At 58.4% G+C, this 55,258-nt stretch carries 63 protein-coding genes and 1 riboswitch (1 of these 64 running past the window's edge); of the genes, 44 read left to right on the top strand and 19 right to left on the bottom strand.

The window, feature by feature from the left end; translation table 11 throughout:
* Positions 1-54: 54 nt before the first annotated feature.
* The 6 genes from AC2FI7_RS06250 to AC2FI7_RS06225 all read right to left on the bottom strand — a co-directional run bounded on the left by AC2FI7_RS06250 (position 55) and on the right by AC2FI7_RS06225 (position 3,721).
* Positions 55-615 (bottom strand): F0F1 ATP synthase subunit B, encoded by a 561-nt coding sequence (locus AC2FI7_RS06250; protein ID WP_170475783.1) that lies wholly within the window; start codon positions 613-615, stop codon positions 55-57.
* Positions 616-620: 5 nt separating this feature from the next.
* Positions 621-1,172, bottom strand: coding sequence for a F0F1 ATP synthase subunit B' (locus AC2FI7_RS06245; protein WP_010437627.1), 552 nt, complete (start codon positions 1,170-1,172; stop codon positions 621-623).
* 86 nt (positions 1,173-1,258) lie between these two features.
* A complete protein-coding gene (locus tag AC2FI7_RS06240; protein WP_005981269.1) occupies positions 1,259-1,483 on the bottom strand; it encodes a F0F1 ATP synthase subunit C in 225 nt (74 codons plus the stop codon).
* Positions 1,484-1,531: 48 nt separating this feature from the next.
* A complete protein-coding gene (locus AC2FI7_RS06235) occupies positions 1,532-2,290 on the bottom strand; it encodes a F0F1 ATP synthase subunit A (protein WP_010437618.1) in 759 nt (252 codons plus the stop codon).
* A 2-nt stretch (positions 2,291-2,292) separates the two neighbouring features.
* Complete coding sequence (locus AC2FI7_RS06230) at positions 2,293-2,625, bottom strand: AtpZ/AtpI family protein (RefSeq protein ID WP_010437616.1); 333 nt, start codon at positions 2,623-2,625, stop codon at positions 2,293-2,295.
* A 184-nt stretch (positions 2,626-2,809) separates the two neighbouring features.
* Entirely contained in the window at positions 2,810-3,721 is a 912-nt protein-coding gene (locus AC2FI7_RS06225; protein ID WP_029621605.1) for a DMT family transporter, read from the bottom strand.
* Between the two features lie 81 nt (positions 3,722-3,802).
* Here AC2FI7_RS06225 and AC2FI7_RS06220 point away from each other — a divergent pair, with 81 nt between their 5' ends.
* On the top strand, positions 3,803-4,135 hold the full coding sequence (locus AC2FI7_RS06220) for an ArsR/SmtB family transcription factor (RefSeq protein ID WP_010437612.1): 333 nt from the start codon (positions 3,803-3,805) through the stop codon (positions 4,133-4,135).
* A gap of 3 nt (positions 4,136-4,138) precedes the next feature.
* On the opposite strand, the gene AC2FI7_RS06215 is transcribed toward AC2FI7_RS06220, so the two are convergent.
* The 4 genes from AC2FI7_RS06215 to AC2FI7_RS06200 all read right to left on the bottom strand — a co-directional run bounded on the left by AC2FI7_RS06215 (position 4,139) and on the right by AC2FI7_RS06200 (position 6,771).
* A complete protein-coding gene (locus AC2FI7_RS06215; protein WP_029621604.1) occupies positions 4,139-4,552 on the bottom strand; it encodes a universal stress protein in 414 nt (137 codons plus the stop codon).
* A gap of 84 nt (positions 4,553-4,636) precedes the next feature.
* The gene (locus AC2FI7_RS06210) at positions 4,637-4,915 is read right to left on the bottom strand and encodes a hypothetical protein (protein WP_010437608.1); all 279 of its coding nucleotides are present in this window, start codon (positions 4,913-4,915) and stop codon (positions 4,637-4,639) included.
* A gap of 69 nt (positions 4,916-4,984) precedes the next feature.
* Entirely contained in the window at positions 4,985-5,896 is a 912-nt protein-coding gene (locus AC2FI7_RS06205; protein WP_010437606.1) for a DMT family transporter, read from the bottom strand.
* On the bottom strand, positions 5,893-6,771 hold the full coding sequence (locus tag AC2FI7_RS06200) for a LysR family transcriptional regulator (RefSeq protein WP_480875362.1): 879 nt from the start codon (positions 6,769-6,771) through the stop codon (positions 5,893-5,895). Before AC2FI7_RS06200 ends, AC2FI7_RS06205 begins: the two co-directional genes overlap by 4 nt.
* A 119-nt stretch (positions 6,772-6,890) precedes the next feature.
* Here AC2FI7_RS06200 and AC2FI7_RS06195 point away from each other — a divergent pair, with 119 nt between their 5' ends.
* A complete protein-coding gene (locus tag AC2FI7_RS06195) occupies positions 6,891-7,472 on the top strand; it encodes an FMN-dependent NADH-azoreductase (RefSeq protein ID WP_010437604.1) in 582 nt (193 codons plus the stop codon).
* 64 nt (positions 7,473-7,536) lie between these two features.
* Positions 7,537-8,277, top strand: a complete 741-nt coding sequence (locus tag AC2FI7_RS06190; protein ID WP_010437602.1) for an aspartate/glutamate racemase family protein — start codon at positions 7,537-7,539, stop codon at positions 8,275-8,277.
* On the opposite strand, the gene AC2FI7_RS06185 is transcribed toward AC2FI7_RS06190, so the two are convergent.
* Complete coding sequence (locus AC2FI7_RS06185) at positions 8,278-8,808, bottom strand: prolyl-tRNA synthetase associated domain-containing protein (protein WP_010437600.1); 531 nt, start codon at positions 8,806-8,808, stop codon at positions 8,278-8,280.
* 89 nt (positions 8,809-8,897) lie between these two features.
* Here AC2FI7_RS06185 and AC2FI7_RS06180 point away from each other — a divergent pair, with 89 nt between their 5' ends.
* From AC2FI7_RS06180 to trmD, 12 genes are all read left to right on the top strand, one after another.
* Positions 8,898-9,416: a hypothetical protein gene (locus AC2FI7_RS06180; protein ID WP_010437597.1), complete on the top strand. Its 519-nt coding sequence runs from the start codon at positions 8,898-8,900 to the stop codon at positions 9,414-9,416.
* A 160-nt stretch (positions 9,417-9,576) separates the two neighbouring features.
* Positions 9,577-11,085: a signal recognition particle protein gene (gene ffh, locus AC2FI7_RS06175; protein ID WP_496816040.1), complete on the top strand. Its 1,509-nt coding sequence runs from the start codon at positions 9,577-9,579 to the stop codon at positions 11,083-11,085.
* Between the two features lie 41 nt (positions 11,086-11,126).
* A complete protein-coding gene (locus AC2FI7_RS06170) occupies positions 11,127-11,639 on the top strand; it encodes a GNAT family N-acetyltransferase (RefSeq protein WP_496816038.1) in 513 nt (170 codons plus the stop codon).
* Positions 11,636-12,187 carry a GNAT family N-acetyltransferase gene (locus AC2FI7_RS06165; RefSeq protein ID WP_496816036.1) on the top strand — a complete coding sequence of 184 codons (552 nt, stop codon included), beginning with the start codon at positions 11,636-11,638 and terminating at the stop codon, positions 12,185-12,187. Before AC2FI7_RS06170 ends, AC2FI7_RS06165 begins: the two co-directional genes overlap by 4 nt.
* Positions 12,184-12,723 (top strand): GNAT family N-acetyltransferase, encoded by a 540-nt coding sequence (locus tag AC2FI7_RS06160; protein ID WP_496816034.1) that lies wholly within the window; start codon positions 12,184-12,186, stop codon positions 12,721-12,723. Before AC2FI7_RS06165 ends, AC2FI7_RS06160 begins: the two co-directional genes overlap by 4 nt.
* Positions 12,720-13,016: a chorismate mutase gene (locus AC2FI7_RS06155; RefSeq protein WP_170392662.1), complete on the top strand. Its 297-nt coding sequence runs from the start codon at positions 12,720-12,722 to the stop codon at positions 13,014-13,016. The genes AC2FI7_RS06160 and AC2FI7_RS06155 overlap by 4 nt, the downstream gene beginning before the upstream one ends.
* Positions 13,017-13,058: 42 nt before the next feature.
* A complete protein-coding gene (rpsP, locus tag AC2FI7_RS06150; RefSeq protein WP_010437590.1) occupies positions 13,059-13,448 on the top strand; it encodes a 30S ribosomal protein S16 in 390 nt (129 codons plus the stop codon).
* Between the two features lie 12 nt (positions 13,449-13,460).
* Positions 13,461-14,096 (top strand): 5,6-dimethylbenzimidazole synthase, encoded by a 636-nt coding sequence (bluB, locus tag AC2FI7_RS06145; protein ID WP_496816031.1) that lies wholly within the window; start codon positions 13,461-13,463, stop codon positions 14,094-14,096.
* A gap of 2 nt (positions 14,097-14,098) precedes the next feature.
* A complete protein-coding gene (locus tag AC2FI7_RS06140) occupies positions 14,099-14,245 on the top strand; it encodes a hypothetical protein (RefSeq protein ID WP_010437588.1) in 147 nt (48 codons plus the stop codon).
* Positions 14,238-14,741 (top strand): ribosome maturation factor RimM, encoded by a 504-nt coding sequence (gene rimM, locus AC2FI7_RS06135; RefSeq protein WP_010437587.1) that lies wholly within the window; start codon positions 14,238-14,240, stop codon positions 14,739-14,741. Before AC2FI7_RS06140 ends, rimM begins: the two co-directional genes overlap by 8 nt.
* Positions 14,741-15,556: a hypothetical protein gene (locus AC2FI7_RS06130; RefSeq protein ID WP_010437585.1), complete on the top strand. Its 816-nt coding sequence runs from the start codon at positions 14,741-14,743 to the stop codon at positions 15,554-15,556. The genes rimM and AC2FI7_RS06130 overlap by 1 nt, the downstream gene beginning before the upstream one ends.
* Positions 15,553-16,356, top strand: a complete 804-nt coding sequence (gene trmD / locus AC2FI7_RS06125) for a tRNA (guanosine(37)-N1)-methyltransferase TrmD (RefSeq protein WP_496816027.1) — start codon at positions 15,553-15,555, stop codon at positions 16,354-16,356. The genes AC2FI7_RS06130 and trmD overlap by 4 nt, the downstream gene beginning before the upstream one ends.
* Positions 16,357-16,358: 2 nt before the next feature.
* Here trmD and AC2FI7_RS06120 read toward each other — a convergent pair whose 3' ends face one another.
* A complete protein-coding gene (locus AC2FI7_RS06120) occupies positions 16,359-17,159 on the bottom strand; it encodes a glycoside hydrolase family 25 protein (RefSeq protein ID WP_010437581.1) in 801 nt (266 codons plus the stop codon).
* 45 nt (positions 17,160-17,204) lie between these two features.
* Between AC2FI7_RS06120 and AC2FI7_RS06115 the strand changes: the two genes are divergently transcribed.
* The 3 genes from AC2FI7_RS06115 (at position 17,205) to rpmE (ending at position 18,157) form a co-directional block, all read left to right on the top strand.
* On the top strand, positions 17,205-17,378 hold the full coding sequence (locus tag AC2FI7_RS06115; RefSeq protein ID WP_010437579.1) for a hypothetical protein: 174 nt from the start codon (positions 17,205-17,207) through the stop codon (positions 17,376-17,378).
* A gap of 162 nt (positions 17,379-17,540) precedes the next feature.
* Positions 17,541-17,924, top strand: a complete 384-nt coding sequence (gene rplS, locus AC2FI7_RS06110; RefSeq protein WP_010437578.1) for a 50S ribosomal protein L19 — start codon at positions 17,541-17,543, stop codon at positions 17,922-17,924.
* Between the two features lie 11 nt (positions 17,925-17,935).
* A complete protein-coding gene (gene rpmE, locus AC2FI7_RS06105) occupies positions 17,936-18,157 on the top strand; it encodes a 50S ribosomal protein L31 (protein WP_010437577.1) in 222 nt (73 codons plus the stop codon).
* A gap of 47 nt (positions 18,158-18,204) precedes the next feature.
* On the opposite strand, the gene AC2FI7_RS06100 is transcribed toward rpmE, so the two are convergent.
* From AC2FI7_RS06100 to AC2FI7_RS06090, 3 genes are all read right to left on the bottom strand, one after another.
* The gene (locus AC2FI7_RS06100; protein WP_037320585.1) at positions 18,205-20,112 is read right to left on the bottom strand and encodes a cellulase family glycosylhydrolase; all 1,908 of its coding nucleotides are present in this window, start codon (positions 20,110-20,112) and stop codon (positions 18,205-18,207) included.
* A gap of 275 nt (positions 20,113-20,387) precedes the next feature.
* A complete protein-coding gene (locus AC2FI7_RS06095; protein WP_010437575.1) occupies positions 20,388-21,974 on the bottom strand; it encodes an MFS transporter in 1,587 nt (528 codons plus the stop codon).
* A 129-nt stretch (positions 21,975-22,103) separates the two neighbouring features.
* The gene (locus AC2FI7_RS06090) at positions 22,104-22,991 is read right to left on the bottom strand and encodes an AEC family transporter (RefSeq protein ID WP_010437572.1); all 888 of its coding nucleotides are present in this window, start codon (positions 22,989-22,991) and stop codon (positions 22,104-22,106) included.
* Between the two features lie 217 nt (positions 22,992-23,208).
* Between AC2FI7_RS06090 and AC2FI7_RS06085 the strand changes: the two genes are divergently transcribed.
* Complete coding sequence (locus AC2FI7_RS06085; protein WP_010437571.1) at positions 23,209-24,018, top strand: division plane positioning ATPase MipZ; 810 nt, start codon at positions 23,209-23,211, stop codon at positions 24,016-24,018.
* Here the strand turns inward: AC2FI7_RS06085 and AC2FI7_RS06080 are convergent.
* From AC2FI7_RS06080 to AC2FI7_RS06070, 3 genes are all read right to left on the bottom strand, one after another.
* Positions 24,015-24,800, bottom strand: a complete 786-nt coding sequence (locus AC2FI7_RS06080) for a DNA/RNA non-specific endonuclease (RefSeq protein WP_480614538.1) — start codon at positions 24,798-24,800, stop codon at positions 24,015-24,017. The genes AC2FI7_RS06085 and AC2FI7_RS06080 overlap by 4 nt on opposite strands.
* 122 nt (positions 24,801-24,922) lie before the next feature.
* Entirely contained in the window at positions 24,923-26,158 is a 1,236-nt protein-coding gene (locus AC2FI7_RS06075; RefSeq protein ID WP_010437566.1) for an adenylate/guanylate cyclase domain-containing protein, read from the bottom strand.
* Between the two features lie 62 nt (positions 26,159-26,220).
* Positions 26,221-26,673: a MarR family winged helix-turn-helix transcriptional regulator gene (locus tag AC2FI7_RS06070; RefSeq protein WP_010437564.1), complete on the bottom strand. Its 453-nt coding sequence runs from the start codon at positions 26,671-26,673 to the stop codon at positions 26,221-26,223.
* A 58-nt stretch (positions 26,674-26,731) separates the two neighbouring features.
* Between AC2FI7_RS06070 and hmgA the strand changes: the two genes are divergently transcribed.
* The 9 genes from hmgA to AC2FI7_RS06025 all read left to right on the top strand — a co-directional run bounded on the left by hmgA (position 26,732) and on the right by AC2FI7_RS06025 (position 34,286).
* Positions 26,732-28,087 (top strand): homogentisate 1,2-dioxygenase, encoded by a 1,356-nt coding sequence (gene hmgA, locus AC2FI7_RS06065; RefSeq protein WP_010437563.1) that lies wholly within the window; start codon positions 26,732-26,734, stop codon positions 28,085-28,087.
* 66 nt (positions 28,088-28,153) lie between these two features.
* Positions 28,154-29,410 (top strand): fumarylacetoacetase, encoded by a 1,257-nt coding sequence (gene fahA / locus AC2FI7_RS06060; RefSeq protein WP_010437562.1) that lies wholly within the window; start codon positions 28,154-28,156, stop codon positions 29,408-29,410.
* A 3-nt stretch (positions 29,411-29,413) separates the two neighbouring features.
* Entirely contained in the window at positions 29,414-29,770 is a 357-nt protein-coding gene (locus tag AC2FI7_RS06055; protein WP_010437561.1) for a VOC family protein, read from the top strand.
* A gap of 3 nt (positions 29,771-29,773) precedes the next feature.
* Positions 29,774-30,724, top strand: coding sequence for an MBL fold metallo-hydrolase (locus tag AC2FI7_RS06050; RefSeq protein WP_010437560.1), 951 nt, complete (start codon positions 29,774-29,776; stop codon positions 30,722-30,724).
* A 134-nt stretch (positions 30,725-30,858) separates the two neighbouring features.
* Positions 30,859-32,469: an FAD-dependent oxidoreductase gene (locus AC2FI7_RS06045; RefSeq protein ID WP_170542951.1), complete on the top strand. Its 1,611-nt coding sequence runs from the start codon at positions 30,859-30,861 to the stop codon at positions 32,467-32,469.
* A 5-nt stretch (positions 32,470-32,474) separates the two neighbouring features.
* On the top strand, positions 32,475-32,672 hold the full coding sequence (locus AC2FI7_RS06040) for a DUF2783 domain-containing protein (RefSeq protein ID WP_010437558.1): 198 nt from the start codon (positions 32,475-32,477) through the stop codon (positions 32,670-32,672).
* Positions 32,673-32,677: 5 nt separating this feature from the next.
* Positions 32,678-33,220: a VOC family protein gene (locus AC2FI7_RS06035; RefSeq protein WP_010437557.1), complete on the top strand. Its 543-nt coding sequence runs from the start codon at positions 32,678-32,680 to the stop codon at positions 33,218-33,220.
* A 7-nt stretch (positions 33,221-33,227) separates the two neighbouring features.
* Positions 33,228-33,866, top strand: coding sequence for a maleylacetoacetate isomerase (gene maiA / locus AC2FI7_RS06030; RefSeq protein ID WP_010437555.1), 639 nt, complete (start codon positions 33,228-33,230; stop codon positions 33,864-33,866).
* An 87-nt stretch (positions 33,867-33,953) separates the two neighbouring features.
* Positions 33,954-34,286 (top strand): DOPA 4,5-dioxygenase family protein, encoded by a 333-nt coding sequence (locus AC2FI7_RS06025; protein WP_010437553.1) that lies wholly within the window; start codon positions 33,954-33,956, stop codon positions 34,284-34,286.
* On the opposite strand, the gene AC2FI7_RS06020 is transcribed toward AC2FI7_RS06025, so the two are convergent.
* Positions 34,283-35,911 (bottom strand): acyl-CoA synthetase, encoded by a 1,629-nt coding sequence (locus AC2FI7_RS06020; protein WP_010437551.1) that lies wholly within the window; start codon positions 35,909-35,911, stop codon positions 34,283-34,285. The genes AC2FI7_RS06025 and AC2FI7_RS06020 overlap by 4 nt on opposite strands.
* Before the next feature lie 221 nt (positions 35,912-36,132).
* Between AC2FI7_RS06020 and AC2FI7_RS06015 the strand changes: the two genes are divergently transcribed.
* The 16 genes from AC2FI7_RS06015 to cobT form a co-directional block, all read left to right on the top strand.
* Positions 36,133-37,524, top strand: coding sequence for an aminotransferase family protein (locus AC2FI7_RS06015; protein WP_010437550.1), 1,392 nt, complete (start codon positions 36,133-36,135; stop codon positions 37,522-37,524).
* A gap of 294 nt (positions 37,525-37,818) precedes the next feature.
* A riboswitch (TPP riboswitch) is annotated at positions 37,819-37,939 on the top strand.
* A gap of 101 nt (positions 37,940-38,040) precedes the next feature.
* Positions 38,041-39,840 (top strand): phosphomethylpyrimidine synthase ThiC, encoded by a 1,800-nt coding sequence (gene thiC / locus AC2FI7_RS06010; protein WP_496816023.1) that lies wholly within the window; start codon positions 38,041-38,043, stop codon positions 39,838-39,840.
* Positions 39,837-40,805: an FAD-dependent oxidoreductase gene (locus tag AC2FI7_RS06005; protein ID WP_010437547.1), complete on the top strand. Its 969-nt coding sequence runs from the start codon at positions 39,837-39,839 to the stop codon at positions 40,803-40,805. Before thiC ends, AC2FI7_RS06005 begins: the two co-directional genes overlap by 4 nt.
* Positions 40,774-40,971: a sulfur carrier protein ThiS gene (gene thiS / locus AC2FI7_RS06000; RefSeq protein ID WP_319546417.1), complete on the top strand. Its 198-nt coding sequence runs from the start codon at positions 40,774-40,776 to the stop codon at positions 40,969-40,971. Before AC2FI7_RS06005 ends, thiS begins: the two co-directional genes overlap by 32 nt.
* 1 nt (position 40,972) lies before the next feature.
* Positions 40,973-41,740: a thiazole synthase gene (locus AC2FI7_RS05995; protein WP_319546416.1), complete on the top strand. Its 768-nt coding sequence runs from the start codon at positions 40,973-40,975 to the stop codon at positions 41,738-41,740.
* Complete coding sequence (locus tag AC2FI7_RS05990) at positions 41,740-42,333, top strand: thiamine phosphate synthase (RefSeq protein ID WP_010437544.1); 594 nt, start codon at positions 41,740-41,742, stop codon at positions 42,331-42,333. The genes AC2FI7_RS05995 and AC2FI7_RS05990 overlap by 1 nt, the downstream gene beginning before the upstream one ends.
* Entirely contained in the window at positions 42,330-43,295 is a 966-nt protein-coding gene (locus AC2FI7_RS05985; protein ID WP_029621601.1) for a HesA/MoeB/ThiF family protein, read from the top strand. Before AC2FI7_RS05990 ends, AC2FI7_RS05985 begins: the two co-directional genes overlap by 4 nt.
* The gene (gene thiD, locus AC2FI7_RS05980; protein WP_010437541.1) at positions 43,292-44,023 is read left to right on the top strand and encodes a bifunctional hydroxymethylpyrimidine kinase/phosphomethylpyrimidine kinase; all 732 of its coding nucleotides are present in this window, start codon (positions 43,292-43,294) and stop codon (positions 44,021-44,023) included. Before AC2FI7_RS05985 ends, thiD begins: the two co-directional genes overlap by 4 nt.
* 229 nt (positions 44,024-44,252) lie before the next feature.
* Positions 44,253-45,068, top strand: a complete 816-nt coding sequence (locus tag AC2FI7_RS05975) for an ABC transporter substrate-binding protein (protein ID WP_480717317.1) — start codon at positions 44,253-44,255, stop codon at positions 45,066-45,068.
* Position 45,069: 1 nt separating this feature from the next.
* Complete coding sequence (locus AC2FI7_RS05970; RefSeq protein WP_010437538.1) at positions 45,070-45,903, top strand: amino acid ABC transporter permease; 834 nt, start codon at positions 45,070-45,072, stop codon at positions 45,901-45,903.
* Positions 45,903-46,634 (top strand): amino acid ABC transporter ATP-binding protein, encoded by a 732-nt coding sequence (locus AC2FI7_RS05965; RefSeq protein ID WP_010437537.1) that lies wholly within the window; start codon positions 45,903-45,905, stop codon positions 46,632-46,634. Before AC2FI7_RS05970 ends, AC2FI7_RS05965 begins: the two co-directional genes overlap by 1 nt.
* A 101-nt stretch (positions 46,635-46,735) precedes the next feature.
* Positions 46,736-48,211 carry a Y-family DNA polymerase gene (locus AC2FI7_RS05960; RefSeq protein ID WP_010437536.1) on the top strand — a complete coding sequence of 492 codons (1,476 nt, stop codon included), beginning with the start codon at positions 46,736-46,738 and terminating at the stop codon, positions 48,209-48,211.
* Complete coding sequence (locus tag AC2FI7_RS05955) at positions 48,208-51,555, top strand: error-prone DNA polymerase (RefSeq protein WP_010437535.1); 3,348 nt, start codon at positions 48,208-48,210, stop codon at positions 51,553-51,555. The genes AC2FI7_RS05960 and AC2FI7_RS05955 overlap by 4 nt, the downstream gene beginning before the upstream one ends.
* Positions 51,556-51,700: 145 nt before the next feature.
* On the top strand, positions 51,701-52,687 hold the full coding sequence (gene cobS, locus AC2FI7_RS05950; protein WP_010437533.1) for a cobaltochelatase subunit CobS: 987 nt from the start codon (positions 51,701-51,703) through the stop codon (positions 52,685-52,687).
* 13 nt (positions 52,688-52,700) lie between these two features.
* Positions 52,701-53,402 carry an aspartate/glutamate racemase family protein gene (locus AC2FI7_RS05945; RefSeq protein WP_010437531.1) on the top strand — a complete coding sequence of 234 codons (702 nt, stop codon included), beginning with the start codon at positions 52,701-52,703 and terminating at the stop codon, positions 53,400-53,402.
* Positions 53,399-55,258 carry the 5' portion of a cobaltochelatase subunit CobT gene (gene cobT, locus AC2FI7_RS05940; protein WP_496816021.1) on the top strand. It continues 18 nt past the right edge of the window, so only the first 1,860 of its 1,878 coding nucleotides appear in the window; it begins with the start codon at positions 53,399-53,401; its stop codon lies off the right edge, out of view. Before AC2FI7_RS05945 ends, cobT begins: the two co-directional genes overlap by 4 nt.

Here is a 55,258-nt window from a genome sequence, read left to right as displayed (position 1 = left end):
AAAACCCGAGCGCTACGCGGCCCTCGGGTTTTTCAATTCATATGATCCGGGCGATCAGTGGAGCTTTTCACCGACATCCGCGATGGATGCGTCGATCAGCTTGTTCGCCTGCGTGGCGGTCATTTGCTTGGCTAGAACGGCTTTCGCTGCGGAAACCGCAACGGTGACGGCCTGATCGCGAACTTCCTTGACTGCTGAGGCCTCAGCCGATGCGATCTGATCCTGTGCAGCCGCTAGACGGCGTGCAATGGATTTCTCCAAATCGACCTTGGCTTGCTCAGCGGCCAATGCCGCGTCCTGCTTCGCCGCTTCGACGATGGCGTCGGCCTGTGTCTGCACCTCGCGTTGCTTGCGCTCATACGAGGCTAGCAGGCTACGCGCTTCTTCATGCAGGGCACGTGCTTCGTCCAGTTCGGACTGGATGCCTTCGGCACGTTTGTCCAATGCACCACCGATCATGCCGGGGACCTTGAAGTAGAACAGGACCGCGATGAAAACGATGAAGCCCAGCAGGACCACAAAGTCGGTGTTACCAAGCGAAAAGAACGGTCCGCTTGCGGCCAGCGCGGGGCTGGCGGCACCGACGGTCAGGATAAGGGCAAGAGTGTTCCGCATGTCACTTATCCTTTCGTCTGTGCGTCTACTGCACCGTTGATGGCTTTGGCATCCGCCTCGCCGCCCAGTGCGGTGACCAGTTCAGCCGCTGTATCCTTGGCAACCACTTGAATGCTTTCCAGCGCACCGGCACGGATTTCGGCAATCGCCTTTTCCGATTCAGCCGCCTTTGCAGCGATTTCCGCGTCTGCCTTGGCAATCGCATCATCCAGACCAGACTGGATTTCCGCGCGCGCTTCCGCTGCGATACGCTGTGCCTCAGAACGGGCATCGGCCAGCGCCTTGTTATAGGCCTCTTCGGCCTCGACCGCCTTGGCCTTCAGATCTTCGGCCGCAGCCAGGTCATTTGTAATGGTCCCCTGACGTTCCGCCAGGATTGCCGCGATGCGCGGCAGCGCCACGCGGGACAGGACCAGAAAGATGACGACCAGCGTAATGACCAGCCAGAAAATCTGGTTGGGGAACCAATCGAAGCAGAGCTGCGGCATCCCGATGGCAGAGCCATAGGAGTCGACGCACGAGCCGGCTACTTCTTCAGCAATAGGTTCTGTCGCCATGATATCCTCCGTCGGAACGTAGTCTTTACAACAGATGGGCCGCTATGGCTTGGGCCCATCTGCGCGTAAGGATCAGGTTCCGCAGATTATACGGCGAACATCAGCAGCAGCGAGACCAGGAATGCGAAGATCCCCAGGGCTTCTGCGAACGCGATACCGATGAACAGGGTTGCGGTCTGCGATGCAGCCGCCGAAGGGTTGCGCAGGGCGCCGGCCAGGAAGTTGCCTGCAACGTTGCCCACCCCGATTGCGGCTGCGCCGGAACCGATTGCTGCCAGGCCTGCGCCGATGTGTGCGAGATCGCCTTCCATGATGTGTCTCCTTACGAATTGGAAGTTTCGATGTTGGGTGTTCGGACCTTAGTGCGACGGATGCAGTGCATCTTTCAGATAAACACAGGTCAGAATGGTGAATACGTAGGCCTGAATGAAGGCCACCAGGACCTCAAGACCATACATTGCGGTGATCGCCAGCACCGACACGGGCGAGATCACGGCAATCGCAGCGAAGCCCGCGAAAACCTTGATAACCGCGTGGCCAGCCATGACGTTACCAGCAAGACGAATAGAGTGGCTGACAGGGCGTACAAAGTACGAAATCAGCTCGATGATCGCCAGGATCGGGCGCAGCGCCAAAGGCGCGCTGGAGACCCAGAACAGACCCAGGAAGCCTGCACCGTTCTTGACGAAACCCAGAATGGTCACGGTCAGGAACACGGCCAAAGCCAGCGGGATGGTGACTGCAAAATGCGATGTGGTGGTGAACGAGGTCGGGATCAGGCCCAAGAAGTTCGCGGTTACGATGAACATGAACAAGGTCATGACATAGGGGAAGAACTTGACGCCTTCCTTGCCGCAAATGTCTTCAAGCATCTTGTAGATGAAGCCATAGGCCAGTTCTGCAATCGACTGCATGCGGCTTGGGACGATCGCGCGCTTGGACGTTGGCAGAACCAACAGAGCCACCACGGCCAATACGGCAAAGAACAGCCACAGAGTCACATTGGTGACCGTGAACATGCCAACCGCACCGTCGCCGAACAACGGCTTGACGATGAACTGGTCCATCGGGTGGAATACCAGGCTGCTGCCTTCTGCTGCGGTGGTCTCGGTCGCCACGTTCAGTCCCTCTCGTCCTTCTCGGCCGCATTTGCAGCCGTTTGTTTCTCTTGAACCTCTTTCGCGCTGCGGAGCATAACCTTCACGCCCGCGACAAGGCCCAGCAATGTAAATAGCACCAGAAAGATCGGGATCGTCCCGAGCAGGCTATCCAGCCCGTATCCGATGCCAAATCCGATCCCCAGACCGGATACCATTTCGATGACCATCCTCCAGGCAAGCTCACCCCCGGACACGTCAGCATCTGCGCGAGGCCTAGGCGCTTTGGCCTTTTTTGCCGCGTCGATCTTGGCCTCCAGCTGCGCCATACGCTGCTTTTGGTCATCATCGGTCACGGGCGTTTCCCTCGCACAGTCTTGGGTAGGGTGCTAAGGGTCTGAGGGCGCAGAGTCAACGCTGTTAACCGCCCGCCCAGAACATCGGTAACCAATTGATTTATATAATATTAATCTAACTTCACCCAAATCATCCCATTCGTTAGAATAGGCCAAACGGGCGAATTGGGCGAATTCTGCATATTCAACCTTTCGGTTGATCTTTTCCAACTGCATCCCGCTGCCTGCGCCTGACGATCCGCCCGTCGATAAGCAAAAGCCCGACAAGAATTGCCCCCATGCCCAACAGGTGCTCGGGCCGAAGCGTCTCATTCAGCACCCATGTTCCCAGCACCAGCGCAGAGACCGGAGCGATCAGGGTGACCGTCGATATATTCGTTGGTCCCACTTTGGGAAGAAGCCAGTAGAATGCGATAAAGGCTGCGGAGGTTAGTACAAAGCCGATCATGGCCAGCGAAGCCCAGGTTTCGATCCGGGTGATATGGGGCACGCCTTCGCGCCACAAGGCTAGCGGAGCTATTGCCAGTGTCGCGCCCGTCAGGGCCAGCGCGACCAGAACAACCGGCGGCATTTCCCGGAAGGCGCGCGCGATGTTGACCGAAAAGGCATAGCAGACAGGGGCGCACAAGGTGAGAAGAATTGCCCAGAACTCGGATTTTGCGCCTGAGTTTAGCACCGGCAACGACAATACTACGATACCCGCAAAACCACAGACCACGCCCAGGGATTTCAATAGCGTCGCCCGCTCTCCTCTGGGCCAGAAATGTGATACAACAACCGCAAAGGCGGGCGTCGTGGCATTCACGATCCCTGCGACGCCAGCACCTATATGCTGCTGACCCAAGGCATAAAAGGCAAACGGAGCAGCATAGCTGAGCACGCCAAATCCCAGCAACCCGGCTGCGCGACCGAAGGTCAGATTGACTTGCAAACGGGCGCCCAACACATAGACCCAGCACCCCAACGCACCAAAACCCACACGCCCCATCGATACCGACAGTGGCCCAAGCTCGCGCAGCAGAATGGCATTGAACATGAATGACATGCCCCAGCCGATGCCAAGTATGCAAATCACCAACCAGTATTTCAGTGCCATACCCAAACCTTTTTTGTTTGCTGGCACCTTGTCGTTGCAGCGAAAATTGTCAAACCGGTTCTTGCGCTTTAGGAATGAGCCATGTCCAATGACCTCGACACTGTTTTTGCGGCCCTCGGCGACCCCACCCGCCGCACCATCCTTGCGATGTTGCTGGAGGACGATATGGCCGTGACCGACGTGGCTGAGCCGTTCGACATGTCATTGGCTGCGATCTCGAAACACTTGGTGATCCTGACCAAGGCCGGGCTGATTTCTCAGGAAAAACGAGGGCGGGTTAAGTGGTGCAAGCTAGAGCCTGACGCCCTGCGTGCGGCGTCGGTCTGGATGCAGGGTTTCGGACAGTTCGAACCGGTCAATCTGGATGCGTTCGAGCGGTTCCTCGAGGTCGAACTGCCCTCGGACGAGGCCTGAGTTTCAACGCACCACAAAAACTGACATGCTGGCGTGTTTGGCCAGATAACCGGCATGACTGGAAAAGATATAGTCTGTGATCCTTGGGGCGTGAGTCCCGACCACAATCAGATCAGCACCAATATCTTCTGCCGCGCGGGTCAGATCGCCATCGACTTCGGCAGCGACATCGACCGAGTGTATGTTGCGTGTGGCAACCGGAGCGCCGCTTTGTTCTGCAATCTCGCCAGCGCAGTCCTTCAGCTTTTGCTCAATTGCGTCTTTCGACAGATTAACATCCCCGAGCTGGGTGCCCGTGACACTTACGACGGTCACTTTGGCACCTTGCCAATTGGCCAATTGTGCAGCAACTTCAGTCGCCTTCTTGACCTCGGGTGGCAGGTGCAGGTCGACTGGGACCATAATATGTTTGAACATTGCATTTTCCTCCTCGCAAAAAAGCATAGAGAAATTCGCATATAACCACTTTGACCTACCTCAAAGGCGCTGGGAGCTGTTAGCCTAACCTTCTCGGCTGTATTCGACCCCGGTCACGACGCCGGTCGCATCGGCCCGGCAAAGCCATGGCGCCTCTGCCCCTGCCACGAAAACACTGGTGACCGAGCCAGTCGGTCCGGATTGCGTCGAGATTGCTTTGACACCACTTGGCCCGGTCCCGGTTTCAGCACCTACCAGAGCCTCGCAGCTTGCCTGCAGGTCAGCCTGCGCGGCGTCGTTCACTCCTCCGGTTGCACAAGCGGACAAGGCAAACAGCACAGGAACAAGGAGGGTTGATTTCATAGCGAAACTCCGCACTCAAATAGCTCTTAGTACCGGCCAACTTGCCAGACCCGATTCAGAAGGCAAGATTCAATCCAGTGTCAGAACAGGTTTGGAAGAAGTGTCTTCTCCTTTCAGCAGCATCAGCAACGCAATGGCTGTCAAAGCCGCCCCAACCAATACCAAGGCCGTTGGTGCAGGACGCCCGAGCCCGATCTCCCACAAGATGACCCAGCTGGGAATCAGATACGTATAAGCCATGACCTTGGCTGCAGGCAGACACAGCGCCGCAAACTGAACAAGTACAAAGCTGGCCGCCGTCGCGAATAGCGAAATGTAGAGCAGCGTTACCCAGACAATCCTGGGTAGGTTCGCCCAATCGGTCGCGCGGATATCGGACCAGCCCCACAGCGTCAGGATAAGGCACCCGGCCACCAGTGTTCCGAAGGTAAACACTACCGCAGGCTCTCCCCGGTTCAGGCGACGCACCATCGGGGTATAGACGGCGTGGGCAGCGCATCCCCAGAAATAGATGATCTCTCCGCCTCCGATTTCGAAGGTTTGAAAGGCCTGCCAATCAGCCCGGAAGATTACCCAAAGCGCGCCGACCGCGCCAACGGTCAGGGCCAGCGCCATGCGCGCGGTAGTGATCTGACGCAGCAGCACCCAGCCAGCCAGAGCCGAAATGACCGGCGTCAAGGTAAATACCGCAGCCGCACTGACGGGTGGCGCGGTTTTGAGGCCGTAGAACATCAAGACGAAATACGACCCAAACAACCCGCCCAGTACCAGATAGCGCCAGGGCGCTTGGGCAGCGCTGCGCGATATGCCTGTTGTGGCAAGGGCGGCGATGCCGATCACCACTGCCGCAATGGCAAAGCGCGCTGCAGTGATCGCCGACGGTGCGATCTCGTTTGCCACCATTGAGCCAAGCGAGAAGCTGCCCGCCACTAAGGCCGAGAATGTCAGCATGGCCAGATGGCCGTGTGCTTGTGGTGTCACGGCAGCCAGCCTTTGGATTGATCTTTCAGGAATGACAGAAACGCCTGCACCTTGGTCGTCCGGTGCAGATCCACATGGGTCACCAGCCACAGCTTGCCGGACCACTCGGGTAGAGGCTCCATAACCTCAACCAGATCGGGATCGCGCGCGGCCTCCCAACGGGCCATAAAGCCGATGCCAGCCCCGGCCAGAACCGCCTCGCGCATGCAGAAATTGTTGGTGCAGCGGAAGGTGATTGCCGGTTCCGGTGCATTGGCACGCAGCCAGCGGGAAAACGGCGCGCGGCTGTTTTCGTCATCATTGCCGACGAAGTGGTGATTGGCGAAATCCTCGACGCTCGAAGGTTTACCGTGGCGTGCGATATAGCCTTTGCTCGCGAACAGCCCGACTTCTTGCGCAATGAAAGGCTGCACCACATTGTCCGGCTGATCCGGCGCGGCCCCTGCGCGAATAGCCACATGCGCTTCGCCATATTCCAGTCGAAACAGGCGGTCGCCGGTCAGATAGCGCACAATCAGACCCGGATGGGTTTGCTGAAATTCGCTCAAGGTCGGCACGATCAAAGGCGCAAGCGAGGCCAGCGAGGTCACCACCAGTTCGCCCGAGACATCATCTCCGCGCCCCTTCATGCGGCCAACCAACTGGTTGAACTGATCTTCGGTCGCCTGCGCTACACGCAACAGATCCTTACCTGCTTCGGTCGGGGTATAGCCGCGCGCATGACGCTGAAACAATTTGACGCCCAGCCGTGCCTCGATCGCGTCGATATGGCGGATCACGGTGGCGTGGTGTACGCCCAATACATCCGCCGCGCCGCTGACCGTTCCCATGCGCGCCACCTGATAGGCGGTTCTTACTTCATCCCAATTGTCCATTGCATCTGTTCCACTGTGCAAATTCTAACAATGCTTGTTGATATATCCGAGTTTTGTTCACATTCGCAACAGCCATATTGGGGCGGCAAAAGCTAATTCCACAGTTTAGGACCTCCGAAATGACCCAAACCATCCTGCACATCGACGCCTCAGCCCGCCGCACCGGTTCAGCCACCCGCGATCTGTCCGAACGCGTGGTTCGCCACCTGAACGCCGGGCGTATTATCCGCCGCGATCTCGCCTCTCCCCTGCCCCTTATCACCGAAGACTGGATCGCTGCCAATTTCACCCCCGCCGATCAGCGCGACGTTGTCCAGCAGGACGTTCTGTCCTTGTCGGACGAGCTGGTGTCGGAACTGCAAAAGGCGGATACCATCGTCATCGGCCTGCCGATCTACAACTTCTCGGTCCCGGCAGCCTTCAAAGCCTGGATTGATCTGGTCGCCCGCGCGGGTCTGACATTCGCCTATTCCGAGGAAGGTCCGAAAGGCCTGCTGGATGGCAAACGCGCCATCCTCGCCGTAGCCTCGGGTGGTACCGCTGTCGGGTCCGAGATTGACTTTGCCACCACCTATGCGCGCCATGTTCTGGGCTTCATCGGCATCCATGATGTGGAGGTCATCGCCGCTGATCGCATGGCACTGGACCCCGAAACAACCCTGTCCAATGCGCAGAAAGCTGTCACTGAACTGGCGGCCTGATTGACCTGACCCCCTTGAACCGTCCAGTCTGCGCCAAGGCAAATCGGCAGACTGGGCGTTTCACATGAAGAAGATTGGAATATTGGGCGGTGTTGGCTGGGCCTCAACTGTCGACTACTACCGGGCGATCGCTGAAGGCGCGGGTCGGTATTTTGCTGAACGCGGCCACGGATCGCCGCTGCCCATCCCACCCATGACCATCGAATCCGTCACCCAAGCCAAAACCCGCGCCTTGCGCGGCGTGGCCGGTGACGAAGACAGCTGGGCCGCTTTCGACGCAGTGTTCCGCGAAGCGCTGCTGACTTTGGAACACGCAGGCTGCGATTTCGGCATCATCGCCTCCAATACGCCACACGCGCGGCTTCACGCGATCCGCGAAGGCGTCTCCATGCCTATTCTCAGCATTTTTGACGCAACCGCCGACGCGACCACCTCGACCGGCGCCACCAATGCTTTGGTCCTTGGAACCGCAGTCACCATGCAGGCCACAAACTATGCCGACCGGTTGGCCGCCGAGGGTATCACGGCAAACACACGCCTGCCCGAGCCCGAGATCGCCGAGATGCAGGCGATGATCGACAGTGATTTCTACGGCGGCGCATCCGACACCGCACATGCGCGCCTGCTGGCCTTCTGCAACAAACACGCCGCACCCGGAACGGCGATCTTGCTGGCCTGTACCGAGTTGCCCCTGGCCTTCCCCGATCATCTGGACGATCCGGTGTTCGAGGCGGATGGTCACCTGTTCATCAACCCCTCTGCCGCCCATGTCGCTGCCGCATTGAACGAAGCGCTTGAAGGGTGATCACGGCAGCCAGGTCACCTCGCACCCGATCTTATCAAAGAACGCCATCAGGTCTTCACGCACCAAAACAACGGTTCGGTCGTTGACCAAAGGGTGCATGTTGATGACATCGGCCTGTTGTGCGGCTTCGTCCATGAAGAATTTAACGTTGTTCTCAACCCCGTTTATCATCGCCAGCGGGCTGACCGCGCCGGGGCGAATGCCCAGATTCTGAAACAACCGATCCGCCGAGCCGAAGGACAGGTTACCAATCCCCAACTCCGCGCCCAGCGCCTTAAGGTCGATCTCGCGGCTTTGTTCCAGCGTCACCAGATAGTTCCGCTTTTTCTTGTCGCGCAGATACAGGTTCTTAAGCCGCAGCGTGTTTTCGCCCGGCACCATGAACTGGCCTTCGACCCCTTTGGCATCTTCAACAGTGCGCAGCGGGATATGAGTGTGCAACCGATAGGACAGCCCCCATTCATCCAGCTGCGCCAAAAGCGCATCCGAGCTGAGCGGTAATGTATCCTGAAATGCGGATGATGCGTCCATGGAAACCTCCTCGTATGACGCGCTCATCGCTCAACCGACAGGTAAATTCAAGCCACGACAGGCACGGTATTCGGTGCTAGCGTGCCGCCATGAAAGTCACTCGCAACACTCCGAACCAGTTGATCCTGTCCAATACCCCATGGTTCATCGGCATCACGCTGGTTCTCTTCATTCTGGCCTTTGTCGGCGCGGGCGTCTTCATGGCCAGTGAAGGCGGCGAGGGTATCTTCTTCGGCATTTTCTTCGCACTATTCGGTGGAGGCATGGGCTTTGGTGCATTTTGCGCCTTTGTCCGGCGCGTGCAGGTCATTCTGGACCGCGATAAGAACAGCATCACTATTCGCAGGCAGTCGGTCTTTGGGTACGAACAAGTGGAACACGTTCTTTCAAACCTTTCGCACGCGGAAACCGAAAGCACGACCTCACGTAGCGACAATGGCACATCGACCCTTTATCGCCCTGTCCTGATACTGGATGAAGGCATGAGCGCCGGACGCCATCCCATTGTTGAGGCCTATTCCAGCGGGCGCGGTGCGCATCGGTTGGTGGATGCGGTCAATGACTGGCTTCCGGCACACAAGGTTGACTCTGCCAGCCAATCGGCCTAAATCGCCGCCAACATCCGGAAGCGTTTGATCTTCCGGTCCCTTGAGTCGTTCAGGGATCGCCCCCCACCAGCGAGTTTCGCCCGTGGGGGCGTTTGTGCATTTAACCGACGCGTCCTATCTAGGGCACGCCACCAGATAACCGGCTAAGGAGGCCGAAGGCATGTTTGAAAATCTATCCGAACGCCTCTCTGGCGTCTTTGACCGGCTGACAAAACAAGGCGCTCTGTCCGAAGAAGACGTCAAAACCGCCCTGCGCGAAGTCCGCGTTGCCCTGCTTGAGGCTGACGTTTCGCTGCCGGTGGCCCGCGAATTTGTCAAGAAGGTACAGGAGCAAGCGACCGGTCAGGCAGTCACCAAGTCGATCACCCCCGGCCAGCAGGTCGTCAAGATCGTGCACGACGCTCTGGTCGACACTCTGCGTGGCGAAGAAGACCCCGGCGCGCTGAAGATCGACAACCCGCCTGCCCCGATACTGATGGTCGGCCTGCAGGGTTCGGGTAAGACGACCACGACCGGCAAGCTCGCCAAGCGCCTGAAAGAGAAAGAAGGCAAGAAGGTCCTGATGGCCTCGCTCGATGTCTATCGCCCGGCGGCGATGGACCAGCTGGCAGTGCTTGGGGCGCAGGTTGGTGTAGACACGCTGCCGATTGTGCCGGGCCAATCGCCGGTTGATATCGCCAAACGTGCCAAGCAGCAGGCGACGCTGGGTGGCTATGACGTCTACATGCTCGACACCGCGGGCCGTTTGCATATCGACGAAGTCCTGATGGACGAGGTCGAGCAGGTTCGCAACGCGGTCGACCCGCGCGAGACCCTGCTGGTGGTTGACGGTCTGACCGGTCAGGTCGCCGTTGAGGTAGCCGAGGAGTTCGACGCCAAGGTCGGCATCTCAGGCGTGGTCTTGACCCGGATGGACGGCGACGGGCGCGGCGGTGCGGCGCTGTCTATGCGCGCGGTCACCGGCAAGCCGATCCGTTTTGTCGGTCTGGGCGAGAAGATGGACGCGCTCGAAACCTTCGAGCCGGACCGGATCGCCGGTCGTATTCTGGGCATGGGCGACATCGTTGCTCTGGTCGAAAAAGCCCAGGAAACGATGGAGATGGAACAGACCGAGCGCATGATGAAGCGCATGGTCAAAGGTCAGTTCAATATGAACGACCTGAAAATGCAGCTGGAGCAGATGATCCAGATGGGCGGCATGCAGGGCATGATGGGCATGATGCCGGGCATGAACAAGATGGCCAAGCAGATGGATCAGGCCGGTCTGGACGACAAGATCCTACGTCAGCAGATCGCACTGATCCAGTCGATGACCAAACGCGAGCGCGCCAACCCTCAACTGCTGCAGGCCAGCCGCAAGAAACGGATCGCTGCGGGTTCGGGGATGGAGGTCAGCGACCTCAACAAGCTGCTCAAGATGCACCGGCAGATGTCGGACATGATGAAGAAAATGGGTAAGATGGGCAAAGGCAAGATGCTGAAACAGGCCATGAAAGGCATGTTCGGCAAAGGTGGCCCCTCGCCCGAGGAAATGGCTGCAGGTATGGACCCCAAGGCGCTGGAACAGGCCGCCAAAGCAATGGGCGGCAAAATGCCCGGCGGTCTGCCCGGACTGGGTGGCGGTATGGGTCTGCCCCCGGGGCTAAGTGGTTTTGGTAAGAAAAAGTGACGTCAGCACGCTGCACCCAGCCCCCGTCCGGAAAGGCGGCGATGGCAGCAGCGCAGTATCGCGCAGCCCTGCCGGTCATTCAGACCCGGCGGCTGGTTCTGCGCGCGCCTACTCTGGACGACCTGCCGGTATGGACGTCGATCTGCAAGGACAGCTTTGGCGATACCGAACAGGACGCCTGGACTGAGTTTTCCTACTACACATCGGGCTGGCTTTTGCATGGGCATGGCCTGTTCACGGCCTCGCTAAAGGACGACGATCAGGTCATTGGCTTCGTCATTCTGGGCCTCGAATGGGACGACCACGAGCCCGAGCTTGGCTATATGTTCGGAAGCAAGTTCCGCATGCAAGGTTACGCGACTGAAGCGTGCAGCGCTGTTCGCGATTTTGGCTTCGATCTGCTGGGGACCGGCCGGTTCGTAAGCTATGTTTCGCAGTCCAACACACGTTCGAACGCATTGGCGCAGCGTCTGGGTGCGACTCGCGACACTGTTGCCGAAAGAGCAATTGGTCCAACACAGCATGTCTGGCGGTACGGTGAGGTGCAGGCATGAAGTTCGCTCTGCCGATCCCGACGCTCGAAACCGAGCGCCTGATCATGCGCGCACCGTCCGAGGCTGACCTGGACGCGGATACGGCGTTCTTTGCCACCGACGCCGCGCGGTTCGTCGGCGGACCTTTGCGCCGGGATGAAGTGTGGCGGGTGTTCGCCTCGCTTTTGGGCCATTGGGCCGTGCGCGGCTATGGCTATTGGAGCGTCGATGAGAAAGACACCGGCGCCTATGTTGGACGGATCGGCTTGTGGTTCCCCGAAGGCTGGCCCGAGCCCGAGGTCGGCTGGACCCTGATGAACCATGCCACCGGCAAAGGATATGCGACCGAGGCCGCTTTGACTGCCCGATCCTATGCCTATGATGTTCTGGGGTGGGCGACCTCGATCTCTCTGATCGATCTGGACAATTCCGCCAGCAAGGCCGTGGCCAAGCGGATGGGTGCTCAGTTCGAATATCATTATGAGCACCCTAAATATGGTACTTCGGAAATCTGGCGGCACCCTTCGCCAGGTGATCTGGTGAATGGCGGCGTGGAGGCATACGCATGACCACATTTACCATCCCCACCGTCGCGACCGAACGACTGATCCTGCGCGCGCCGCACCTGGACGATCTGCCCGCGATGACCGAATTCTTCGCGACCGAGCGCAGTCATATGGTTGGTGGTCCCAAGGACGCGCTGGAAAGCTGGAGCTCTCTGTCGAACCGGTTGGGTCATTGGGCGCTGCGTGGTTATGGCCTATGGCATCTGACCGAAAAGGCCAGCCGCGCATTTGTCGGCTGGGCCGGCATGATCTACGTCCCCGGCTGGGCTGAACCCGAGCTGGGCTGGACGCTGATGGCAGAGGCAGAAGGCAAAGGTCTGGGCTTTGAGGCCGCAGCAGCTGCACGCGACTATGCCGCCCGGTATCAGGGCCTGAACGGCGTGATTTCCTACATCGCCCATGCCAATGACCGCTCACGCGCTTTGGCCGAACGCCTCGGCGCAACGCTGGAGATTGAAAGAGCCGAGCTACTGGGCAAGCACGCTCAGATCTGGCGCCATCCGCAGATTGATTTGACCACCGAGAGGACCGGCCAATGAACAACCCCGTGACACAGGCTGCTGCACTGTTGAAAGACCATCGCGAAAGCATCGACCGGCTGGATGCGATCCTTGTCTATACGCTTGGTGAGCGGTTCAAGCACACGCAGGCTGTGGGCAAGCTCAAGGCCGCACACGACCTTCCCCCGTCCGATCCTTCGCGCGAGGCTGCGCAGATCGCACGGTTAGAAGACCTGGCGAAAGAGGCCGATCTGGACCCCGATTTTGCCAAGGCTTTCCTGAATTTCATCATTCAGGAAGTCATCCGACACCACAAGAAACATCAGAACTAACCGGCACCTACGCCGGATACGCCATTCAAAGGAGATACCACCATGGCAATGAAAATTCGTCTCGCCCGCGGCGGCTCGAAAAAACGTCCCTTCTATCGCATTGTTGCGGCTGACAGCCGTATGCCGCGCGATGGCCGTTTCATCGAAAAACTGGGCACCTATAACCCGCTGCTGCCGAAAGACAGCGAAGAGCGCGTGAAAATGAACATGGAGCGCATCCAGTACTGGCTGGATCAGGGCGCACAGCCCACCGACCGGATCGCACGCATGCTGGAAGCTGCTGGCGCACGCGACAAGGCCGAGCGCAACAACCCCAACAAGGGTACTCCGGGCAAGAAAGCTCAGGAACGCGCAGAAGAAAAAGCGGCCAAAGCTGCTGAGGCGGCTGAAGCTGCTGCTGCACCGGCTGAAGAAGCTGCGGCAGAAGAATAAGCAGGCGGGCGCGTGCGGGATCAGGCTTTTACCGACGATTTTCGCACGCAGTTCGATCTGTTGATGCGGCTCCGGCGCGATGTGCGCCGGTTCCGCACTGACGCGATTGACGAGGCAGTGCTTGCGCGCTGCCTCGACGCGTTTCGACTGGCCCCTTCGGTGGGGCTGAGCGAACCCTGGCGCGTGATCCGCGTCGAAACTCAGGCGGCGCGTGACGCGGCGCTGAAGAATTTCCAAACCGCAAACGAACAGGCGCTGGCCGGGTATTCCGGCGAAAAGGCGCTGCTTTATAGCCAGTTGAAACTGTCCGGGATGAGAGAAGCCCCGGTGCAGCTGGCCGTGTTTTGCGACGATGCCACCGACAAAGGCCAAGGTCTGGGCGCGGGCACTATGCCCGAGATGCGGCGCTATTCTGTGGTCTCAGCCGTCACCCTGTTCTGGCTTGCCTTGCGGGCAGAGGGGTTGGGGCTGGGTTGGGTGTCAATTCTCGATCCCGACCAGATGGCGCGCGATCTGGATGTGTCTGAGGACTGGCGGTTGATCGGTTATTTTTGTGTAGGCCTGCCCGAAAGTTTTTCGGATACGCCTGAATTGGAGCAGGTCGGCTGGGAAGACCGCAATGACACTTTGCCCATCGGGGTACGCTAGACATGTTCGGATTGTTACGGCTTCCCATCCTGCTGGCGATCGCCTTTATTGTGGGCGTATTCTTCGAACGCTCGAACCAGCGCGAGGCGTGCGAGGTGATCGGGCAATGGCGGGACGGGCTATGTGTGACGGATGGTCAAAATGAGTGATCTGATCTGCGTGGGCAGCATTGCGGGCTCGTACGGTGTGCGCGGCGAGGTGCGGCTGAAAAGCTTCTGCGCCGTCCCCGAAGATATCGAGGGCTATTCGCCGCTGACCGACGAGACCGGCAAAGACCGCTATCCCGTGGTCCTGACCCGCGCGATCAAGAACGGTTTTGCCGCCCGGTTGGGTGGGGTTGAGACCAAGGAAGAAGCGGATGCGCTGAATGGCCTGCGCCTTTATGCGCGGCGCGATCAATTGCCCTCGCTACCGGATGATGAGTTTTACCACACCGATCTGATCGGGCTTGAGGTTTATGATACCGGCGGCACCCTGCTGGGCCGGGTGAAATCGGTTCAAAATCACGGCGCGGCGGATCTGTTGGAACTACACGGGCCGGGCTTAAAGGCCACCGTGCTGCTGCCGTTTACACTCGAATCCGTTCCGACCGTTGATCTCGACAAGGGCCGCATCATCGCCGATCCGCCTGAGGGCCTGCTGTAATGCGCCGCGTGTTGCTGCATCTGGGTCTGCACAAGACCGGGACAACGGCGGCACAGTCCTTTCTGTTCGAAAACCGGTCACTGATCTGGCCGCACCATGCGTTGGTCCTGCCCTATCGGACCCGCAAAACCGGCCTGTCCGAAGCAGCCACACGCTATTCCGTCTACGGCACCCCCGGCGCGATGAGCGATTTCAAGGATCAGATGCGGCACTTCCTGAATTCACTGGAATTCGGCCAGAAGCGCGGACTGGTTCTGAGCGAAGAGAATTTCTCTGGCCTGCGCCCCAGCCGCAATGTCGCGGTGGGATATGAAGCCGCGCCCGAGCTTGCCTCTTGTCTGGTTGGCCTGATCCGGGATCGGTTTGCGGGGGAAGAGGTGCATATCAACCTCTACTACTCGCTGCGACAACGCGGCAGTTGGCTACGCAGCCTGTGGGCGCATGATCTGCAACGCTCGCGCCTGATTCAGGATTTTGAAACCTTCCGCGCGCGGCTTGTACCCGTGCCCTCACCCCAGATCGCGGCAGAGGCGGTGCGGGATCGCCTGCCCTCGGTATCCGTCCGAACCGAATGGCTGGAAGACCTGCAGGGCCTGCGCTATGGACCCGGAAATACATTTGCCGAATTCCTTGACCTGCCCCCGGACAAGGCTGGCGAACTGGTTGGCCCGACGCGTTCGAACCCACGTCTACCTGAAGATATCTTGCAGCAAATGTTGGAGATAAACAGATCCGATCTGGACGACGCTGCGTTGATCGAACAAAAGGCTGCTCTGGTTCAACGCGTCCAAAATGACCTGATCGGCTCAAAATGACAGAGAAACCCGGAAAGTCCCATGGCCGTAAAGCCATCCGCCCGACGCTGAAGCCGCGCGAGTTGATGACGCCGACGCCCGATCTGCATGGGGTGTGGAAGGCCAAGATCATCACCCTTTTCCCTTCGGCCTTTCCCGGAGTGCTGGGCGAAAGCCTGACCGGCAAGGCTCTGCAGGAAGGGCTGTGGCAATTGGAAACCGTCGATCTGCGCCAGTTCGGGGTTGGCAAGCATCGCAATGTGGATGACACCCCTGCAGGTGGCGGTGCGGGCATGGTCCTGCGTGCCGATGTGCTGGGCGAGGCCATCGAGCACACGATGGCGGGCATCCGGGGCAACTGGCCACTGATCTACCTAAGCCCACGCGGGCGACGGATGGACCAGCAGATGATGCAGAGTCTGGCGCGCTGCGATGGCATGACCTTGCTTTGTGGTCGGTTCGAGGGCGTCGATGAGCGGGTGCTTGAGCATTACGGCGTGCAAGAAGTTTCCTTGGGCGATTTCGTCATGACCGGAGGTGAGATCGCGGCGCAAGCCCTGATCGACGCTACGGTGAGGCTGATCCCTGGCGTTTTGGGTAATCAGGCTTCGGCTAAGGAGGAAAGCTTCTCCTCCGGCCTGCTGGAGCATCCGCAATACACCCGCCCCGCAGACTGGAAAGGCCGTCCGATCCCGGACATTCTGATGTCGGGCCACCACGGTCGCATCGCGGACTGGCGTCATGAGATGTCGGAAGAGATCACCCGCGAACGACGGCCCGATCTTTGGGACGCATATCAGAAATCCAAGGACAACGACTAAGGCTAGCGGGTCGCTTTCCAGAGCGCCCAAGTCTCAGGCGTACCATTAAAGGTGTTGATGTCGACCTTGCCCTGAACCCCCGGCACCAGTCCTGTGCCGGTATATTGCCAGAAACGCCAGATCGCGCTTGGATAAACATTGCGAGGATGTCCGGCGACCGAACGCAGCCAGAACTCGGTCTTGGGCAGCCGGCCAATGTCGGTGTCGCGGTAAAAGTCGACCGTTGTATAGACAATCGGGCGGCGCCCATAATGGCGTTCCAGAATATCCAGGAATTTTTTTGCCTCGGCCCGGACGGTTCGCCCATCTGGGCGCAGGGTGCAGGTTTTGGAATGCGGCGTCCATTCCATGTCCAGCACATGCGGCAGATCGGCCCCTTTGGGCACGTTCTGGATGAACCAACGGGCCTGCTCATGAGCCGGGCGGCAGAAATAGTAATAGTGGTAAGCGCCCCAGGGCACCCCGGCACCCTGCGCACCGCGCCGGTGTTCGTCAAACATCGGGTCGGTGAAATCTCCGCCCTCGGTGGCTTTGATGAATGCGAAACTGACACCGGATTTCTGGGCGGTACGCCAGTCAATCGGTCCCTGCCAGCGCGATACATCAAGCCCGTGCACCGGGTAATGGCCGGGATGGCGGCCCTCCCATTCATGCGGGTCGGCGTCACCAAACGCGGGATAGATGATCGAAGGCGGGGTCGTGTCCGCAAAGGCCTGTGGTTCAACCGCCTGAGGCTGGGGGCCGCGGCGGCCACATGAGACGAGTGCAAGCGCTATGACGGCCAGCAGGAGTGCTTTGCGCATCTTTTGGTCCTGTATCAAATTTCTGCTCTGATAATTGAACCCAGAATGCCTGATCTGGCCGCCAAGGCAACGATGTATTTGACCGATGGCGAAAACACACCGGCGTCCGCAGCGAATCGTGTCAGTTTAGGCTTGATCCCTGCACACAAAGCCCTTAAAGCAGCGCAATCCGGTGCCGCGTTACGCGACTCCGGTGTTTTGGTTTGCATCCTGACGTGACGCCCGGCTTTCTTCGGCCCCGGCGCGACAGGGCGGACCGGACCAAAAGGAACATTCGATCTGACCTCTGGCGGGCTGTACGCAGGACCCGGTGAAGACCAAGAGCTCTCAGCCCGTGCCCAAACTTCGTGGACCAACCACGAGCAGATAGGAGTAACTGCGATGGACCTAATCGCACAGCTTGAGGCGGAACAGATTGCCGCCCTGGGGAAAGACATCCCCGATTTCAAAGCCGGTGACACCATCCGTGTCGGCTTTAAAGTGACCGAAGGGTCACGTACCCGTGTGCAGAACTACGAAGGCGTCTGCATCGCACGTAAAGGTGGCAACGGCATCGCCGGTTCGTTCACCGTTCGCAAAATCTCGTTTGGCGAAGGTGTGGAACGTGTGTTCCCGCTGCATTCGACCAACATCGACAGCATCACCGTTGTCCGCCGTGGCCGCGTCCGTCGCGCCAAACTGTACTACCTGCGCTCGCGCCGTGGTAAATCCGCGCGTATCGCAGAGGTCACCAACTACAAGCCCAAGGCTGGCGCCGAAGCGTAAGGAGCGGAAAGATGAAAAAAGACATCCATCCCGATTATCACGTCATCGACGTCAAAATGACCGATGGCACCGTGGTTCAGATGAAATCCACCTGGGGTGCCGAAGGCGACCAGCTGGCCTTGGAAATCGACCCCTCCGTGCACCCGGCATGGACTGGTGGCTCGTCGCGCCTGTTGGACGCTGGCGGCCGCGTGTCGAAGTTCAAGAAGAAATACGAAGGTCTGGGCTTCTAATCCCAAACCGCTCGAATTCAAAAGACCGTCCCTTGGGGCGGTCTTTTTTATTGCAACAGATCAAGATAAAGCCAGCGCGCACCATTAAGCTCTGTCAGGTCAACTATGTGCCTGCCATTTTCATATTGATGCGCCTTTGGAGGAAGAGCCCGACCCGGATCAACGGACCTCAGTTTGAGGTCAGCGGAGGCGGTAATCTGCAAAATGCCCGTAACCGGTTCGACCCGGAAGGCAGCTGATTGAGGTTCGACAGGAACACTTCGCCCTGAAATCGAGATCAAAATCTGACGCGATTGTGCAATGTCATTGCCATCCAGACTTTGAACTGCCACCGCCGCCATGGGTGTCGTGATGTCGAATACAACATTTCTGGTCGTAATTACCTCGTCATGGAAAAGGCCTGCCACAATCTGACTCTTTACCGTGTCCACCGTGAACCGGGCATTGCCAAAGTCGCGCTGAAACTCGCCCGTATCTGCGGCAACAACGGTGGCATCCTCTGCCAGATATGATCTGTCGAGATCAAGCGGGCCGTATTCGTCGCGGTTCAATTTGGTCGCCGCGAGCCACGGCAATGCACGAGTCTCGGGCATACATGTTACCAACCTGCTTTGTTCAAACACTGTCCGTATGGCAACTGATGTTTCCGGAGACACAGGACGGCCAAAGAACGTGTCCTCATCCAAGCAAATCGCGTACGTATTCTCGGCTTGCTTGACATGGCCTTCCCGGAACAGAAGGGCTGCGGCGGGCATCATCCATATCATCCCGGGATCTTCGGCCATACTCCAATTGTTTGGCGACGTTGATCGGTTCAGAGATTGCTGTGAGTAGCCATAGATCATCATGGCATCCCAGCCTTGATGCGCTGCGCTCGTCGCAACACGGAGCGGCGTGATGAACCTATCTTCTGCGGGAAACTCCCCAATGTTCCACTCTGAAACGCTAAGCGGCATACCTTCGACCTGCGCGATCGCGATCCATTCCAAAAAACCACTCTGTTGGCGCGGGTCAAAACCGATTTCACCAACTGCTCCATAACTATGCGCGTCGATTATGGACCCAACGGTCAGCGATGGCAGACCCGCGATTGTCATCCCGCCCCAAAGGCTCGTTGTCGAGATCAGACCTTCAAATCCGGTGTCGCGAACAACGGGGATCAGTTGTTCGTTGAAACGGCGTTCAAGATCGTTCAGAAAAATCTTCGAGTCGCCGTGCTCCCATGTCCGCCAGGTTTCATCGGGATCAAGCCCGTTGCCGCGCGCAAATTCATCTGCCATAGCCATGAATAGTTCACTATGCATAGGTACATTCTTATTCGGGAGGAGAGCATTGCCGAAGTGATGCGTAAGGTCGTTTTCGTTCGTCAACATCACGGCGACAACTGCCGGGTCCTCGGCATACGTAAGACCCGTCAAAGAATTTTCGTGGCGCAAATAGGCGTTCTGGAATTCGATCATTCGCGCCTCAATACTGGGCGAGATGTAGTTAAAGCCTCTGACATCGGCAATATCGTCATCCCCAGCAATCTCATCGAACCCGGAAATTCCGTCCTGCTGCGTAAACCTTCGACCTACATGGAGATCAAGCCATACGTAAATTCCTTGCCGCTTGAGCGCTGCAATCCAAGCGTCAAGCTTTTGCATCGACGCTGGGTCGAGGTTAAGCGTATCAGAGGGATCTGACCCGAAGACGTTAGGACCCACCCAATGAGAATCGTGGTGGTGAATTCTGACAAGGTTAATCCCCAACCGCGCCATCCTTTGGGCATGCAGTTCGACTGAATTCAGGTTGGTATGAAATAACGCATATGCCTGTAGATTAACGCCCCAAAAACGGACTGGCGTCCCATCCTCAAACACCAATGCACCGTCTTGCGCTAGAATTTTTCCGTGAAACCCGGCAGGTTTATGATTGAGCCAACTCAGATCAGGTGTCGGTGCATAGGACAGCACCCTATCTATTGGCCATTTGCCCGAAGCCGAGGAATCTTGTGCCAAAGTGCATACGGGCAAGGTACACAGTGATAAGAGGACATACAGAAACCGTTTCGTGATACCAAATAGACTCATTAACTTTTCCAATACCAGTACATCCACATCATAACCTCAGTTCCGGTAGCCGCTATTCACAAAAGTTGTGCTTCCGGACGTACCAGTTGTGTTTTCGCGATGCTCAACTCAGAGCATGAAGTAAGCCCCAAACCCAGAATCGCACTTGAAACCGTGCGCTATCGGGTCAGGTTTACCGCGCTATGCACAGGCGGAACGGGCCCTCTGAGCAGCAACAATGCCAGCAGCATCCCAACCAGTGCGACACCGGCAGCGATCAGCATCACACTGTCAAAAGCATCATCCTGAAGATCACGCAGAGCACGTGCCAGTGTTGCGCCAGTATCCGGATCAAGCCCAGCGATAAGCTGCTGTACCTGACTGGCTGTACCATGGGTCAACGCATGAGCCAGATCGGCCCGTTGCTCTGATCCAGCGGGTAATGCGGCGATCACTTCGGACAGACCCCGACGGGTGGTGATCGCCTCGGCCAGCCCACCGACCACGGCACCAAGGGTCGCACCAAAATAGAGGAACGCGTTCACCACACCCGAGCCCTGCCCCATGTGCTCTTCTGGCAACAAGCGCAACCCGAGACGAGGCAGCAATGAAAACCCGATGCCAAGCCCGGTGCCGATGATCAGCAGCTTCCACCAGATCCCGCCCATGCCGGTCGTGTTCGTCGTCGTGGTCAACAGCAGAAAACCACAGGCCATGAAACCCATGCCAAGTATCACGGGCCATTGGAAGCTATAGGGTGCCAGAAAGCGCGGCGCGATCACGGACACAACGAACATGCTGAGGCTCAACGGCAGGATCGCCACACCTGCGCCGACGGCCGATAAGCCAAATGCATCAGGCGACTGCACAAACACGTTGAAATAGACAAAGAAGCTAAACAGCGCGAAGCCGGTGATGAACATCCCCGCCGCTGCCATGAAATAGCGGGGATGACGGAAATAACGTAGCTCGATCAGAGGGTCTGCGCTTCGGCGCGAGGTGATAATCAACGCAATCACCGCAATCGCTGAAACGCAGAGCGGGATAAGTGTCGAACTGGAGGTCCAGCCCTGGCTTTCGCCATTGCTAAGAGCGAAGGACAGCGGACCGAGCAGAAGGACCAAAGCAACGGCACCAGCCATATCAAACTTCGCACCAGCAAGGCGCGTGTCAGGTACATAATGTTCCTTGCTCACCCGTAACCCGACCAGAAATGCAACCAGCAGCAGCGCGAGATCGGTGGCAAACACGCCCCGCCAACTGAGGTAATGCGCGAACGCGCCGCCCAAGATCGGACCCACACCGATCGCCAACCCAACGATCGCACCCCAGGCGCCGGTTACGCTGGCCCGCTGATCTTCTGGCGTCGCCGCCGTCAACAATGACAGAGAGGTGCCAAACAACGCCGCAGCTCCTGCGCCCTGAGCCCCTCGGCCTATCAACAACATGGCAGCATCCTGCGAAAGCAGCACCAGGGCAGAGCCAAGGGCAAACACAATCATCCCGGCAAAGAATACGCCGACCTTGCCGGTAATATCACCCAGCCGGCTAACGATGGTAACAAGTGTGGCGCTCACCACCGTATAGATTGCCATCACCCATTGCAGGCTGGATGGTGACAGATCAAATTCGGTTTTCAGGTTGGGCAGGATCGTCGCAACGGCGGTCGAATTGAACCCAACTACCATCATGCACAGCGCCGTCATTATGAGAACCAGACGCCCCCCACCCGAGCCTGAATTGTCATCAGTGACGCTTGCTGGCATCTGTGTACTCCTCGTTCAGGAATAGCCTGCTGGCCTTCGTGGCGCATAGCTTAGCGCTGTGTTGTTCCTATTATTAAACGATTTTTCGTTGGTGCGTATAGCTTTTCCGCTAGGCGAGCTTTGCCCACTTCAGACCCAGTAGGACAGTGCCACCGGCAACACCAAAATCGTGGTCAGGGTTGAAACCAGAATGAAGCCGGCCACGTCGGGCCCGTATTCCGGTACATGTTGATCAATGAATAGATAGGTTGCGACGGAAGACGGCATCAGGCAGCACAAGATCACCGCCCCCCGCTCGGCCCCTGTGAAGCCGAAAGACCAGACCAGCGCGCTTGCAATCACCATGGCCATCACCAGGTGCAACGCGGTCAGCAATACAGCGCGCCCAAGGCTTATGATCCGCAGCGTTGCAAGCGTGTGCCCCAACGTCAGCAGCATCAACGGAATCGAGAGACCACCCAGTATGTCAAAGGATTTGGCAACCGGTTGTGGAAGGCTATAGCCCGTGGCCATCAGCACCAGAGACAGCGCTACCGCGTAGATGATCGGAGATGTAGCAAGTTTTCTGGGTGAGAACTCCCCAGCCGGAATCCACATACCGATCGTGAAAATACTGATCAGCACAACAACCACAAATCCCATCGTATAAGCCATGCCGGCATCCCCCAACGCCAGTAAGGTTATGGGAAGACCGATATTGCCGACATTGCCGTGCATAAGCGGCGTTAAAAACGCCCGCGCTGGCAACCGCATCAGTTTGAGCGCGACAAACCCCAACACTCCAAATCCTGCGATCGCCAAAGCGGCTGCTGTCATCACGTCAAGAAACGTGCCGACCGCGATTTTGGTGGTCGACAAGTGCGAGATGATCAAGGTTGGATACCCGACCCTCGATACGATTCCACCAATGACCTTATTGTCGAACGGAGCACGGATTAGTGCCAGACAATAACCGATTCCAGCACAAATCAGGACGGGCAGAACCACGTTCAGGACGTTCAAAAACAGATGGTCCAATTGCTGTCCTTAATCACAATTCCTCGATCCCGACAGTGAAATACGGGCGTCTGATTGGCAAGGATTTACACTAAACCCTACCCATCACGCGTTTTTCCAAAATAGAGCCTGATAAAGCTACTCGGGACGGCCCGAGGTTCTTCCCTTCCACGCTCACACAACATATAGTGGCTGCCACAACGTGTAGATAAACACGGCGGGACTTGGGAATACAGGCATGGCACATATCATCGTGGTCGGGAACGAAAAAGGCGGCGCAGGTAAATCGACCGTGTCAATGCATGTTGCCACTGCCCTGGCTCGACTGGGGCATAAGGTCAGCACGCTTGATCTCGACTTGCGGCAGCGCAGTCTGGGCCGGTATTTCGAGAATCGCCTGAACTTCCTCAACGGCTCGGACCTGTCTCTGCCCAGTCCGCGCCATCACGACCTGCCCGAGATTGACGCCAGCGCGCTGAAACCCGGCGAGAATATATATGACCACCGCCTGTCGGCTGCCGTTGCAGAGCTGGAAAGTGACAGCGATTTTATCCTGATCGATTGCCCCGGATCGCATACGCGCCTCAGCCAGGTGGCCCATTCACTGGCCGATACGCTGGTTACGCCGCTGAACGACAGTTTCATCGATTTCGACTTGCTGGCGCGGATCGATTCCAAGGGTGAGAAAATCCTTGGTCCGTCGGTCTATTCCGAAATGGTTTGGAACGCCCGCCAATTGCGTGCTCAGGCCGGCTTGAAACCGATCGACTGGGTGGTGGTGCGTAACCGGGTCGGGACGCAGCGCATGGTCAATAAGGAAAAGATGCAACGCGCCATCGAGATGCTGTCGCAGCGCATCGGTTTCCGGGTGGCTTCTGGTTTCTCTGAACGGGTTATCTTCCGCGAACTTTTCCCGCGCGGGCTGACCCTGCTGGACCTCAAGGATATTGGCGTCAAACAGCTCAATATCTCGAACATCGCCGCGCGGCAGGAATTGCGCGACATGATGAAAGAATTGAACCTGCCGGGGGTTGAGATCGATTTTTAGAGGCTCAACGGTGGTGGAGCCTTTAAAGGTCTAGGGTAGTTCTTGTTGGGCGGGGCTGATTGAGCTTTGCCCGTGCTCGCTTCAACGTACTCTGTCTTAATCTTGTAGGTGATTTTCTCTGGGAGTTTTCTTAACTTTCTTTTTACTCTATCAGAACAATTGCTGAACCAGGGTGACATATTGCCTTCGGCTTTGATTTTCAGCTCAACACGAACATAGTGTTTACTAGCCGACATTTTCTCAGCGTTTTTTGCGGCTTTGAAAAAATTGTATAAAGAGGTTTCAAACTTCTCCATAACAGCATTTTTGTTGCGATCCAGCGGCACCAAGTTTTCGGATTTTCCAGACCCACCCAGTTTTTGCGCTAATAAGTGGCCACGAACCCACCGCTGCGAGTTCAGTTCCGCGTAATCCGCAAGTTCAAGTATACCCGTGAGCTTGAGCTCTTTGAGTATGGAATCGACCGATCGCATTCGTTCGATCTTTTTGACATCAAGGCTGGAAACAGCGGCGGTAACATCTGAAATCTTGATGAAGTCGCGCACATTCCAGTTTGTATTGAATTCATCAACGATCACACAATCGCTTTTGCTTGCACTCTGCCCTCGATTTAGGCAGGTCGATGTAAGAGTAGCGGTCGCGGCTCTGCCACCATAAACCTTATCGCTCGGGGCATAATCCACTGAGAATTTTGGAATTTTTAGTGCCATCACTCGTACAGGTTCCCAACTGATCAATACCAAAACTAAAGAGTTGCATTTTTCTAAATTGCGATAGTTCAATGTTGTATCAAGAACTGAAGAAAAGCTCCGTTCCGGTACAATGATAGATTTTCGGTCGCCTCTACGTCAACCAACTCCGCATCGGAAGCCTACACCCGGGATATTTTATCGCCTATCACGATCTAGTTCGCTGCATGGTAGACCGTAAACAGCTCTTTCGGCTCTGCCACACCTCGCAGCATATAGCGCCCAACTGAGATCAGTTCCTGATCGCAAGGCTGAGCCGCACGGGCCACATCATCCGAGATCAATATTCGTTGCCCCAACGAACGATGCATCCCGGCGATACGGGATGTCTGGTTCACGGTCGGGCCGATGACGGTAAAATCAAGACGGCTGTCGGCACCGATATTGCCATATAGAATCTCGCCCGCATGCAGGGCTAACGTATAGTTCGAAACCGGCTGCCCACGCTCTTTGCGCAGGCTATTCAGCTCGGCCATACGCTCCTGAAGCATTGTCGCGGCAGCCAGAGCGGCACGGGCGTCGGCATCAATTTCGCCCACATCAAACATCGCCATAACCCCGTCGCCCATAAATTTCAGAATATTTCCATCACATTGATGAACCACATCCACCACAGCAGCGAGGTAGTCATTCAACATGTCAATGACTTCAATCCCGGGAAGTTCTTCCGACAGGCTGGTGAAACCTTCGAGATCGAAATTCCAGATCACCGCATCGATTTGCTGCAAAGACCCCCGGCGGATTTCGCCGGACAGGACCCTCCGCCCGGCATCACGTCCCAGGTAAACCCGCATCAAGTCCTTAGACACCCGCGCATTCGAGGCCGACTTCAAGGCCAAACCCAAGTGTGGCAGCGCAGTTTCGATCACTTCCAGATCATCGTCGCCGAACCCTTCGGGCGCGTTGCTGGCCCAGGACATCAGCACGCCATCAATTGACATTTTTGCATCGTGCGGGTTGGTTTGGCTGGGCACGTCAAAGCTAATACCAGTCGCGTAATAGTCCGTGGCACCGTTTTCCCGCAATTCATTCAGCAATGGAAATCGGCTGGGTTCATTCTGATCGACAAGACGTTCGCGGATCGCGTCGACGTCCTCGTTCAGAATTACATAGAGCGGGCTTTTGGTCCAAACCTCGCTGGGCTCCTCGGAGTATTCGAAAGTTTGGAAATCACCGCCGCGATCCTGATACCAGCTGTATCCAGTGCCACCGTAGACCGGATGCAATGCCGGTTGCGCTGCGTGGAACCGCATCAAAGGCACGCCAAGATCGACCAGACGGTTGCAGTAACCGTCCAGCAGCTCTTCTTTGTCAGCCCCTTCCAAACCTCGGGCAACAAGCCAATCGATCAGATTATGGGATTTTGCCGTTGGGGACTCCGGCTTGGTCATTTCACAGTCCTGTGTTTGTTATGGCGTTGATCTGGGGATCATTGCCCCAGATTACCAGAGTGCTATTCCATTCCAGCTAGGCGTCGCAGCATCATGCGCAGCAATGCGGCTTCGCCGGTCGTAAAATGGGCTGCAAGCTTAGCGTCATAATCGCGCGCAATTCCGCGTAGCTCACGATACACACTCTGGCCAGAGGTTGTCAGCGTCAGTCTTTCAACTCTGCGGTCGTTTTCGTCCCGCGTCCGTTTCAGATATCGGCGCTGTTCAAGCTTGCGCACAGCGCGGCTGACTTTGGTCTTATGTATCTTCGCGCGCAAGCCGATTTCCTTGGCCGTCAGCTCACCATAATTCCCAAGGTGAAACAGCACCCGCCATTCGGTACGCAACATCCCATATCGATTCTTGTAGACGCGCTGAAATTCGAGCGAGCTTTCCTCGGCCGCCTGATTCAACAGGAATGGCAGGAAATTTCGCAAATCAAACTCATCTTTTTCGTCATTATTCTGTTGTGTCATCCTTGTTAGTTACAAAATCAACTATTATCCGACAAGCAGCAACTTGAAGGAGCGCCCGATGAATCGCCCCACCGATCCGCATAAGATGACCCAGGCCAGCACCCCTGTTGGGACCCATCCCGGCTATATGCCCGGCTTTGGCAATGACTTTGAGACCGAGGCCCTGCCCGGCGCGCTGCCGCAGGGCATGAACAGCCCGCAGAAATGTAACTATGGGTTATATGGTGAACAACTGAGCGGCACCGCCTTCACTGCCAACCCGCCCGAACGCACGTGGTGCTATCGCATCCGGCCTTCGGTGAAGCATTCGCATCGATATGTGAAAATCGACCTGCCTTTCTGGAAATCAGCGCCCTGCGTTGATCCGGACGTGATCTCTCTGGGCCAATACCGCTGGGATCCAGTGCCACATTCGGATGAAGGCCTGACCTGGCTGACCGGCATGCGCACCATGACCACGGCCGGGGACGTGAATACCCAAGTCGGAATGGCGAGCCACATATATCTGGTCACAGAATCGATGGTGGACGAGTACTTTTTTTCGGCAGATTCAGAATTGCTAGTCGTCCCGCAGGAGGGTCGGCTTCGATTTGCCACCGAAATGGGTATCATCGATCTAGAGCCGAAGGAGATCGCGATTATCCCACGTGGGCTGCTCTATCGCGTCGAAGTGCTGGAAGGCCCCGCGCGCGGTTTCGTTTGCGAGAATTACGGACAGAAGTTCGAACTACCCGGGCGCGGACCGATCGGGGCCAACTGCATGGCGAACCCACGCGACTTCAAAGCTCCGGTGGCAGCGTTCGAGGATCGCGAAGTGCCTTCGACCGTGACGATCAAATGGTGCGGGCAGTTCCACATCACCAAGATCGGTCACAGCCCGCTGGATGTGGTTGCATGGCATGGCAATTACACGCCTTACAAATACGATCTGAACACCTATTGCCCGGTCGGCGCGATCCTGTTCGACCATCCCGATCCGTCGATCTTTACCGTCCTCACCGCACCCTCAGGTCAGCCGGGCACGGCCAATATCGACTTTGTTCTGTTCCGCGAGCGCTGGATGGTTATGGAAGACACGTTCCGCCCACCCTGGTATCATAAAAACATCATGTCCGAACTGATGGGCAACATCTACGGTCAGTACGACGCCAAACCGCAAGGGTTCATCCCGGGCGGCATGAGCCTGCATAACATGATGATCCCACACGGGCCCGACAAGGAAGCTTTTGAAAAGGCGTCGAATTCGAACCTCGGCCCGGATAAGTTGGAAAACACCATGTCTTTCATGTTCGAAACCCGCTTCCCACAGCACCTGACCGGTTTTGCCGCAACCGAGGCCCCGCTGCAGGACGATTACATCGATTGCTGGAGCGACATCGAAAAGAAATTCGACGGGACGCCGGGCAAGAAGTAAGTACCGCTCAAGACCTAAGATTTTTCGTCGAAAAATCTTGGCCGCGAACAAAGGTTTGGAGACAAGATGCCTTTAGTTAAATCCTGGGTCTCATCGGCCAATTCCGCCGATCACCCATTTCCACTGAACAACCTGCCCTATGGCGTGTTCTCGACAGAAAGTACCGAGCCCCGCTGTGGGGTGGCTATCGGTGATATGATCTTCGACGTCACCGCCGCCGAGGTCGATGGGCTGATCGCACTCTCGGACGAGCCGCTCTTTGATCTGCCGTTTTGGAATCCGCTGATGGAGGAAGGCCCTGCCGTATGGGCCGCCTTGCGCGACCGCCTGATCGCTCTGCTGGCCGAAGGCTCAGACGCGCAGCACAAGATCGAAGGCCTGCTGATCCCGCAGGACGAGGCCGAGATGCATATGCCCTTTGCCGTCAGTGAATACACCGATTTCTACGCGGGACGCCATCACGCCCAGAACGTTGGCACCATGTTCCGCGGCGCTGAAAATGCGCTACCACCGAACTGGCTGCACATCCCCATCGGCTATAACGGGCGCGCCTCGTCGGTGGTTGTTTCGGGCACCGATATCCGCCGCCCTTGGGGTCAACTGAAATCCCCCGATCAGGACCTGCCCGCCTTCCTGCCCTGCCGCCGCTTTGATATCGAGCTTGAGATGGGCGCTATCGTCGGCACACCGTCTGACGGCCCGATTTCTGTGCAGCAAGCCGATGACAACATCTTTGGATACGTCCTGCTGAATGACTGGTCCGCGCGCGATATTCAGGCGTGGGAATACCAACCGCTGGGGCCGTTTCAGGCCAAGGCGACAGCGACCTCAATCAGCCCGTGGATCGTGACCAAAGCGGCGCTGGAGCCATTTCGCTGCGACACGCCAGATCGTGAGTTCGCCCTGTTGGATCACCTGAAAGATTGCGGACCGATGCTGTATGACATTGATCTGGCCGTGACCATGGCGCCCGAAGGCAAAGACGCCACGACCATCGCACGGACCAATTACCGCGAGATGTACTACTCGGCGGCACAGCAGTTGGCGCATCACTCGACGTCTGGCTGCCCTATGAACACAGGCGACCTGCTGGGATCCGGTACTATCTCGGGCCCGACCAAACCGGAACGCGGCTCATTGCTGGAACTCAGCTGGGGTGGAAAAGAACCGTTGACGCTGGATACCGGCGAGACCCGCAGCTTCATCGAGGACGGGGACACCCTGACCCTGACCGGCGCGGCCAAAGGCGACGGCTATTCCATCGGGTTCGGTGATTGCACCGGCACAGTGCTGCCAGCGTTAAGCGACCCTTATGCGCGCTGATTGATGTTTGAGCTCGACCATATCCAGATCGCGCTTCCCGAAGGTGGCGAATCCACTGCCCGGTTATTCTGGTGCGATGCTCTGGGGTTGAGCGAACTGCAAAAGCCCGAAGCCCTGCGCGCGCGTGGTGGCCTCTGGCTGGCGCTGGGTCAGTGCGAACTTCACTTGGGTGTCGAGAAAGACTTCTCACCAGCCCGCAAAGCCCATCCGGGTTTCGCCGTCGATGATCTGGATGCGATCGCCGCTCAGATCGAAAGTTACGGTCAGAAATTGCGCTGGGACACAACACTAAATGACCGCCGCCGGTTTTTCACCGAAGACCCTTTCGGAAACCGGCTCGAGTTTTTGCAAAAGGATTGAGAGATGGCCAAGGCATTCGCGTCCCAGGGGGACATGTCGGAAAAGAAAATCAGTTTCACCGAGGTGGGCGAAGGGCTTTACGCCTTCACCGCCGAAGGCGACCCAAACTCGGGAGTGATCATCGGCGATGACAGCGTGATGATTGTCGAGGCGCAGGCCACCCCGCGTCTGGCCGACAAGGTGATCGAATGCGTGCGCTCGGTCACGGACAAGCCGATCACCCATGTGGCGCTAACGCATTACCACGCAGTTCGTGTGCTCGGCGCCAGCGCTTTTGGCGCGCAGCAAATCCTGATGTCGGACATGGCCCGCGCCATGGTAGTTGAACGGGGTCAGGAGGATTGGGACAGCGAATTCCAACGCTTCCCCCGCTTATTCGAAGGGCATGAGAGCATCCCGGGCCTCACGTGGCCCACCACCACCTTCAGCGACACCATGACCGTTTATCTAGGCAACCGCCGGATCGACCTGATGCATCTGGGTCGCGCCCATACGGCAGGCGATATCGTGATCCATGTGCCCGATCAGAATGTCATGTTCACCGGTGATATCGTCGAATACCACTCGGCCTGCTATTGCGGCGACGGGCATTTCAGCGACTGGGGCGATACGCTGGATGAGATCAAGTGGTTTGACGTCGACGCCATTGCTCCGGGTCGCGGCGACGCTCTGGTCGGTAAGGACATGGTCAATGCGGCCATCGAAAACACCCGCAATTTCGTCGAAAGCACCTATCGCCCGGCGGCCAAGGTCGCGGCGCGTGGTGGCAGCCTGAAAGAAGCATGGGACGCGGTTCGCGCCGAATGCGATCCCAAATTCGCCGACTACGCGATCTACGAACACTGCCTACCCTTCAATGTCGCCCGCGCCTATGACGAGGCCCGCGGCATCGACACACCCCGTATCTGGACCGCCCAGCGCGATCTGGAGATGTGGGAGGCCCTGCAGGGCTAAGATTTCCGGGCCGAATTTGATCCAGATCGTGGCGGCCCGGATTTGACGGTGAAACTCTAACGCGAGACCTCCGGCGCAACTGTGCAGGAGAACAGACGAGGTGCGCCCGATGCGCCAGAAATGGGAGAGAGAGAGTGAACAAGATCTTTGAAGTTCCACTTTATGCTTACGAGGCCAGCCCGGACCAATCCGCGCCCGCGCCCGTGCGCCACAAGGTCATCGTTGTCGGTGCCGGTCCGGTGGGTCTGGCTGCCGCCATTGATCTGGCTCAGCAAGGGGTCGAGGTGCTGGTGCTGGATGACAACGATAAGGTCAGCTTTGGCAGCCGCGCCATCTGTTTTGCCAAACGCCCGCTGGAAATCCTCGACCGTCTGGGTTGCGGGCAGCCGATGGTGGACAAGGGTGTTCTTTGGAACAAGGGCAAGGTGTTCTTCGACGAGCGTCAGGTCTACGAGTTCGACCTGCAGCCCGACAGCGGCGATCAGCGCCCCGCCTTCATCAACCTGCAGCAATACTATTTCGAGCAGTTTCTGGTCGACCGCGTGCGCGAATTGCAGGCGCAGGGCGCTCCGATCGAAATCCGCGGCCGCAACAAGGTTGAAGCAGTCGGAACCCACCCTGATCACGTCAAGCTTGAGGTCGAAACGCCCGAGGGTTCGTACACCATCGAGGCGGATTGGGTGATCGCCTGCGACGGCGCGGGCTCACCTATGCGCGCCATGATGGGCAAGGATTTCGTGGGCCGCGTGTTCGAGGACAATTTCCTGATCGCCGATGTGATCATGGAGGCCGATTTCCCCTCGGAACGCTGGTTCTGGTTCGATCCACCCTTCAACAAAGGCCAATCGGCGCTGCTGCACAAGCAACCCGATGGCGTCTGGCGCATCGACCTGCAGCTGGGCTGGGACATCGACAAGGAACGCGAAAAACGCCCGGAGAACGTGATCCCACGCCTCAAGGCCATGCTGGGCGAGGATGTAAATTTCGAACTGGAATGGGTCAGCATCTACACCTTCCAGTGCCGCCGGATGGAGCAATTCCGCCACGGCCGCGTGATCTTTGCAGGCGACAGCGCGCATCAGGTCAGCCCGTTTGGGGCACGGGGTGCAAACTCTGGCGTTCAGGACACCGACAACCTGTGCTGGAAGCTGAAACTGGTGATTGACGGCAAAGCGCCAGAGTCGCTGCTGGACAGCTACGATCAGGAACGCATTCACGGTGCGGACGAAAACATCCTGAACTCGACCCGCTCGACCGATTTCATCACCCCGAAATCGCAGATGTCCCGCATCCTGCGCGATGCGGTATTGGACCTGAGTGAACATTATGATTTTGCCCGACCGATGGTGAATTCAGGTCGGCTCAGCGTGCCTTGCGTCTATGATGGCTCGCCACTGAATTCGGCGGATGCGCTGAACGGACCATCGCAGACGCGCCCCGGAGCGTCCTGTCCCGATGCGCCTTTGGGTGATGACTTTCTGCTGCCGAAACTGGCCGGACAGTTCACGCTGTTGACCATCGACGCCGATGCACCGGATGAGATCGAGGTCGACGGGATCACCGTCAAACGCCTGGCACTCTCGGTCAAAGACGACCCGACCCTGACGCTAAAGCGCCGCTATCTGGGCGATGCTACCGGAGCGGTCTATCTGATCCGACCCGATCAGCACGTGGCCGCCCGCCGCGACACTTACGAAGAAAACGCATTCCGGCACGCGGTGCGCCGCGCCACAGGCAAGGAGTAAGCGACATGGCCGAACTGATCCTCTCACCCAACCTGACCCAGGCCGACGATTTCTATGCCGATCTGGTGGCGGCCCATGAAGGGCTTGAGAAATCCGAAAGCGATGCGTTCAACGCACGCCTCGTGCTGGTACTGGCGAACCACATTGGCGACAATGCAATCTTGAAGCAGGCGCTTGAGGCCGCAGCGCTAAAACAGGAGTAAGCCTCATGAAAATCGATCAAATTCACCACGTCGCCTATCGCTGCAAGGATGCGAAAGAGACGGTGGAATGGTACGGCAAGATGCTGAACATGGACTTCATTCTGGCGATTGCCGAAGACCATGTGCCCTCGACCCACGAGCCCGATCCTTACATGCACCTGTTTCTGGATGCTGGAAACGGCAACGTGCTGGCGTTTTTTGAACTGCCCACCAAGCCGGAGATGGGGCGCGATCCAAACACGCCAATTTGGGTGCAACACATCGCGTTCAAGGTGAAGGACCGCGATGAGCTGATCGCGTTCAAGGACCATCTCGAAGCCAACGGGGTCGAGGTTCTGGGTGTCACGGATCATTCGATCTTCCATTCGATCTATTTCTTCGATCCGAACGGTCACCGGGTGGAACTGGCTTGCCCCGACCCCGAGGAAGAGGCCATGCTAGCCCGGCTGGATTCGGTGAAGTGGGATATGCTCGAAGAATGGTCGCGCACCAAACGGGCTCCTCAGCATGCCGACTGGCTGCATGCCAAGGAACTAAGCAAAGGCTGACCATCATATGTCCGAAGTGGTTCTGTTTGACTACTGGCGCTCGTCCGCCAGTTACCGGGTGCGGATTGCGCTCAATTTAGCCGGGATCACCTATCGCCCGGTCATCGTTGATCTGGTGAACGGGGCGCATCGCGCCCCGGATCATTTGGAACGCAACCCGCAGGGTCTGGTCCCGGTGCTGGATATCGATGGGGTTCGATTAACCCAATCGCTGGCGATCATCGATTATCTGGATGAGACCCGCGATCTGGGCCTGCTGCCAACCGATCCGGCCAAGCGAGCAGCCGCGCGGGCATTGGCACACAGTATCGCGGTGGATATCCATCCGGTCTGCAACCTGTCGGTTGCCAAACATGCCACCGCGCTTAGCAATGGTGCAGGCGACATGCCCGGCGACTGGATGCGTCACTTCATCCGGCCGGGTCTGCTCGCGTTTGAATCGCTGCTAGGCGGCTTTGATCAAAGCCCGTTCTGTACCGGTGACACCCCCGGTCTGGCCGATATCTGCCTGATCCCGCAGCTTTATAACGCGCACCGCTGGGAGGTTGACCTTACGGATATGCCCCGCCTGCTGGCGGTCGAAGCTGTGTGCGCTGAGCATTCTGCCTTTGCCGCAGCCCATCCCGACCTTCACGCTCCGCTCTGATCCGGCGCACAGGGTCTGTGTGGCGATGCGGTTGCACAAGCGCTCGGGTCGCCATTAGGTTCTCCGCAACGACAGACGGAGACCCCCATGCCCGAGATCACCGGTTACCACGCCCATGTCTATTTCGATGCCGACACGCAGGACACTGCACAGCAGGTCTGTGAAGAGGCAGCGCGTCTGTTTCCCACCGTGCAGATGGGCCGCATGCATGCGCGTAACGTTGGCCCACACCCACGTTGGAGTTGCCAGCTGGGCTTTCCCTCTGAGGTCTTTGAGCAGGTCTTTCCCTGGCTGATCCTGAACCGGCAAGGGCTGACCATCTTTACGCATCCAGAAACCGGCGATCACTTGGCCGATCACCGGGATCGCGCGATCTGGATGGGCGAGATGCTGGCGCTTGACCTGTCGATCTTCGACTAACCCAGCTCACGCGCGCGATCGCGCAAGATGAACTTCTGTATCTTCCCTGTCGACGTTTTCGGCAGCGCCCCGAAGACAACCGTTTTGGGGGCTTTGAAATGGGCCATGTGATCCCGGCAGAAGGCGATAATCTCAGCTTCATTCGCCTCTGCCTGCGGCTTCAATTCAACAAAGGCACAGGGCGTTTCGCCCCATTTCTCATCCGGGCGGGCCACCACGGCTGCCTCCATCACGGCCGGATGTTTATAAAGCGTGTCTTCGACCTCAACCGACGAGATATTCTCACCGCCCGAGATGATGATGTCCTTGGATCGATCCTTCAGCGCGATATAGCCATCCGGATGCATCACCCCCAGATCGCCCGAGGCAAACCACCCGCCTTTGAAGGCTTTGTCCGTCGCCTCGGCGTTCTTGAGATAGCCCTTCATGACAATGTTGCCCTGCATGAATATCTCACCCATGGTTTCGCCGTCTGACGGAACAGGCTCCATCGTCTCGGGGTCGGCGACCATCAGGCCAGACAGCGCAACATATTTCACCCCCTGACGCACCTTCAGCGCGGCGCGGTCTTCCGCGCCCTTCTCGTTCCATTCGTCCTTCCATGCGCAGACGACAGATGGGCCATAAGTCTCGGTCAACCCATAGACATGGGTAACCTCGACCCCCATCCCTTCCATCGCTTCGATCACCTTGGCAGGTGGCGGCGCGCCAGCAGTCATCGCCTTGATCTGCTGCGTGAAATCCCTGAGATGATCGGGCGCGTTGGCCAGCATATTCAGCACAATCGGAGCACCGCAGAAATGGGTTACGCCCTCTTCCCGGAACGCGCGATAGATCGGCTCGTCCCGCACAGCACGCAGACAAACGGACGTGCCCGCGTTGGCCGCCATCGTCCAGGGAAAGCACCAGCCGTTGCAGTGGAACATCGGCAAGGTCCACAGATAAACCGAGTGCTGCGGCATCCCCCATGTCAGGATGTTCGAGGTCGCGTTCAGTGCCGCGCCCCGGTGGTGATAAACCACACCTTTGGGGTTGCCGGTGGTGCCCGAGGTATAGTTCAGCGTGATCGCATCCCATTCGTCTGCGGGCAAAGACCATTCGAACTCCGGATCACCCTCGGCCAGCAGACTCTCATAGGTCAGATCGCCCAGCCGCTCGCCACCGTCAAAGCTGTCATCTTCGATATCAATCACTAGCAGGTCATGATCCACCTGCTCCAGCGCCAGTTTCACGACGCCCGAGAATTCAGGATCAACCAGCAGAACCTTGGCTTCGGCATGGTTCAGAATGAAGGCGATGATCGGCGCATCCAGCCGTGTATTGATCGCATTCAGCACCGCGCCGGCCATGGGCACGCCAAAATGGGCCTCGTAAAGCTCGGGAATATTGGCCGCGATGATCGAGACTGTATCGCCCACGCCTACGCCACGCATAGTCAGCGCGCTGGCCAGACGTCGGCTCCGCGCATAGGTTTCTGCCCAGCTATACCGGCGTTCACCATACACAACGGATGGGTAATCCGGATACACTGCTGCCGTTCGCTCAAGATAGCTGAGCGGAGACAACGGCGTGAAATTCGCCGGGGTTTTATCCAGATGTTGCTGGTAGATAGGTGTGGCTGTCATCCGGCGATCCTCCCAAACTCGTCAGATTGTCGTATTGAGCACAAAGTTTACGTCATAACAAACCCGTATTAATACGCGTTTGAGCTACACTGGAGATATCCTATGGGCTAATCTGGCCCTACTTCACGCGCACCATTCGCGTTGATCTGCAGTATCACGTCACTTTGCGCCCGCTAGGAGTTACTGATTCCCCGCGCGCCTCACTTTTGAAAGGACATGTCATGGACGGCACGTTCAACGAAAACGATCTTTCCCGCGTCGTCGAAGCCGACCGCGCCCACATCTGGCATCACCTGATCCAGCACAAGCCGTTTGAGACCAATGACCCCCGTATCATTGTCGAAGGCAAAGGCATGCGCGTGTGGGACCAGAAGGGCAAAGAGCATCTGGATGCTGTCTCTGGCGGGGTCTGGACGGTGAATGTGGGCTATGGCCGCGAATCCATCTGTAAGGCGGTTTATGACCAGCTGATGAAGCTGTGCTACTTCGCCAATACCGCAGGTTCGATCCCCGGTTCGAATTTCGCGGAAATGCTGATCGACAAGATGCCGGGCATGAGCCGCGTGTACTACACCAACTCGGGCTCTGAGGCGAACGAGAAGGCGTTCAAAATGATCCGCCAGATCGCGCACAAGAAGTACGGCGGCAAGAAGACCAAAATCCTGTATCGCGACCGCGACTACCACGGCTCGACCCTGGCGACGATGTCGGCAGGCGGTCAAGACGAGCGCACCGCGCAATACGGCCCCTTTGCACCCGATTTTGTGCGCGTTCCGCATTGCATGGAATACCGCAAGCACGAGTTGGATGGCGCGCCGGAAGAGAACTTTGGTGAATGGGCTGCCAACCAGATCGAAGAGGTCATCCTGCGCGAAGGCCCCGACACCGTTGGCGCCCTGTGCCTTGAGCCGGTGACCGCAGGCGGTGGCGTTATCGAAGCGCCCGAAGGCTATTGGCCCCGCGTGCAGGAAATCTGCAAGAAATACGACGTGCTGCTGCACATTGACGAGGTTGTCTGCGGCGTTGGCCGGACCGGCACCTGGTTCGGATACCAGCAATACGGCATCAAGCCTGACTTCGTGACCATGGCCAAAGGCGTTGCCTCGGGCTATGCCGCGATTGCCTGCATGGTGACCACCGAGGAAGTCTTTGACATGTTCAAGGACGACGCGTCAGACCCGATGAGCTATTTCCGCGATATCTCGACCTTTGGCGGCTGCACCGCCGGTCCGGCAGCGGCGGTTGAGAACATGCGCATCATTCAGGATGAAAACCTGCTGCAGAACTGCGTCGACATGGGTGATCGCATGATGGGCAACCTGCAGGCGCTGATGGAAAAGCACAAGGTTATCGGCGACGTGCGTGGCAAAGGCTTGTTCCTGGGTGCCGAACTGGTCGCGGATCGCGGTTCCAAAGAGCCGGTGGACGAAAAGCAGGCACAGGCCGTCGTGGCTGACTGTATGGCGCAGGGCGTTATCATCGGTGTTACCAACCGTTCGATCCCCAGCCGCAACAACACGCTGTGCTTCTCGCCAGCGCTGATCGCAACAGCGGACGATATCGACCAGATCACCGACGCTGTAGACGGCGCGTTGGGGCGTGTCTTCGGCTGATCCTACAATACAGGCTATCCACTAGAGCACCGAAACCCGCCAAATTTTGGCGGGTTTCTTTTTCGGACATCTCCGTGGGTAAACGCCGTTCGGGTCGGTGTAGAGCATCGACACTATTCTCGATTTAGCCAATACGGTTTCCGGTAGTACTGATTGAGCGCTTCAATCCCAACTGAAACTGTCGTCAGACCAACCCGCCTGATTGCCCGCTATGCGGACAAAGTGTGCATTCACCGCGATTGCGCGAAAGGTTGTTTCTTGAGACTTTACAAACCGGCTGTTCCATCCTATCGCAAACCTACGCAGGGGAGTCCCGCCCAAGGGACTGAGAGGCTGATTGGGTGAGAACCCGGTGATGCGACCCTTTGAACCTGACCCAGTTGACACTGGCGTAGGAAGCTAAGGTCGCACAGCCCATTCTGGCTTGCGCAACCGGAACACAAGGCACGTTTTGCCTTTGCCTCCTCCCAAACTCTTCTGGTGTCTTTTTGAGACCTGAGCTTGAGGAGCGCCAAAGTGAACGTACCAAACCCAAATATTACCACCGATGAATTGCCGGCATCGCGCAAAATCTATGTCGCTGGCGAGTTGCATTCCGACATCCGCGTGCCTATGCGCGAAATTTCGACACATCCGACAGCCGGTGAAGCTCCGCTACCTGTCTATGACAGTTCAGGCCCTTACACCGATCCGAAAGTGCTGACGGACATTAGGCAGGGTCTGGCACCAGTGCGCGCCGAATGGATCAAGGCACGCGGTGATGTCGAAACCTATGAGGGACGCGAGATCACTGATGCCGATAACGGGTTTGTTCACGGGGACAAGCTGACACCTGAATTTCCAATCAAGCCACGACCGCTGCGTGGTAAGGATGGGTTGGCTCCAACACAGTTGGCCTACGCACGGGCCGGGATCGTCACCCCGGAAATGGAGTTTGCAGCGATCCGCGAAAACCAGCTGCGCGAAACGTCACCTTGCCATCGGGACGGGAACGACTTTGGGGCCAATATCCCCGACTATGTGACGCCGGAATTTGTCCGCTCTGAAATTGCCGCAGGGCGTGCGATCATCCCGGCCAACATCAACCACCCAGAAAGCGAACCGATGATCATCGGTCGAAACTTTCTGGTAAAGGTGAATGCCAATATGGGAACCTCCGCCGTGACCTCCAGCATGGAGGAAGAGGTCGACAAGATGATCTGGGCCATCCGTTGGGGTGCTGACACGGTTATGGATCTCTCAACCGGGCGCAACATCCATAACACCCGCGAATGGATCATTCGCAATTCCCCAGTGCCGATCGGGACTGTCCCGATGTATCAGGCGCTGGAAAAGGTGAACGGTATTGCCGAGGATCTGACCTGGGAAGTCTTTCGCGATACTCTGATCGAACAGGCCGAACAGGGCGTGGACTATTTCACCATCCACGCGGGTGTACGCCTGCATATGGTGCCCATGACGGTCAACCGTGTGACTGGCATTGTCTCGCGCGGCGGCTCGATCATGGCCAAGTGGTGCCTGCATCACCACAAGGAGTCGTTTCTTTATGAACACTTCGAAGAGATTTGCGACATCTGCCGTCGTTATGATGTGGCCTTCAGCTTGGGTGACGGGTTGCGCCCTGGTTCAATCGCCGACGCCAATGATGAGGCGCAATTTGCTGAGCTAGCGACCTTGGGTGAGCTGACGAAAATCGCCTGGGCCAAAGACTGCCAGGTGATGATCGAAGGGCCGGGCCATGTGGCCATGCACAAGATCAAGGAAAACATGGATAAGCAGTTGGAATGCTGCCACGAAGCGCCTTTCTATACGCTTGGGCCGCTTACCACCGATATCGCGCCGGGTTATGATCACATCACGAGCGGTATTGGCGCAGCGATGATCGGTTGGTTCGGTTGCGCCATGCTTTGCTACGTCACGCCCAAAGAGCATCTGGGCCTACCAGACCGCGATGACGTCAAAACTGGAGTGATCACATACAAAATTGCCGCGCATGCTGCCGATCTGGCCAAAGGGCTGCCTGGCGCACAGCGACGCGATGATGCGCTAAGCCGGGCGCGGTTCGAATTCCGCTGGGAGGACCAGTTCAACCTGTCGCTTGATCCTGACACTGCACGCGATTTTCATGACCAGACCTTGCCCAAACAGGCCCATAAAGTAGCGCATTTCTGCTCCATGTGCGGGCCAAAATTCTGCTCGATGCGGATTTCCCATGACATCCGTGCCGAAGCGCAGAAAGAGGGGATGGAGGCCATGGCTGCTAAATACCGCGAGGGGGGCGATCTTTATATGCCCGTCGAGGAATCGAGCGAATGATTACCATCGCGGGGGCCGGTCTCGCCGGCCTCACCTCAGCCTTGGAGCTTGCGCGGGCGGGGGTCCGGGTACGCGTGTACGAAGCCGGCACCGAGATCGGAGATGGGAGCGTTTCTCGGTTCGCCGGTGGCATGTTGGCTCCGTGGTGCGAACGTGAAAATGCCGAGGAAGAAGTAATCACTCTTGGTGAGGGGGCGGCTGAATGGTGGGCGGACATCACAGCCGTCACCCGTCTTGGTACGTTGGTGGTCGCCCCGGCCCGCGACAGGGCAGAGTTGACGCGCTTTGCCCGGCGCACCTTCGGGTATCGTGAGATGGACGTCGCTGACATCAGCGCCTTGGAACCGTCTTTAGCAGGCCGGTTTTCGCGCGGGTTGTTTTATGAATTCGAGGCCCACCTCGATCCGCAACGCGCACTGCGGGACCTGGCCAAGGCAGCGCAGGCTCTGGGTGTTGAGATCCTTCTTGGAACCAAAGCACAGGGGCATGTCGATCTGGATTGCACAGGTATTCAAGCCGCTCTGACCAATCTGCGCCCTGTGCGCGGTGAGATGGCGATACTGCATTGCCCGGAGGTCACGATCAGCCGAACCATCCGCCTATTGCATCCGCGCATTCCGCTCTACCTCGTCCCGCGTAGAGACAACCACTATATGATCGGCGGCACAATGATCGAAAGCTCGTCCGAGCGTCCGGTAACCCTGCGTTCGCTTTCCGAACTACTTGCTGCGGCATTTGCCATCCACCCTGGTTTCGCCGAAGCCAGCGTCATAGAGACCGGTAGCGGGTTACGCCCGGCCTTTCCCGACAACCTTCCTCGCCTTGTTCAGCGTGGCGACACTCTGCATCTGAACGGTCTTTATCGTCACGGCTTCCTTCTGGCCCCGGCAATGGCGGCCAGGGTGGTCCAACATCTCATTCCGGAGACGAAACATGCACATCACAGTGAATGCCAAAGCGCATGAAGTATCTGCCGAAACGCTTGACGCGGCGCTTGTCGAGCTTGGCTTTATCAGTCCCGCCATCGCAACGGCGCTAAATGGCCAGTTTGTGCCGGCGTCTGCGCGCAGCGCAAAGGTGTTGAACATAGGCGACCGGCTGGAAGTTCTGGCCCCGATGCAAGGGGGCTGACATGAAAATCTACGATGTCGATATTTCGGTGCCTATGTTTCTAGGCACAGCGCAATACCCGTCACCCGCGATTCTGCACCAAGCGATCCGCGCCAGCGGTTGCGAGGTGGTCACTGTAAGCCTGCGTCGCGAAACAGCGGATGGGACAGGCGCAGGGTTCTGGGACATGCTACGCGCAACGGGCGCCCACATCCTGCCCAACACTGCAGGGTGCCATTCGGTGCAAGAGGCTGTGACCACAGCACAAATGGCTCGTGAGCTTTTTGCAACCGATTGGATCAAGCTGGAGGTGATTGGCCACGCGGATAACCTTCAGCCGGATGTCTTCGCCTTGGTTGAAGCCGCGCGTATTCTGACGGCCGATGGTTTCAAAGTTTTCCCATACATGACGGATGACCTGATTGTGGGTGAGAAGCTGCTGGAAGCGGGATGCCAAGTCCTGATGCCTTGGGGAGCGCCCATCGGTTCAGGCCAAGGGTTGCGCACGCCTGATGCTTTGCGGACGATGCGTACGCATTTTCCGGGTGTTCCTCTGATCGTCGATGCCGGAATCGGACGGCCGTCTGATGCGGTACAGGCCATGGAATTGGGTATGGATGCGATCCTGCTCAATACCGCGGTGGCCAAGGCGGGCGATCCCGTCGGCATGGCACGAGCCATGGCCCTGGCGGTCGAGGCCGGGCGTGCGGGTTTTATCTCTGATCCAATTGATCGGAGAGATGTGGCGGTGCCTTCCACTCCCGTACTCGGCCTCGCGGAGTTGATGTGATGGAACGGTTCTATCTGATCACCGGCCATGTGGGGCGGTTGGAACTGTTGGTGCCTCAGGGTGTGAAGCTTGTGCAATTGCGTATCAAGGATATGCCAGAGCCCGAAGTTCGTCGTCAGATCGCCCGAGCCCGCGACATCTGCGCTGTCCATCGAGCCCAACTTGTGGTGAATGACTACTGGCAGGTGGCGTTGGATCTCAATTGTAACTTTGTCCATCTAGGGCAGGAGGATATGGACACTGCCGATTTTGCAGCCCTTCGTCGTGCGGGCGTGCGTATTGGCCTCTCAACTCATGACGAAGCCGAACTTGACCGTGCCTTATCCTCTGATCCGGCCTATGTGGCGCTTGGCCCGGTCTATTCGACCCTACTGAAAAAAATGAAATGGAAGCCGCAGGGATTGGACCGTGTGACCCGATGGAAAACAAGGGCCGGAACCGTCCCGTTAGTCGCAATTGGCGGTCTGACCCCAGAGCGTGCGCCCGGTGTTTTTGCCGCCGGTGCGGATAGTGCCGCCGTGGTGACAGACATTCAACAGTCCGCCGACCCCGAATCCCGCACGCGCGAATGGTTGCGGGTGTGCAACACATGAGCAGGTATGCCCGCCAGATGCAGTTGCCTGAAATCGGCGAGGCCGGTCAGTCCAGATTGGGCAAAGCCCATGTCGCGGTCGTCGGGGCCGGCGGGTTAGGCTGCCCTGTCCTGCAATACCTGGTGGGCGCAGGCATTGGGAATATCTCGATCTTTGATCCGGATGAGGTCGAGGAAAGCAACCTGCACCGCCAACCTCTTTATGGCATGCCGGATATCGGCAAGCCTAAAGCACTTGCCGCGCGCGATGCTCTGCGCGCGCTCAATCCACAGGTGGAAGTTTCAGCAAATGTAGAGTCGATCGGCCCAACTAGAGCACCAGAGATCGCAGCCAAGGCGGATCTGGTGATCGACGCGGCGGACAGTTTCGCGGCCTCATATATCTTGTCAGATGCCTGTCTGGCTGAAGATTCGCCGCTCGTCTCAGCAAGCGTTCTGGGGCAAACCGGATATATCGGCGGGTTTTGCGGGGGCGCACCGTCTCTACGTGCCGTGTTCCCTGAATTGCCCGCAACCGGAGCGACTTGCGCAACTGCAGGTGTGCTGGGGCCCGTGGTAGGCGTCATCGGCGCATTGCAGGCACAGATCGCGATCAAAGTCCTTTTGGGTGCACAGCCAGCATTAGGGCAGATGATAACAGCAGATCTTTCTGGAATGCATTTTGGCGGGTTCAGCTTTCTGGGCAACCCAGAACCCGAAACCGCAATCCCTTTCATCGCAGAAACGATGTTGCAATGCTCTGACCTGATCATTGAACTGAGGAGCCATCACGAAGCACCTAAGAAAATCCGCCCAGAAGCTGAGCGCATTTCCGAAGCCGAGTTGCGCGATCAGTTTCTGTTTTCAAGGCAAAGGGTAGTCTTGTGCTGCCTAAGCGGATTACGAGCTTGGCGGGCGGCAAAGGGCTTGCAGGCGCAGGGTGAAACCAACCTCGCTTTGTTGGCTGCGAGGGCCTGTAAATGAAGCCGATCATGATAATCGGCGGAACCGACAGTAGCGGGGGCGCAGGCCTGATCCGAGATGCCTGGGTGGCCCAAAAACTTGGATGTCAGGTCCTTCCCATTGTCACGGCGGTGACCGCTCAATCAGATGATATGGTATTCAATACCCAACTCATATCGACGGAAATGCTCGCCAGCCAGATCAAAGCCGCATTGGCCACAACCGCTCCTGCTGCCATCAAAATCGGCATGCTTGGTAATGAAGAAATTGCTAATGCGGTTGGCAACGCCATCCATAGGCAATCGTGCCCCATTGTCCTGGACCCGGTGCTAAAAGCCAGCTCGGGACGTCAACTCATGTCAGGGCAGTTTCCCAGAACGTTGCTGTCGCAGGCCCAGCTAGTCACCCCGAACCTACTCGAAGCGGCAGCACTTTCAGGATATCCTGTGGCGGAGACCGACGACCAGATCGCGGCGCAGGCAGATTGGTTTTTGTCCCAAGGAGCGCAGGCCGTGTTGATCAAGGGAGGCCATGCATCGGGTGAAACCTCCGACGATCATCTGTACACACTTACAGAGCAGAATATACTGACGGCACCGAGGCTAGAAGTAGCAACGATGCGCGGCACAGGCTGCGCAATGGCCACGGCGATCGCGTGCGGCCTGATCCAGTGGAACGATCTTATTTTAGCATGCAAGAGGGCAAAATCTTTCGTCCATAACTACCTCCGCGAGGCAATCAACATCTGATATCGTCGATACCGGTTTTGCCAAAACTGACATTCGGCGTCGACACTGCACCAGTCACTTTGGAGCTCATTCCCGAATTTTGTTGCTGCTATTTAGGCGGGCTTTCGATCATCTGAAATAAGATAGAAATCGAATCCAGTCGAAGCCCAATAGCTACGCATCTGCTGGACAGGCCCGACCGGCAGAACTACCGTAGCGGCAAAATGATCCAACAGGAGGATTCACTCGGATGTCCAAGACACTCACGATCGCGGCAAGTACGGTTCTGTTTCTCTCGACGGCAGCATATGCGCAGGACCAATGCGCCGCTGGCAAGACACTGACAGACGGCAAATTCACCATCGCAACAGGTAACCCTGCCTATTACCCTTGGGTACTTGATGACGCGCCCGAAAGCGGCGAAGGGTTCGAGGCCGCAGTGGCCTATGCGGTCGCCGAAGAGATGGGGTTCGCGGCTGATGATGTCGTCTGGGTCCGATCTTCATTCGACGAGGCGATCCAACCCGGCGCCAAGGAATTTGACGTCAATATGCAGCAATACTCGATCACGCCTGAGCGCGATCAGGTGGTTGATTTCTCTACCCCCTACTACACCGCTCCGATGGCGGTTCTGGTGAGCCCTAACTCAACCGAGACAGCCCCAACGCTTGAAGCGTTGAAAGGCCTGCAATGGGGGGCCGTTGGCTCGACCACTGCGGTGCCGAAACTGGCCAGCATCATCCAACCCGACAGCGATCCGCTGCTTTATGGCGACAATGCGGACGTCAACGCCGCCATGTCGGCCAACCAGATCGATGCGGCCCTATTCGATCTGCCCACTGCCCTGTTCCTGAGCGCGGTGATGATCGAAGGCTCAAAAGTCATCGGCCAGTTCCCGGCGGATGAAAATGACAATCCCGATCATTTCGGCATGCTGATGGAAGAAGGCAATCCGCTGAAGGCATGCGTGGACGAGGCGCTGGCAGCGCTGATGGCGAACGGCAAATTGGCCGACATCGAGGCCAAATGGCTGCAGGACACCACCGGTGTCCCTCTGATCAAGTAACATGGCAGATCACAAGGCGGCGGGGATGACCCGCCGCGAACGGTACGAGGCGCACCAACGACGACGCTCGTTGGTGATCGCCACAATAAGCACGGTCACTGTTGTGGCCGCGATTTACTTTCTGGTGCCGCTCGCTCCGGGTTGGTCGAAGGTTCAGCAGAGCTTTTTCAACGGCGAGACACTAGTCAAAACCTTCCCGAAATTGCTTGAGGCGTTTCGGATCAACGTGATGATCTTTTTATGGTCCGCACCGGCGATCGCCGTGCTTGGCCTGTTGATTGCCTTGGCGCGGGATGCCAAATCACCTGCCCTGTTTCCGCTGCGCATCTTTGGCGCGGCGTTCACCGACATTTTTCGCGGCGTGCCAGTGATCCTGACGGTCTATCTGATCGGCTTCGGTATTCCGGGGCTGGGCCTGCCGCGTCCATGGAATTCGCCTTACATCTGGGGTTCTCTGGCGCTGATCCTGACCTATTCGGCCTATGTGGCCGAGATCTTCCGTTCCGGTATCGACAGCGTTCACCACAGCCAGCGCGCCGCCGCCCTGTCGCTGGGTCTGTCGGAACGGCAGGTGATGCGCGACGTGGTGTTGCCGCAGGCCATCCGCAACGTGGTGCCATCACAGATGAACATGCTGATTGCACTGCAAAAGGACGTCTCGCTGCTCAGCTTCATCGGTCCGGTCGAAATCTTCCGTCAGGCCGGGGTGTTCAAATCACTGCTGGCGAATTTCACCCCTTATGTGGGGGCCGCGATTATCTTCCTGATCGTCACCATTCCGGCCACCCGCTATGCCGATCACCTGATGGCCCGCCAAATGCGAGAGAGGCGCTGATGCCCAAATTGGAACTTCAGGGCGTAGTGAAACGCTTTGGCGACCGCACGGTCTGTGACGGGATCAACCTGACCGTTGATGAGGGCCAAATGGTCTGCCTGATCGGCGCATCCGGGTCGGGCAAGTCCACCCTGCTGCGCTGCATCAACCTGCTGGAACCCATCGAAGACGGTGCGATCTTTCTGGATGGCGAGGATATCTCGATCCCCGGTCTCAACCCGCAATCGGTTCGCGCCCGCATCGGGATCGTTTTTCAAAGCTTCAACCTGTTTCCGCATATGACCGCGCTTGAGAATGTCATGCTCGCCCCCCGCCGGGTGCGTGGGCTGACCCGCGCCGAACTGCAGCCCGAGGTCGAGGCGCTGTTCGCCCGGTTCGGACTGGCCGACCGGATGCATAATTATCCCGACCAGTTGTCGGGCGGTCAGCAGCAACGCGTCGCCATCGTGCGCGCCTTGGCCATGCAGCCCGAGGTCATGCTGTTTGATGAAATCACCTCGGCCCTCGATCCCCAACTGGTGGGCGAGGTGCTGGATGTTCTGCTGATGCTCAAGAAACAGGGCATGACGATGGTGATGGCCACGCATGAAATGGGCTTTGCCCGCGAGGCCGCCGACAAGATCTGTTTCCTCGACAGCGGACGGATCATTGAAGAAGGCCCGCCCGAGGCGGTGTTTGACCACCCTTCGCACCAGACCACGCAGGCCTTTCTGGCGCGGGCGTTGAAGTAAGCGCCCGGGCTCTGAATCCCTGACGATCTGACCCTCAAGGACTCGACTCTTTGAGGGTCAAGAACATATAAGAACAAATATAGAACATTTGGGGGTTTTATATGTTCGGCGGGATGCAGCGCCGCATCGTTTCACTCTGGTTTCCCCGGCTGGCAAGCGACCGGGCTTTGCGCCTGCGCCCGGTCGATGGGCCGTTTGTTCTGACGCTGAAACAGAATAATGCAAACCGAGTGTATTGCCTGAACACGCAGGCCCAGCGGCAAGGCCTGCATTGCGGTATGCCCTATTCCGATGCCCGCGCCTTTTGCCCCGATTTGCAAAGCCATCCTGCCGACCCGCAAGGAGATCAGCGGTTTCTGCACGCCCTGCGCCGCTGGGCCACACGCTATTGCCCCTGGGTCGGGCTCGAGGGTGAGGATGGGCTGGTTCTGGACATCACCGGATCGGCTCATCTGGCTGGCGGGGAAGAGATGATGCTGACCGATATGCGCAGGCGTCTGGCCCGCGCCGGGCTGGCGGTGCAGATCGGTCTGGCCCCGACACGCGGCGCGGCCTGGGCCCTGGCGCATTATGGCGAAGGGGTTGCGACCCAGGATACGCTGAAGGCCATCCGCGCCCTACCGGTGGCGGCGCTGCGGCTGGATGAGGATACCTCGGTCGCGCTGCAACGGCTGGGCCTGCGTCGGATTAGTGAGCTGGCACAAACCCCGCGCGCGCCATTGACGCGCCGGTTTGGCCCCGAGGTTCTGATGCGGCTGGATCAGGCCTTGGGGGATCAGCCCGAACAGATCACCCCGCTGGCCGACCCGCCCCATTACGGCGTGCGCATGACCCTGCCCGAGCCCATTGGGCTACTGTCCGATATGATGGCCGGGGCCGAACGGCTGCTGGAACGGCTCTGCGACAAGCTGAAAGCGCAGGAGATGGGCGCGCGCAAGCTATGCATCACCTTGCGCCGGGTGGATCAGGATCACCAGCAGGTCGAACTGCGGCTGGCCCGCCCTCTGCGTGATCCATATCGCATCCTGCCCCTGTTCGAGCGTGGATTGACCGAGGTGGATGCAGGCTTTGGCGTCGATCAGCTGCGGCTGGAGGCCACGCTGGTGGAACCCCTGCCGGTGCGCCAGATCAGCCGCGCCGCAAGCCGGGGCAAAGACCAACTGGATGACCTGATCACCCGCATCGGTACCCGGATCGGGTTGGATCAGATCCACCGCTTGCTGCCCGCGCAAAGCCATATCCCCGAACGCAGCTTCATCATCTCGCCCGCCGCCTATTCCGATCCTGCAGGCGGTTGGGTCGCCCTGCGCCCCCGCCCCCTGCAACTGTTTCCGCCGGAACCTATCGCCGGATCAGGCCCGCACCCGCCGCGCCGCTTTCGCTGGCGACGCATGTCGCTGACCACAGGCCGCTCAACCGGCCCCGAACGCATCTGCCCCGAATGGTGGCTGGAAGATGAGAACTGGCGCACGGGTTTGCGCGATTACTGGCAGGTTGAAACCCGGCAGGGGCGACGGTTGTGGCTGTATTACACGCCGCAAAATCCGGGATGGTTCGTGCATGGGGAATTCGCATGACCAAACCGAACCCGCCCAGCTCACACGCGCAGGAACCCGGCTATGCCGAGCTGGGCGTAACCACCAATTTCACCTTCCTGACCGGAGCCTCACACCCAGAAGAGCTGGTGACCCGCGCGGCAGAGCTGGGCCTGAAGGCCATCGCGATCACCGACCGGAACTCTCTGGCCGGGGTGGTCCGGGGCTGGAGCACATTGAAAGAGCTGCGGCGCGAGGCGGAAGGCGCGGTTCAAATCCGCTCGCAACACCGGCTCGATTCCTCATCCCGGCAAGAGGTCGGGCATGTGCAGCCGATCGACAAACCGGACGTACCCGCCCTGCCCAAGCTGATCGTCGGCTGCCGTCTGGTTCTGCGCGACAGCGCGGTGCACTGGCTGGCCCTGCCCCGCGACCGCGCCGCCTATCAGCGACTGACCCGCCTGCTGACGCGGGGCAAACGACGGGCCGAGAAAGGCGACTGCCATCTGGACCTGAAAGACATGCTGGCGTCCTGTCAGGGGATGATCCTGATCGCACTGCCTCAGGCAGGGTTGAAACAGGCCATCCCCGACATTCAGACCGTCCGGCGGCAATTCCCCAATGCGGTCTTTCTGGGCGCTGTGCCGCGCTATGACGGCAGTGACCGGGCTTATCTAGCGGCCTGTGCGCAGGCGGCGCTGCGGGCCTCGGCCCCCATGGTGGCGGTAGGCGATGTGCTGATGCACCGTGGCAACCGCCGCCAACTGGCCGATGTGCTGACCTGCATGCGCGAACACATCACCATTGACCAGATCGGCACCCGCGCCCTGCCCAATGCCGAGCGGCGGCTGAAAGGCTATGCGGATATGGCCCGGCTGTTTCAGGATCACCCCGGCGCGCTGCGCCGCACGTTGGAAATCGCCGACCGCTGCAGCTTTGACCTGAGCGAGCTGTCTTACGAATACCCAGACGAGATCGCCAGCACCGAGACCCCGCTGGCGCGACTGGAACGTCTGGCGCGCGAGGGGTTGAAACGGCGCTATCCCGATGGCCCGACCGAGAAGGCCATCAGTCTGATGAAAAAGGAACTGGCCCTGGTCGCCGATCTGGATTTCCCGGCCTATTTCCTGACCGTGCATGACATTGTGCAATTCGCCCGCTCGCAGGGCATTCTGTGCCAGGGGCGCGGATCTGCCGCCAATTCGATCCTGTGTTATCTGCTGGGCATCACCGATGTCAGCCCCGACATGATCGCCATGGTGTTCGAGCGTTTTGTCTCGAAGTACCGGGGTGAGCCGCCGGATATCGATGTGGATTTCGAACACGAGCGGCGCGAAGAGGTGATCCAGTGGATTTACGAGAAATATGGCCGCCACCGCGCGGGCCTCTGTGCCACGGTCATCCATTTCCGATCCCGCGCGGCAATCCGCGAGGTGGGCAAGGTGATGGGCCTGTCTCAGGACGTCACCGCAGGTCTGTCCGGCCAGATCTGGGGGATGAGCAATGGCGGCGTTGACGCCGAGAGGCTGCAGGAACTCGGCCTCGACCTCAAAGACCGGCGCCTGATGCAGACGGTTCGACTGATTGGCGAGATCATCGGCTTCCCCCGCCATCTGTCGCAGCATGTAGGCGGGTTTGTCATCACCAAAGGGCGGCTGGATGAGCTGTGCCCGATTGAAAACGCCGCGATGGAAGATCGCACCGTGATCGAGTGGGACAAGGACGACATCGATGCGCTTGGCATTCTGAAGGTGGATATATTGGGGCTGGGGATGCTCAGCTGTATCCGCAAGGCGTTTGACCTGATGCAGCAACACAACAGCGAAACCCTCAGCATCGCCACCGTCCCGCAAGAGGACACGGCGACCTATGACATGCTGTGCGCCGCCGATGCGGTGGGCGTGTTTCAGGTCGAAAGCCGGGCACAGATGAATTTCCTGCCCCGGATGAGGCCGCGTGAGTTCTACGATCTGGTGATCGAGGTCGCCATCGTCCGCCCCGGCCCCATTCAGGGCGATATGGTGCAGCCCTATATCCGGCGGCGCAACGGGCTGGAAAAGTCCGAACCCTTCGGCCCCGCTTTGGAAGAGGTGACACGGCGCACGCTGGGCGTGCCGCTGTTTCAGGAACAGGCCCTGCAAATCGCCGTGGTTGGTGCAGGGTTTTCGGCGGAAGAGGCCGACCACCTGCGCCGCTCGCTGGCCTCGTTCCGGCGCATGGGGACCATTGGCACTTATCGCGACAAGTTCATCGCGGGGATGCTGAACAATGGCTATACGCCCGAGGTCGCCGACCGCTGCTTTGGCCAGATCGAAGGCTTTGCCGATTACGGCTTTCCCGAAAGCCATGCGGCGGCTTTTGCGATGCTCGCCTATGTCTCGGCCTGGATGAAATGCCACCACCCGGCGATCTTTGCCTGCGCGCTGTTGAATTCGCAACCCATGGGGTTTTACGCCCCGGCCCAGATCGCGCGGGACGCGCGCGAGCATGGGGTCGAGATCCGCCCGGTCTGCGTTAACACCTCGACCTGGGACAATCTGCTGGAACGCCGCGCCGACGGGGCGCTGGCCCTGCGGCTGGGTTTTCGCCAGATCAAAGGGTTCAAGCAGGAGGATGCGGATTGGATCGTGGCCGCGCGGGGTAATGGGTATCCGGACCCCGAAACGCTGTGGCTGCGCGCAGGACTGCGCCCGGATGTACTGACCCGTCTGGCCGAGGCGGATGCGTTTTCCGGTATGGATCTGACCCGGCGCGACGCCCTGTGGCATGTCAAAGCCATCCGCAGCCGAACCGCCCTGCCACTGTTCAATGACCCGATCGATGGGGAAAGCATTAACGAACCACAGGTGAACCTGCCGGTGATGCATCTGGGCGAGGAAGTGGTCGAAGACTACGTCTCGACCCGCCTGACCCTACGTTCACACCCGATGGAGCTGTTGCGCCCGTCCATCCCCGGCCTTGTGCCCCATGCCACGCTGCAGGACATCCCGCTGGGCCGCTACAGCGTGTGCGGGCTGGTGATCACACGCCAACGGCCGGGAACCGCCTCGGGCGTGATCTTTCTAACGCTCGAGGATGAAACCGGGGTCAGCAATGTGGTTGTCTGGCCTAAGGTCTATGAACGGTTTCGCCGCATCGTGATGGGCGGGCGGTTGTTGCAGGTCCGCGGGTATCTGCAGCGCGAGGGGATCGTCGTGCACCTGATCGCGCAGGAGATCACTGATATGTCGCACAAACTGTCCGAGCTTGGGCACCCGCTGGATGAGGCCATCGGCATCACCCAACCGCAAGCTGATGACACCCCGCGTCCCCGACAGAACGGCCCAAGCGCCCGTCATCCGCGCGAACAGGCCAAGCGGCTGTTCCCGAGCCGGGATTTTCACTAGAACCCGCGCCATCATAAGGCCAGTTTCAAAGAAACATCCGGCTAGCGTGATCCGGTCACCTCTTTCCCTTGCCCTTGCCCGCAATATGTTGCACCACACACGGGTTCAAACCCGGTGAACGGGCCAAAGGATAAGGACAAGGCGCATGGCTGACGGATCGATCGACATCAACGCAAAACCCACCGAGGACATTTCGGTTCGCGAGGTGTTTGGCATTGACAGCGATATGGCAGTCAAAGGCTTTGCCGAGCGCAGCGACCGCGTGCCGGTCATCGACCCGACCTACAAGTTCGACCCCGAAACCACATTGGCGATTCTTGCCGGCTTTACCCATAACCGCCGGGTGATGATTCAGGGCTATCACGGCACTGGGAAATCGACCCATATCGAACAGGTCGCTGCCCGTCTGAACTGGCCCGCCGTGCGTGTGAACCTCGACAGCCACATCAGCCGGATCGACCTGATCGGTAAGGATGCGATCAAGCTGCGCGACGGCAAGCAGGTCACCGAGTTCCACGAAGGCATCCTGCCCTGGGCCCTGCGTAACCCCGTTGCCATCGTGTTCGACGAATACGACGCGGGCCGTGCGGATGTGATGTTCGTAATCCAGCGCGTGCTGGAGCATGACGGCAAGCTGACCTTGCTGGACCAGAATGAAATCATCACGCCGAACCCGAACTTCCGCCTGTTTGCGACTGCAAACACCGTGGGTCTGGGCGACACCACCGGCCTCTATCATGGCACGCAACAGATCAACCAGGCGCAGATGGACCGCTGGTCGCTGGTTTCGACACTGAACTACCTCAGCCACGATGCCGAGACGATGATCGTGCTGTCCAAAGCCCCCCATTACAACACTGCCGAAGGCCGCAAGACCGTCAGCCAGATGGTCACCGTTGCCGACCTGACCCGGACCGCCTTCATGAACGGCGACCTGTCCACCGTCATGAGCCCCCGGACCGTGATCAACTGGGCCCAAAACGCCGAGATTTTCCGCAACATCGGCTATGCCTTCCGCCTGTCCTTCCTGAACAAATGCGACGAACTGGAACGCCAGACCGTAGCTGAGTTCTATCAGCGTTGTTTTGATGAGGAACTGCCGGAAAGCGCGGCGAGCGCCAGCCTGGGGTGACAGGGGGACCGCCATGCATATCGGATTGATTGGCGGGATCGGTGTTGCTGCAACGGTGGTTTATTATCAGCGGCTGAGTGCGGCGATGGCGGCGCGTGGAAAGCTGATGGAACTGACCATCGTGCATGCGGATGTGCAGGAATTGATCCGCAACAATCTGGCGGACAAACGGGATGCACAAGCGCAGGTCTACGCAGGGCTCATTGATCGCCTGAAGGCGGCAGGCGTGGATTGTGTGGCAATCACGTCGCTGGGTGGGCATTTCTGCTATGATGAAACCGTGCCGTTGTCTCCGCTGCCGCTTATTTCGGCCGTAAAGCCTCTGGATGCGTATTTCGCCTCGCAGAGGTTTGGCACTGTCGGGTTGCTTGGAACGCGTGTTGTGATGCAGACCAAACTTTATGGTCAGCTTGGGCAAACCCGGGCGGTTGCTTTGGAAGATGAGATCGAAATGCTGGGACAAACTTACCAGGATATGGCCGTTGCCGGGGTTTGCTCCGATCAGGATCGCGCACTGTTTCTGGACGCGGGTCGCCGTATGGTGGATGATTTGAATGCTGATGCCGTCGTTTTGGCTGGGACCGACCTGAACCTTGCCTTTGACGGGCGAGATCCCGGATATAAGGTTGTTGATGCGCTGGACGTGCATGTGGATATGCTGGCGCGTCTGGCAAGTGATGAAATGACGCTTGAAGAAGCAGGGGCGGACAGATGAGTAAACCAAACGACAACCCTGCTGATCCTTTTAAAAAGGCGCTGGCCGAAGCCACCAAGGTCATGGCCGATGACCCTGAGCTTTCGGTAAGCTATACGGTCGACCCCTCAGGTCTGTCGGGCGAGTCCATGCGGCTGCCGCAGGTCTCACGCCGGATGACGCGCGAAGAGGTGTTGTTGGCGCGCGGCACGGCAGATGCTCTGGCCCTGCAGCGCAAGTACCATGACGACGCGACGCACGCGCGCTATGCGCCTCCAGGAGATATGGCGCGGGATCTTTATGAGGCGATGGAAACGGCCCGCTGCGAGGCGATGGGCGCACGGGACATGCCCGGAACCGCGTCAAATATCGACGTCAAGATCGGGCATGAGGCGATCCGGCGTGGCTATGACCAATGCAAGCAGCCTGCGGATGCGCCTTTGGCTGTGGCGGCGGGCTATCTGATCCGACATCTGGCGACGGGGCGCGACATGCCGCCTGCGGCTGAGAATGTCATGAACCTGTGGCGCGGATTTATCGAGGAACAGGCCGGCGGCGTGCTGGAAAACCTTGATGAGGCGCTCTCGGATCAGGCCGAATTTGCCAAGTTTGCCCGCCAGATGATCATGGATCTGGGCTATGGCGACCAGCTGGGCGAGGACCCTGATGAGCTGGACGACGAGCAGGAAGATCAGGCCGAAGAAGAGGCCGAAGAACAGCCCGATCCCGATAGCACCGGTCAGGATGATCAGGACGAACAGGACGCCGACGCGACGCCTGAGCAAACTCAGGAAGAGCAGCAGGACCAATCTCAGGCTCAGGTCTCAATGGACGAGATGGCCGAGGATGAGATGGGCGATGAGGCGGAAATGCCCGAGGGTGAAGCTCCGCTGGAACCTCCGGCCCCGCCGCCCGCGTCCGAGGCCGATCCTGACTACAAGGTCTATCTGAACACCCATGATGAAGAAATCGCGGCTGAAGATTTGGCGGAACCCGCCGAACTGGAACGGTTGCGCGCCTATCTGGACCAGCAACTGGAACCGCTGAAGGGCGCGGTGAGCCGTCTGGCCAACAAGTTGCAGCGTCGCTTGCAAGCACAGCAGAACCGGTCCTGGGAGTTCGACCGCGAGGAAGGCATTCTGGATGCCGGACGTCTGGCGCGTGTCGTGGCCAACCCGACCACGCCGCTAAGCTTCAAGGTCGAAAAAGACACCGAATTCCGCGACACGGTGGTGACGCTGTTGCTGGACAATTCCGGCTCGATGCGCGGGCGTCCGATTTCAATTGCCGCCATCTGCGCTGATGTTCTGGCGCGGACGCTGGAGCGTTGCAACGTGAAGGTCGAGATTCTGGGCTTTACCACCCGCGCGTGGAAAGGTGGTCAGGCGCGTGAGGCATGGCTGAACGATGGCCGCCCGCAGCAACCGGGGCGACTGAATGACCTGCGCCACATCATCTACAAGGGTGCCGATGCCCCGTGGCGGCGCGCGCGACCCAATTTGGGTCTGATGATGAAAGAGGGATTGCTGAAAGAAAACATCGACGGTGAGGCGCTGGAATGGGCGCATCGCCGGATGTTGGCCCGACGCGAGGCGCGCAAGATTTTGATGGTGATTTCGGACGGCGCTCCGGTCGATGATTCAACACTCAGCGTGAATCCGGCGAACTATCTGGAAAAGCACCTGCGCGACGTGATCGCCATGGTCGAAAAACGCAAGATGGTAGAATTGTTGGCTATCGGGATCGGTCACGACGTAACCCGGTATTACGACCGCGCGGTGACGATCACCGATGTGGAGCAACTGGCCGGGGCAATGACCGAGCAATTGGCGGCGCTGTTCGACAGCGATCCGAGGGCGCGGGCGCGGGTCATGGGG

Source organism: Ruegeria sp. YTSA064, from assembly GCF_059610325.1.
The sequence above is the reverse complement of the archived record's forward strand: the minus strand, read 5'-3'. Positions and strand labels throughout refer to the sequence as shown.

Excerpts from the sequence above, each read along its gene's own strand:
- AC2FI7_RS06250 (WP_170475783.1), bottom strand. The coding sequence starts at position 615 with ATGCGGAACACTCTTGCCCTTATCCTGACCGTCGGTGCCGCCAGCCCC.
- AC2FI7_RS06245 (WP_010437627.1), bottom strand. The coding sequence starts at position 1,172 with ATGGCGACAGAACCTATTGCTGAAGAAGTAGCCGGCTCGTGCGTCGAC.
- AC2FI7_RS06240 (WP_005981269.1), bottom strand. The coding sequence starts at position 1,483 with ATGGAAGGCGATCTCGCACACATCGGCGCAGGCCTGGCAGCAATCGGT.
- AC2FI7_RS06225 (WP_029621605.1), bottom strand. The coding sequence starts at position 3,721 with ATGGCACTGAAATACTGGTTGGTGATTTGCATACTTGGCATCGGCTGG.
- AC2FI7_RS06220 (WP_010437612.1), top strand. The coding sequence starts at position 3,803 with ATGTCCAATGACCTCGACACTGTTTTTGCGGCCCTCGGCGACCCCACC.
- AC2FI7_RS06215 (WP_029621604.1), bottom strand. The coding sequence starts at position 4,552 with ATGTTCAAACATATTATGGTCCCAGTCGACCTGCACCTGCCACCCGAG.
- AC2FI7_RS06210 (WP_010437608.1), bottom strand. The coding sequence starts at position 4,915 with ATGAAATCAACCCTCCTTGTTCCTGTGCTGTTTGCCTTGTCCGCTTGT.
- AC2FI7_RS06200 (WP_480875362.1), bottom strand. The coding sequence starts at position 6,771 with ATGGACAATTGGGATGAAGTAAGAACCGCCTATCAGGTGGCGCGCATG.
- AC2FI7_RS06195 (WP_010437604.1), top strand. The coding sequence starts at position 6,891 with ATGACCCAAACCATCCTGCACATCGACGCCTCAGCCCGCCGCACCGGT.
- AC2FI7_RS06190 (WP_010437602.1), top strand. The coding sequence starts at position 7,537 with ATGAAGAAGATTGGAATATTGGGCGGTGTTGGCTGGGCCTCAACTGTC.
- AC2FI7_RS06185 (WP_010437600.1), bottom strand. The coding sequence starts at position 8,808 with ATGGACGCATCATCCGCATTTCAGGATACATTACCGCTCAGCTCGGAT.
- AC2FI7_RS06180 (WP_010437597.1), top strand. The coding sequence starts at position 8,898 with ATGAAAGTCACTCGCAACACTCCGAACCAGTTGATCCTGTCCAATACC.
- ffh (WP_496816040.1), top strand. The coding sequence starts at position 9,577 with ATGTTTGAAAATCTATCCGAACGCCTCTCTGGCGTCTTTGACCGGCTG.
- AC2FI7_RS06170 (WP_496816038.1), top strand. The coding sequence starts at position 11,127 with ATGGCAGCAGCGCAGTATCGCGCAGCCCTGCCGGTCATTCAGACCCGG.
- AC2FI7_RS06165 (WP_496816036.1), top strand. The coding sequence starts at position 11,636 with ATGAAGTTCGCTCTGCCGATCCCGACGCTCGAAACCGAGCGCCTGATC.
- AC2FI7_RS06160 (WP_496816034.1), top strand. The coding sequence starts at position 12,184 with ATGACCACATTTACCATCCCCACCGTCGCGACCGAACGACTGATCCTG.
- AC2FI7_RS06155 (WP_170392662.1), top strand. The coding sequence starts at position 12,720 with ATGAACAACCCCGTGACACAGGCTGCTGCACTGTTGAAAGACCATCGC.
- rpsP (WP_010437590.1), top strand. The coding sequence starts at position 13,059 with ATGGCAATGAAAATTCGTCTCGCCCGCGGCGGCTCGAAAAAACGTCCC.
- AC2FI7_RS06140 (WP_010437588.1), top strand. The coding sequence starts at position 14,099 with ATGTTCGGATTGTTACGGCTTCCCATCCTGCTGGCGATCGCCTTTATT.
- rimM (WP_010437587.1), top strand. The coding sequence starts at position 14,238 with ATGAGTGATCTGATCTGCGTGGGCAGCATTGCGGGCTCGTACGGTGTG.
- AC2FI7_RS06130 (WP_010437585.1), top strand. The coding sequence starts at position 14,741 with ATGCGCCGCGTGTTGCTGCATCTGGGTCTGCACAAGACCGGGACAACG.
- trmD (WP_496816027.1), top strand. The coding sequence starts at position 15,553 with ATGACAGAGAAACCCGGAAAGTCCCATGGCCGTAAAGCCATCCGCCCG.
- AC2FI7_RS06120 (WP_010437581.1), bottom strand. The coding sequence starts at position 17,159 with ATGCGCAAAGCACTCCTGCTGGCCGTCATAGCGCTTGCACTCGTCTCA.
- AC2FI7_RS06115 (WP_010437579.1), top strand. The coding sequence starts at position 17,205 with ATGCCTGATCTGGCCGCCAAGGCAACGATGTATTTGACCGATGGCGAA.
- rplS (WP_010437578.1), top strand. The coding sequence starts at position 17,541 with ATGGACCTAATCGCACAGCTTGAGGCGGAACAGATTGCCGCCCTGGGG.
- rpmE (WP_010437577.1), top strand. The coding sequence starts at position 17,936 with ATGAAAAAAGACATCCATCCCGATTATCACGTCATCGACGTCAAAATG.
- AC2FI7_RS06095 (WP_010437575.1), bottom strand. The coding sequence starts at position 21,974 with ATGCCAGCAAGCGTCACTGATGACAATTCAGGCTCGGGTGGGGGGCGT.
- AC2FI7_RS06085 (WP_010437571.1), top strand. The coding sequence starts at position 23,209 with ATGGCACATATCATCGTGGTCGGGAACGAAAAAGGCGGCGCAGGTAAA.
- AC2FI7_RS06075 (WP_010437566.1), bottom strand. The coding sequence starts at position 26,158 with ATGACCAAGCCGGAGTCCCCAACGGCAAAATCCCATAATCTGATCGAT.
- AC2FI7_RS06070 (WP_010437564.1), bottom strand. The coding sequence starts at position 26,673 with ATGACACAACAGAATAATGACGAAAAAGATGAGTTTGATTTGCGAAAT.
- hmgA (WP_010437563.1), top strand. The coding sequence starts at position 26,732 with ATGAATCGCCCCACCGATCCGCATAAGATGACCCAGGCCAGCACCCCT.
- fahA (WP_010437562.1), top strand. The coding sequence starts at position 28,154 with ATGCCTTTAGTTAAATCCTGGGTCTCATCGGCCAATTCCGCCGATCAC.
- AC2FI7_RS06055 (WP_010437561.1), top strand. The coding sequence starts at position 29,414 with ATGTTTGAGCTCGACCATATCCAGATCGCGCTTCCCGAAGGTGGCGAA.
- AC2FI7_RS06050 (WP_010437560.1), top strand. The coding sequence starts at position 29,774 with ATGGCCAAGGCATTCGCGTCCCAGGGGGACATGTCGGAAAAGAAAATC.
- AC2FI7_RS06040 (WP_010437558.1), top strand. The coding sequence starts at position 32,475 with ATGGCCGAACTGATCCTCTCACCCAACCTGACCCAGGCCGACGATTTC.
- AC2FI7_RS06035 (WP_010437557.1), top strand. The coding sequence starts at position 32,678 with ATGAAAATCGATCAAATTCACCACGTCGCCTATCGCTGCAAGGATGCG.
- maiA (WP_010437555.1), top strand. The coding sequence starts at position 33,228 with ATGTCCGAAGTGGTTCTGTTTGACTACTGGCGCTCGTCCGCCAGTTAC.
- AC2FI7_RS06025 (WP_010437553.1), top strand. The coding sequence starts at position 33,954 with ATGCCCGAGATCACCGGTTACCACGCCCATGTCTATTTCGATGCCGAC.
- AC2FI7_RS06020 (WP_010437551.1), bottom strand. The coding sequence starts at position 35,911 with ATGACAGCCACACCTATCTACCAGCAACATCTGGATAAAACCCCGGCG.
- AC2FI7_RS06015 (WP_010437550.1), top strand. The coding sequence starts at position 36,133 with ATGGACGGCACGTTCAACGAAAACGATCTTTCCCGCGTCGTCGAAGCC.
- AC2FI7_RS06005 (WP_010437547.1), top strand. The coding sequence starts at position 39,837 with ATGATTACCATCGCGGGGGCCGGTCTCGCCGGCCTCACCTCAGCCTTG.
- thiS (WP_319546417.1), top strand. The coding sequence starts at position 40,774 with ATGCACATCACAGTGAATGCCAAAGCGCATGAAGTATCTGCCGAAACG.
- AC2FI7_RS05995 (WP_319546416.1), top strand. The coding sequence starts at position 40,973 with ATGAAAATCTACGATGTCGATATTTCGGTGCCTATGTTTCTAGGCACA.
- AC2FI7_RS05990 (WP_010437544.1), top strand. The coding sequence starts at position 41,740 with ATGGAACGGTTCTATCTGATCACCGGCCATGTGGGGCGGTTGGAACTG.
- AC2FI7_RS05985 (WP_029621601.1), top strand. The coding sequence starts at position 42,330 with ATGAGCAGGTATGCCCGCCAGATGCAGTTGCCTGAAATCGGCGAGGCC.
- thiD (WP_010437541.1), top strand. The coding sequence starts at position 43,292 with ATGAAGCCGATCATGATAATCGGCGGAACCGACAGTAGCGGGGGCGCA.
- AC2FI7_RS05975 (WP_480717317.1), top strand. The coding sequence starts at position 44,253 with ATGTCCAAGACACTCACGATCGCGGCAAGTACGGTTCTGTTTCTCTCG.
- AC2FI7_RS05970 (WP_010437538.1), top strand. The coding sequence starts at position 45,070 with ATGGCAGATCACAAGGCGGCGGGGATGACCCGCCGCGAACGGTACGAG.
- AC2FI7_RS05965 (WP_010437537.1), top strand. The coding sequence starts at position 45,903 with ATGCCCAAATTGGAACTTCAGGGCGTAGTGAAACGCTTTGGCGACCGC.
- AC2FI7_RS05960 (WP_010437536.1), top strand. The coding sequence starts at position 46,736 with ATGTTCGGCGGGATGCAGCGCCGCATCGTTTCACTCTGGTTTCCCCGG.
- AC2FI7_RS05955 (WP_010437535.1), top strand. The coding sequence starts at position 48,208 with ATGACCAAACCGAACCCGCCCAGCTCACACGCGCAGGAACCCGGCTAT.
- cobS (WP_010437533.1), top strand. The coding sequence starts at position 51,701 with ATGGCTGACGGATCGATCGACATCAACGCAAAACCCACCGAGGACATT.
- AC2FI7_RS05945 (WP_010437531.1), top strand. The coding sequence starts at position 52,701 with ATGCATATCGGATTGATTGGCGGGATCGGTGTTGCTGCAACGGTGGTT.